At 46.9% G+C, this 57671-nt stretch carries 46 protein-coding genes (1 of these 46 only partly in view); 14 read left to right on the forward strand and 32 right to left on the reverse strand.

Annotation, left to right across the window (positions count from 1 at the left end; genetic code table 11):
• On the forward strand, window positions 1-59 hold the 3' end of the coding sequence (locus AC1DE7_RS24595; RefSeq protein WP_017690869.1) for a tryptophan-rich sensory protein. It extends 700 nt beyond the left edge of the window; only the last 59 of its 759 coding nucleotides appear in the window; its start codon lies off the left edge, out of view; it ends in the stop codon at window positions 57-59.
• Between the two features lie 116 nt (window positions 60-175).
• On the opposite strand, the gene AC1DE7_RS24600 is transcribed toward AC1DE7_RS24595, so the two are convergent.
• The 4 genes from AC1DE7_RS24600 to AC1DE7_RS24615 all read right to left on the reverse strand — a co-directional run bounded on the left by AC1DE7_RS24600 (window position 176) and on the right by AC1DE7_RS24615 (window position 4290).
• A complete protein-coding gene (locus tag AC1DE7_RS24600) occupies window positions 176-550 on the reverse strand; it encodes a RidA family protein (RefSeq protein ID WP_017690870.1) in 375 nt (124 codons plus the stop codon).
• Between the two features lie 148 nt (window positions 551-698).
• On the reverse strand, window positions 699-1355 hold the full coding sequence (locus tag AC1DE7_RS24605) for an oxidoreductase (protein ID WP_445253305.1): 657 nt from the start codon (window positions 1353-1355) through the stop codon (window positions 699-701).
• A 153-nt stretch (window positions 1356-1508) separates the two neighbouring features.
• A complete protein-coding gene (locus tag AC1DE7_RS24610) occupies window positions 1509-2666 on the reverse strand; it encodes an MFS transporter (protein ID WP_235193865.1) in 1158 nt (385 codons plus the stop codon).
• Window positions 2667-2874: 208 nt separating this feature from the next.
• Entirely contained in the window at window positions 2875-4290 is a 1416-nt protein-coding gene (locus AC1DE7_RS24615; protein ID WP_338707671.1) for a sensor histidine kinase, read from the reverse strand.
• Window positions 4291-4768: 478 nt separating this feature from the next.
• On the opposite strand from AC1DE7_RS24615, the gene AC1DE7_RS24620 reads away from it, so the two are divergent.
• Window positions 4769-5422: a phosphatase PAP2 family protein gene (locus tag AC1DE7_RS24620; protein ID WP_036607365.1), complete on the forward strand. Its 654-nt coding sequence runs from the start codon at window positions 4769-4771 to the stop codon at window positions 5420-5422.
• A gap of 4 nt (window positions 5423-5426) precedes the next feature.
• Here the strand turns inward: AC1DE7_RS24620 and AC1DE7_RS24625 are convergent, their stop codons facing one another.
• From AC1DE7_RS24625 to AC1DE7_RS24650, 6 genes are all read right to left on the reverse strand, one after another.
• The gene (locus AC1DE7_RS24625) at window positions 5427-6938 is read right to left on the reverse strand and encodes an HD domain-containing phosphohydrolase (RefSeq protein WP_036607368.1); all 1512 of its coding nucleotides are present in this window, start codon (window positions 6936-6938) and stop codon (window positions 5427-5429) included.
• A 191-nt stretch (window positions 6939-7129) separates the two neighbouring features.
• Window positions 7130-8113, reverse strand: a complete 984-nt coding sequence (locus AC1DE7_RS24630; RefSeq protein WP_477535354.1) for an anti-sigma factor domain-containing protein — start codon at window positions 8111-8113, stop codon at window positions 7130-7132.
• Entirely contained in the window at window positions 8110-8706 is a 597-nt protein-coding gene (locus AC1DE7_RS24635) for an RNA polymerase sigma factor (protein ID WP_477535355.1), read from the reverse strand. Before AC1DE7_RS24635 ends, AC1DE7_RS24630 begins: the two co-directional genes overlap by 4 nt.
• Window positions 8707-9887: 1181 nt before the next feature.
• Entirely contained in the window at window positions 9888-10199 is a 312-nt protein-coding gene (locus tag AC1DE7_RS24640) for a hypothetical protein (RefSeq protein WP_017690878.1), read from the reverse strand.
• Window positions 10200-10462: 263 nt separating this feature from the next.
• On the reverse strand, window positions 10463-10570 hold the full coding sequence (locus AC1DE7_RS24645; protein WP_017690879.1) for a hypothetical protein: 108 nt from the start codon (window positions 10568-10570) through the stop codon (window positions 10463-10465).
• 43 nt (window positions 10571-10613) lie between these two features.
• Window positions 10614-10718, reverse strand: a complete 105-nt coding sequence (locus tag AC1DE7_RS24650) for a hypothetical protein (RefSeq protein WP_017690880.1) — start codon at window positions 10716-10718, stop codon at window positions 10614-10616.
• 444 nt (window positions 10719-11162) lie between these two features.
• On the opposite strand from AC1DE7_RS24650, the gene AC1DE7_RS24655 reads away from it, so the two are divergent.
• Window positions 11163-12287, forward strand: a complete 1125-nt coding sequence (locus AC1DE7_RS24655; protein WP_477535356.1) for a PsbP-related protein — start codon at window positions 11163-11165, stop codon at window positions 12285-12287.
• 179 nt (window positions 12288-12466) lie between these two features.
• Here the strand turns inward: AC1DE7_RS24655 and AC1DE7_RS24660 are convergent, their stop codons facing one another.
• Window positions 12467-12793, reverse strand: coding sequence for an MTH1187 family thiamine-binding protein (locus AC1DE7_RS24660; protein ID WP_017690882.1), 327 nt, complete (start codon window positions 12791-12793; stop codon window positions 12467-12469).
• 772 nt (window positions 12794-13565) lie between these two features.
• On the opposite strand from AC1DE7_RS24660, the gene AC1DE7_RS24665 reads away from it, so the two are divergent.
• Together AC1DE7_RS24665 and AC1DE7_RS24670 are read left to right on the forward strand one after the other, a co-directional pair.
• Window positions 13566-15884, forward strand: coding sequence for a ribonucleoside-diphosphate reductase subunit alpha (locus tag AC1DE7_RS24665; RefSeq protein ID WP_036607378.1), 2319 nt, complete (start codon window positions 13566-13568; stop codon window positions 15882-15884).
• 209 nt (window positions 15885-16093) lie between these two features.
• Entirely contained in the window at window positions 16094-17125 is a 1032-nt protein-coding gene (locus AC1DE7_RS24670) for a ribonucleotide-diphosphate reductase subunit beta (protein ID WP_036607380.1), read from the forward strand.
• A 111-nt stretch (window positions 17126-17236) separates the two neighbouring features.
• Here AC1DE7_RS24670 and AC1DE7_RS24675 read toward each other — a convergent pair whose 3' ends face one another.
• Both AC1DE7_RS24675 and AC1DE7_RS24680 read right to left on the reverse strand, forming a co-directional pair.
• Window positions 17237-17641: a toxin-antitoxin system TumE family protein gene (locus AC1DE7_RS24675; RefSeq protein WP_051447033.1), complete on the reverse strand. Its 405-nt coding sequence runs from the start codon at window positions 17639-17641 to the stop codon at window positions 17237-17239.
• On the reverse strand, window positions 17616-18332 hold the full coding sequence (locus AC1DE7_RS24680; protein WP_127547744.1) for a MerR family transcriptional regulator: 717 nt from the start codon (window positions 18330-18332) through the stop codon (window positions 17616-17618). Before AC1DE7_RS24680 ends, AC1DE7_RS24675 begins: the two co-directional genes overlap by 26 nt.
• A gap of 212 nt (window positions 18333-18544) precedes the next feature.
• On the opposite strand from AC1DE7_RS24680, the gene AC1DE7_RS24685 reads away from it, so the two are divergent.
• Window positions 18545-19519 (forward strand): SMI1/KNR4 family protein, encoded by a 975-nt coding sequence (locus AC1DE7_RS24685; RefSeq protein WP_127547746.1) that lies wholly within the window; start codon window positions 18545-18547, stop codon window positions 19517-19519.
• A 21-nt stretch (window positions 19520-19540) separates the two neighbouring features.
• Window positions 19541-20575 carry a phosphotransferase family protein gene (locus AC1DE7_RS24690; RefSeq protein ID WP_477535357.1) on the forward strand — a complete coding sequence of 345 codons (1035 nt, stop codon included), beginning with the start codon at window positions 19541-19543 and terminating at the stop codon, window positions 20573-20575.
• 184 nt (window positions 20576-20759) lie between these two features.
• On the opposite strand, the gene AC1DE7_RS24695 is transcribed toward AC1DE7_RS24690, so the two are convergent.
• The gene (locus AC1DE7_RS24695) at window positions 20760-22571 is read right to left on the reverse strand and encodes a S9 family peptidase (protein ID WP_477535358.1); all 1812 of its coding nucleotides are present in this window, start codon (window positions 22569-22571) and stop codon (window positions 20760-20762) included.
• Between the two features lie 141 nt (window positions 22572-22712).
• Window positions 22713-23132: a metallothiol transferase FosB gene (fosB, locus tag AC1DE7_RS24700; RefSeq protein WP_036607427.1), complete on the reverse strand. Its 420-nt coding sequence runs from the start codon at window positions 23130-23132 to the stop codon at window positions 22713-22715.
• Between the two features lie 155 nt (window positions 23133-23287).
• Between fosB and AC1DE7_RS24705 the strand changes: the two genes are divergently transcribed.
• The 4 genes from AC1DE7_RS24705 (at window position 23288) to AC1DE7_RS24720 (ending at window position 28976) form a co-directional block, all read left to right on the forward strand.
• Complete coding sequence (locus tag AC1DE7_RS24705) at window positions 23288-24187, forward strand: glucose 1-dehydrogenase (protein WP_047840315.1); 900 nt, start codon at window positions 23288-23290, stop codon at window positions 24185-24187.
• Window positions 24188-24311: 124 nt separating this feature from the next.
• The gene (locus AC1DE7_RS24710) at window positions 24312-25922 is read left to right on the forward strand and encodes a gamma-glutamyltransferase family protein (RefSeq protein WP_477535373.1); all 1611 of its coding nucleotides are present in this window, start codon (window positions 24312-24314) and stop codon (window positions 25920-25922) included.
• A 367-nt stretch (window positions 25923-26289) separates the two neighbouring features.
• A complete protein-coding gene (locus AC1DE7_RS24715; protein ID WP_477535359.1) occupies window positions 26290-27297 on the forward strand; it encodes a BMP family lipoprotein in 1008 nt (335 codons plus the stop codon).
• A gap of 26 nt (window positions 27298-27323) precedes the next feature.
• Window positions 27324-28976, forward strand: coding sequence for a methyl-accepting chemotaxis protein (locus AC1DE7_RS24720; protein ID WP_339190053.1), 1653 nt, complete (start codon window positions 27324-27326; stop codon window positions 28974-28976).
• Between the two features lie 837 nt (window positions 28977-29813).
• Here the strand turns inward: AC1DE7_RS24720 and AC1DE7_RS24725 are convergent.
• The 11 genes from AC1DE7_RS24725 to AC1DE7_RS24775 all read right to left on the reverse strand — a co-directional run bounded on the left by AC1DE7_RS24725 (window position 29814) and on the right by AC1DE7_RS24775 (window position 42770).
• Window positions 29814-31493 (reverse strand): NAD(P)H-hydrate dehydratase, encoded by a 1680-nt coding sequence (locus AC1DE7_RS24725; protein WP_477535360.1) that lies wholly within the window; start codon window positions 31491-31493, stop codon window positions 29814-29816.
• A gap of 203 nt (window positions 31494-31696) precedes the next feature.
• Window positions 31697-32329, reverse strand: a complete 633-nt coding sequence (locus AC1DE7_RS24730; RefSeq protein WP_036607440.1) for an NAD(P)-dependent oxidoreductase — start codon at window positions 32327-32329, stop codon at window positions 31697-31699.
• Between the two features lie 263 nt (window positions 32330-32592).
• Window positions 32593-34326, reverse strand: a complete 1734-nt coding sequence (locus AC1DE7_RS24735) for an alpha/beta hydrolase family protein (protein ID WP_477535361.1) — start codon at window positions 34324-34326, stop codon at window positions 32593-32595.
• A 5-nt stretch (window positions 34327-34331) separates the two neighbouring features.
• A complete protein-coding gene (locus tag AC1DE7_RS24740; RefSeq protein WP_477535362.1) occupies window positions 34332-35798 on the reverse strand; it encodes a tetratricopeptide repeat protein in 1467 nt (488 codons plus the stop codon).
• Window positions 35795-36595, reverse strand: coding sequence for a hypothetical protein (locus AC1DE7_RS24745; protein ID WP_477535363.1), 801 nt, complete (start codon window positions 36593-36595; stop codon window positions 35795-35797). The genes AC1DE7_RS24740 and AC1DE7_RS24745 overlap by 4 nt, the downstream gene beginning before the upstream one ends.
• Window positions 36573-39317 carry a lanthionine synthetase LanC family protein gene (locus AC1DE7_RS24750; protein ID WP_477535364.1) on the reverse strand — a complete coding sequence of 915 codons (2745 nt, stop codon included), beginning with the start codon at window positions 39315-39317 and terminating at the stop codon, window positions 36573-36575. The genes AC1DE7_RS24745 and AC1DE7_RS24750 overlap by 23 nt, the downstream gene beginning before the upstream one ends.
• 118 nt (window positions 39318-39435) lie before the next feature.
• A complete protein-coding gene (locus AC1DE7_RS24755) occupies window positions 39436-39573 on the reverse strand; it encodes a hypothetical protein (RefSeq protein ID WP_353883072.1) in 138 nt (45 codons plus the stop codon).
• A 185-nt stretch (window positions 39574-39758) separates the two neighbouring features.
• Window positions 39759-41030, reverse strand: coding sequence for an MFS transporter (locus tag AC1DE7_RS24760; protein WP_477535374.1), 1272 nt, complete (start codon window positions 41028-41030; stop codon window positions 39759-39761).
• Window positions 41020-41397, reverse strand: coding sequence for a ribbon-helix-helix domain-containing protein (locus tag AC1DE7_RS24765; RefSeq protein WP_127547768.1), 378 nt, complete (start codon window positions 41395-41397; stop codon window positions 41020-41022). Before AC1DE7_RS24765 ends, AC1DE7_RS24760 begins: the two co-directional genes overlap by 11 nt.
• A gap of 156 nt (window positions 41398-41553) precedes the next feature.
• Window positions 41554-41967, reverse strand: coding sequence for a GNAT family N-acetyltransferase (locus AC1DE7_RS24770; RefSeq protein WP_047840325.1), 414 nt, complete (start codon window positions 41965-41967; stop codon window positions 41554-41556).
• A 38-nt stretch (window positions 41968-42005) separates the two neighbouring features.
• On the reverse strand, window positions 42006-42770 hold the full coding sequence (locus tag AC1DE7_RS24775; RefSeq protein WP_477535365.1) for an imm11 family protein: 765 nt from the start codon (window positions 42768-42770) through the stop codon (window positions 42006-42008).
• Between the two features lie 243 nt (window positions 42771-43013).
• Between AC1DE7_RS24775 and AC1DE7_RS24780 the strand changes: the two genes are divergently transcribed.
• A complete protein-coding gene (locus tag AC1DE7_RS24780) occupies window positions 43014-43901 on the forward strand; it encodes a hypothetical protein (RefSeq protein WP_477535366.1) in 888 nt (295 codons plus the stop codon).
• 509 nt (window positions 43902-44410) lie between these two features.
• Here the strand turns inward: AC1DE7_RS24780 and AC1DE7_RS24785 are convergent.
• Window positions 44411-47122, reverse strand: coding sequence for an S-layer homology domain-containing protein (locus AC1DE7_RS24785; protein ID WP_477535375.1), 2712 nt, complete (start codon window positions 47120-47122; stop codon window positions 44411-44413).
• A gap of 364 nt (window positions 47123-47486) precedes the next feature.
• On the opposite strand from AC1DE7_RS24785, the gene AC1DE7_RS24790 reads away from it, so the two are divergent.
• Both AC1DE7_RS24790 and AC1DE7_RS24795 read left to right on the forward strand, forming a co-directional pair.
• Window positions 47487-49808 (forward strand): helix-turn-helix domain-containing protein, encoded by a 2322-nt coding sequence (locus tag AC1DE7_RS24790; protein WP_477535367.1) that lies wholly within the window; start codon window positions 47487-47489, stop codon window positions 49806-49808.
• 288 nt (window positions 49809-50096) lie between these two features.
• Window positions 50097-51737, forward strand: coding sequence for an extracellular solute-binding protein (locus AC1DE7_RS24795; protein ID WP_477535368.1), 1641 nt, complete (start codon window positions 50097-50099; stop codon window positions 51735-51737).
• A gap of 90 nt (window positions 51738-51827) precedes the next feature.
• On the opposite strand, the gene AC1DE7_RS24800 is transcribed toward AC1DE7_RS24795, so the two are convergent.
• The 5 genes from AC1DE7_RS24800 to AC1DE7_RS24820 all read right to left on the reverse strand — a co-directional run bounded on the left by AC1DE7_RS24800 (window position 51828) and on the right by AC1DE7_RS24820 (window position 57529).
• Complete coding sequence (locus AC1DE7_RS24800; protein ID WP_036607453.1) at window positions 51828-52067, reverse strand: YezD family protein; 240 nt, start codon at window positions 52065-52067, stop codon at window positions 51828-51830.
• A gap of 156 nt (window positions 52068-52223) precedes the next feature.
• Window positions 52224-53099, reverse strand: coding sequence for a sulfate ABC transporter permease subunit CysW (gene cysW, locus AC1DE7_RS24805; protein ID WP_192135517.1), 876 nt, complete (start codon window positions 53097-53099; stop codon window positions 52224-52226).
• 67 nt (window positions 53100-53166) lie between these two features.
• Window positions 53167-54003 carry a sulfate ABC transporter permease subunit CysT gene (cysT, locus tag AC1DE7_RS24810; protein ID WP_127547780.1) on the reverse strand — a complete coding sequence of 279 codons (837 nt, stop codon included), beginning with the start codon at window positions 54001-54003 and terminating at the stop codon, window positions 53167-53169.
• An 87-nt stretch (window positions 54004-54090) separates the two neighbouring features.
• On the reverse strand, window positions 54091-55170 hold the full coding sequence (locus AC1DE7_RS24815) for a sulfate ABC transporter substrate-binding protein (protein WP_036607530.1): 1080 nt from the start codon (window positions 55168-55170) through the stop codon (window positions 54091-54093).
• A 481-nt stretch (window positions 55171-55651) separates the two neighbouring features.
• Window positions 55652-57529 carry a rhamnogalacturonan lyase gene (locus AC1DE7_RS24820; RefSeq protein WP_477535369.1) on the reverse strand — a complete coding sequence of 626 codons (1878 nt, stop codon included), beginning with the start codon at window positions 57527-57529 and terminating at the stop codon, window positions 55652-55654.
• Window positions 57530-57671: the final 142 nt, after the last annotated feature.

Raw genomic sequence — 57671 nt, forward strand, 5'->3', positions numbered from 1 at the left:
TCGTCCTGGCCATCTATGCGGTATGGCTGTTCTTCGCCCGGAATCAAGATCGCGATTGAGTAGTTTACTTCAAATATAACGCTTAAATATAACGAAAACACGTAACGCAAACAGCCGATTCTGGTCTTCGACCTGAAATCGGCTGTTTATGTATAAAAGAACGAATAAGGTTGTCCTATTTCAGGGCAATAACTTCAATCTCCACCAGTGCATCTTTTGGTAAACGAGCAACTTCCACTGCACTGCGTGCAGGATAAGGCTGTTCGAAGAACGTGCTATACACTTCATTCACAGGAACGAAGTCGTTCATGTCCTTCAGGAACACCGTCGTTTTCACGATTTTATCCATACTTGTACCTGCTGCTTCAAGGATAGCCTTCACATTGCTCAAAGACAGACGTGTCTGCTCCTGTACATCTGCGCCGAACTCTCCCGTTTGAGGATTCAGACCAAGCTGTCCGGAAGTGTAGATGAAATCACCTGCATCAACGGCTTGACTGTATGGACCAATGGCGCCTGGCGCCTGATCGGTAGAGATTGGTTTTTTCATGGACGAGTTCTCCTTTGTGTTCGTTATCCTGCTGCCGCATGGAGTCAGGGTTCGAACTCATTTTTGTTGCCTATTATACCACGATCTACCTCAAGCGAGAAACGCTCCTCACTAGCCACATGAAGCAAACAGCTCGTTCAAAGGTTTCTTAGCCCCCGTCCACACCAAGGACATGAATGACTTCATTTGAATACACATGGTTTCCCTTGGCTTGCACCAGCGCAATATTGGTCATGGCCTGTGCAATAGTTGCGGCGTGGACCGCCCGGTATTTGTCCGCTCTGCCTTTCATCCAGCGATCCAGAAACTTCATGGCATAGGCAGCCATCTGCTCACCAAACCGCTTCTCGTTTCGATCTCCCAGAATTAAGGAAGGGCGGAAGATATGCAATGACGGAAAACCGATATCGGACAATGCATCCTCCATTTCCCCTTTGGTCCGACTGTAAAAGACACGGGAATCTGCACTCGCTCCCATGGAGGAGATCACCAGCATCTGTGATACACCATGTTGCTTCGCAATCGTAGCTGCACGAACCGGGTAATGATAATCTACCTGACGGAAATTGTCCTGACTGCCTGCTTTTTTGATCGTTGTCCCCAAACAACAGTACAGGTCATCGATTCCATCGAATAAGTGGTCTTGGCTCTCCAGATTTCCCCAGTCCACCACATGCTGTTCCAGTTTGGGATGTTGCAGCTCAAGCGGACGTCTAACCAGAACGCGAACCAAGCTGTATGCCGGGTGCTCCAGCAGATTATGAACCAGTAATTCGCCTACAAGCCCGGTGGCTCCAATCACCATGGCTTTCCGTTCGAGACGATTCAAATACATCCCTCCACTTCGCCATCTTTTTTGAAGTCATACCAGATACATATGATCAATCTAAATATTTACAAGGTTGTTCTGTCATCGAAGTGCCCGTGTAAATATTCATGAGTTGAAATTATATCGTTTCTATTTTAACAGTACACGACGTCCAAGGGTAAATGTCAGAATCAGCATCACGACACCAACCCCCATCTGAAATCCATAGGCTGAGATCCAGGCCAGCGCATCGGACCAGGTTTCCATCTTTTCATACAACCAGCCACCCAACAACGGCCCGAGAAACGAAGTGACTCCGGTCAGAGCCGAATACACCGCGACAAACATCGGTCTTTCACTTTTGGGTGTGTCTCCAATCGTAAAGTTAAATGCCAGCTGGTTGAATCCACCTACCCCGATCCCAAGGAAAATATGAGATAGAAATAGTGCGATCAATACGGGCATGAACGACATTAAACCCCATGACAAACAGGAGAGTGCAATGACTGGCAATGTCCAAAATAGGAGGGTCTTGTTACTGAATCTGGCATTCAGATTGCCCCAAACATAGAAACCAGCCATCATAACCAGCGTCTGGACTACCGTGATCAGGGATACCGTCTGATAATTGATGTTCAATAAATCGAGCATAACATAGGAATAAAGCGGAACAATCAAGGTCTGGATCAATAACCATGAAGCCAGGAACAGCGTTGCTTTCAGGAAAGAACGATCCTGGAACGGCTTGATGAACATGCGCCAGAAAACCTTTTCGGTAGAACGTTCGAAGGGAACGTCCGGATAGAAGAAATAGATGACTGTATTGGCAATAGCACATATCCACACCGGAATAAACAGGATCAGAAAGCCCATTTCTCCCGGGTAACGGTCCAAAACAATACCGCCTGCAAATAAGCATACGCTTCCAAGAGCATTCAGAATCGTATTTCGAATTCCAAAATAACGCCCTCTCACCTTAGCAGGTACGATATCGCCAATTAGTGAAGTCCAGATCATACCGCCGATGGTATTTGATATAAAAGCAACCGTATACACGCCAATATATACGCTTACCCACCACTCTTTGGGGAATATGAACGGGATCAGTCCCGTTGCACTCCACAAGATGCGATGTGTGCCCACAAATAACAGCAGCATGCGTTTACGGCTACGAATACGCTGCATCCAGTAAGCTGCTCCGATCTGGGCAATGTTCACAAACGTGGTAATCGCGAGCACAAAGCCGATATGTCTCGACCCGGCCCCAAGGTACAGCAGAAATCCGGTTAAAAATGGGCCTCCCAGCAAGGTCTGTAAAATAATTGCCGGTACACCCTCCCATGTTGCAATCGATAAATTCGTGCGTTGTGTCGAACCCTTGCGCCGTGGTTTGCTTGCTAACGGGGGAGGGTTAACGTTGACCGTCTTCTGTATGGGGATACACTCCTTAGACCGGGTCTCAAAAGCCGGTCGATGCTAGTTGTCATCCCAAATTCTACTCACGGCGCGAAGGTTGTCAACTCATTTTTTCACGGTCCAACGGGAGATAGAGATAGAAGGTGCTTCCTTTACCTTCAGTGCTCTCAAGTTCAATCGATCCCCCCAGTAATCTCGCTAAATCCCGACTGATTGACAGGCCTAGTCCGGTACCGCCAAATTTTCGACTAATCGACCCGTCAGCCTGTTGAAATGCTTCAAATATGGAATGATGCTTGTCTTCCGAAATACCAATGCCTGTATCCTGAACGGAGAAAATAAGCCATCGATTCTGAATACCTGCATTCTTAATCTGCTTGGTGCTTACGGTCAGCGTGACCTTCCCCCGGTGAGTGAACTTGATGGCATTGGACATCAGATTCCGCAAAATCTGTTGAACCCGCTGTGGATCAGACCAGAGCGTCTCGGGCAGTCCCGGTTTTTTGTCCAGAACCAACTGAATACCTTTTTTCTCGGCAACAAGCTGAAAGTGGCTCATGGCATCTTCTGTAAGTTGTGCGACACTGATATCCTCCAGTACAATATCCAGCCGCCCCGCTTCTACTTTGGAAAGATCCAGAATATCGTTAATGAGCGTAAGCAGTTCCTGCCCGGAGTGGTCGATCATATTGGCAAAACGTATAATATCCTCCTGATCCATCGTGTCGGCATTCTCGCTGATCATCTGGGCAAAGTTAATGACACTGTTCAGTGGTGTACGCAGTTCATGGGACATATTGGCGAGAAATTCGGATTTGTACTGTGAGGCAATCATCAATTGTTTCGCTCGATCCTCCAGTACAATCTGGGCTTTCTGTAACTCTTCCTTTTGCACAGATAAAAGCCGGTTTGTACTCTGGATCAACAAAATTCGATTCTGTTCATTCTGAAAATCACGTAAAATAAATGCAAAAATAAGGCTCAGCAAAATGCCTGTAGGGAGTGTATAAGGCATAATATGTGAAAAGAAGTATGTAGCCGGGATCACACCAACGATAGCAATGTTTACACTATTGACCACATTGACGATAACTGTAACAAGGATTCCTTTAATAATCAGCCTGTAGTTGCTGCGTCTCATCCATATATTCAGACCTGCACATATCACGCCCAAAATAGACATGTTAAGTACTGCCGCCAATGTAGCATCCGTGATGCCAAAAGTCAGCCTCGACAGCCCAATTCCAATACCCACGATGATTACGCTATAGGGTTGTCTATACGTTAGAACGGCAACAATTAAAGGAACATAACGAAGGTCAAAGACCACTTCATCGGTGAGTTGAAACCCAAAAACCGTACTGATCCAACCTGCAAAAATAAGGACAAGCACGGAACTGATCTGCTTCACTCGGGAAGAAGTACGTATTACGACATATTTATAGAACACACTGGCAAGATATGCAATGGTAATAAGCATCCCCATATTCAATACGAACATTTTTGAAAATTGCATTCACTCACTCCTGTTGTACCGACTTTACTGGCCAAAGTGCCTTCGTCCGTATGTGTCTCTATCATATCATGCCCATTGAAGCTTCGGCATTCCTTCTTCGTCAAAAAAATACACAAAAATACACAAATCAGGATTCAATTTGTGCGCTGGTCGTAGTAGAATATATTGTTGTTTAAATTTAAACTACTATATAGATTGAACTAAAGAATAATTACACTTGCCACTCCGATGACAGAACAACCTTCTGATCGCTGTTATCCCCAGATTTTTTCGATTCCCTTTTCTGAAAGGGAAAATCCGTGGATAAAGGCGAAGCGTATGCTTCCGATGCAGCTTTCTTTCAGAAAGCTTTTAGCTCCGCTTCTTCAGGTTATTTCTGTCCTCTGCGTTCTCGTGTAAATGAATGTATAGTGCAACTCATATAGTTATTTGCTGGGGTCATGCTCCTAGGGAGCATTAATGAAAGGAGTAAGGTGTTGTGCAATTGTTAAAAAGCAAATCCTATTGGCTGTCATTGAGTTTAATGCTGTCTTTGGCCGTCATGGGGCTCTTCTATGATATTCTTAATAGTCCAGAACGCGGGTTCGTAGTGCTTGATTCGCCGCTCGACCGGATCATTCCCTACGTGCCTGGCATGTCCATTCCATATTTGGGCTGGTACCCGTTTGTATTCGGTGTGCTCGCTTACCTGTGTGCCAAGGATCGCCTGACGTATTACCGCGTCTTGTTATCCATGAATATCTGTGTCTGGATATGTTATCTGATCTACTTCAACTTTCAGACCATGGTACCGCGCCCGGAACTGACGGGTACAGGCCTGGGAGCATCTGTTCTCGGATGGCTCTATAGCCAGGATCGTCCTTATAATTGTTTTCCAAGTATTCATTCTCTTCACTCTTATCTGGTTATGCGTGCTGTTCTTTCGGTTCCAAGCATCCGTAAACCCATCAAGATTTTGGTCGCCGCCGGGGCAGCAACTATTATAGTATCCACGCTAATGATCAAACAACATGTGATCTATGACGCCTTGGGTGCGGTCATACTCGGCGAGTGTGTTCTCACCATCATAACAGGCCTCGCTCTTCACCGGAGACGCAGAAAAGAATCGAAGTGGACAGAGGGGATCAGCTGATCCCTCACTTCGATGGTTTCTGAAGATGCTGTTGTCGTCTCCATTCATCAATAAACAAACCTGCAAAATAGGGGTCCCATTGGGTCCCTTTTCCTTCTTCCAAAATCGTTAGCGCTTTCTCATGACTCATCCCATTCCGGTATGGTCGATCAGACGTCATGGCATCAAAGGCATCCGCTACCGCAATGATGCGGCCAAATAGCGGAATCTCATCGCCTGCCATCCCATCCGGATACCCTTTGCCATCATATCTCTCATGGTGAGATCGTACACCAGGCAGAAAGTCAGCCATGGCATCAATGGGTTCTATCTGGAGCAGAATACTCTCTCCCTGCACGGGATGTGTCTGAATAATTGCGAATTCTTCATCGCTTAGTTTTCCATCCTTCAGCAACACCTCATCAGGTATGCCGATTTTCCCGATATCATGAAGCAGGGCTGATTTGTACAATAAATCCGCCTGTTCCTCACTCATTCCGCTCAGCTTACCAATCATCAGCGAATACTCTGCCACACGCATGGAATGTCCTGCCGTGTACTTATCTCGGGCGTCTAAAGCAGCAGCCAGCGTAGAAAAATAACTTTGCAACAGCTGTCGATTGCGTTCCTGTCTCATCTCCAGCCGATTAATCATCATATTAAAACCGGAGATCAGTGCCGAAAACTCATCCGCATATAGATCCGGAGCTCGTCTGCCAAGATCTCCCCCCTGAATTCGGTTCATCTCATGCGTCAGTTCAGCAACTGGATCACGAACATCACGAATCAACAGCCAGCTTCCCACCAGCGCAAACCCCGCGCCCAGAACAACGATGAGAATTCCCCACAGTATGTACTCTTTCGCAAATTCACTGTCCATATACTGAAGTCTGATATATGTAGCCAGGAAAAATAGAAAAAGAGGAAATAATCCAATCAGTGCCGTACTTAGCTGAAATTTACGCTGGATCGATACCAGGATGCGCCCTCCCAGTGAAGGTTCCATCCCGTATTGGACTTTGCCTCGATGACGAATCTCAAGTAACAGGGGTCTAATCGCCCGCACCGTTAGGTAATACTCAATCAGCGCATGCATGATGGCAATCAGAAAGGCACACGCAGCGGCCACGACAGTATAGAAGTAAGGAAATTCAAGCCACCCTGTGGATATCATCCATAATGTTAATCCGGCTGCCGGAAGTGAGAAGCCAAGCATGTGCGGACCCATGATCCGATATATGGTCTGTCCCGGGAAACGATGAATTTTCTCATACATGTGGTTCAATTCGTCTCTCTCGTGATGCTCGGAAGTGAAAAATTGTCTTATGGGGCCAAGCTGTACCCACAGCGTAATTAATTCTGCAACCAGCATGAACAAGAGTGAAATCAGTACAATGAAGATGAGCCGGACAAATTGAATATTGGGTATTTGCAGAGTAGATACCATAACTACTGTACCGACAACAAAAACAGCTGCCAGTGAACCGATCAGATAATTGCGTATCAGGCGAAAGATAAATGAACGGTATGCTTCCAACTGAACCCCTCACTCTCTATGTGCAACCAGTTCTCCCTTGAGATACAGGGAGATTAAGGGTATTGCCTTCTATTTGTTTATCGGTTGCTCCGACTAAAAAAATTAATAAAATCCAATGGATGGGCATCAGAACTGGAAAACACAAAAAGGCTGCTCCACGACGGAGCAGCCTTTGGTGATATATCCTATATTTATCCTTTAATCTTGGCAGCCAGAATCATTGTACCGCGCGGCTCATCTCCCATTGCATCCGGTTCAAGCGTAATGGCAACCGTATCATAGTCGTTGGCCGAATCCAATGTGTAGTATACTGCTCCCGTTCCGTCACGACTAAGGAAAGTACCCGCATTCTGAGGGGTATCTCCTTTGATCAACCAGACCTGAAAAGCCTCGTTGCCTTCCAGGTTCGGCAGGTTCTCAGCCTGCACAACCAGGTGAGTGCCTTTGCTGTCAATAACGATGGTTGCGAGACCCTGAGCTACAATGTCCTGCGTTGCAGGATTCAGCTTCACTGCCTCGCCAGTCTGCATGCCCTGTGCAGGTTCCAGAGCTGATGCCAGCTGCTCTTGCAGCTGTGCATTCTGCGCCTGTGCCTGCACCAGTTGCTCTTGCGTAGCCGACGAGCCCGCCGCTTGCTGCGTCAGCGAGTCGATCTGGCTCCGCAGCTGCGCGGTGTACACGCCCAGCAACAGTGCCGCGGCCGCAAGGCCGGCACTGGCTATGCGCCAGGCGCTGCTGCTGCGCGCACGCGCGCGCGCTTGTGGCTGCCATGGCTGTGCCTGGGCAGCCTCTTCCACCCGGGCCGCAGGCACCGCCGTTACCGGCGGCAAGCCTGGCCCGGGCTGCGCCGCACGTTTGTGCTGCGGCGCAAGATCCTCCTGAAGCACCACAGGTGCTTCAGGCTCTGCAGGAGCAGCCGCTGGCTTCGCCTCGGCGCTCTCCTGCACATGTCCGAGCACGTTGCCCAGCACACGTGCTCGCATGCCTTGCGGCGGTGCTACAGGTTCCGCCGCAAGTGGCAGGAAGCCAGTCACTTCCTGCAATTCCCTTACCTCCTGGCGGCAAGGTTCGCAAGTTGCCATATGCGCTTCAAACGCCGCCACTTCCTCTGCTTCCAGTCCGCCCAGCACATACATCGGTGCCAGATCAGACCACTCCTCATGTCGTTCTATCATGGATGTATGCCCTCCCTTCCCGCGTCCGGATGCAATTCAGCATCGGCCAGCAACTTTTGGAGCTGTCGCATGGCAAGCCTGACACGGCTCTTTACTGTACCCAGCGGAATCCCGAATCGGCTGGATACTTCCTGCTGGGTTAATCCCGCATAATAAATCGATTCTATAACTTGTTGCTGATCACCGTTCAATTGGGACAACGCCTCTTTAATCCGGGTACCTTCCCATTTACGCTGCACTTCTTCTTCCGTGTTCGTATGTTCATCGGCATAGGCCGCCAGTGTCTCGTGTTCAACTGAAGTAGTCGCTGCCCCTTTTGATTTCCGCCTCAGCATGTCCACTGCAATGTTACGCGTAATCGCAAACATCCATGTGGTCAGCTTCCCCTGTGAGGCATCGTAACGTTCGGCATTATTCCAGACCCGCATAAAAAGTTCCTGAACGGTCTCTTCTGCCGTCATGGGATCACCAACGATCCGGTAGGCAAAAGAATACACCGCTCGCTCATAACGGTCATATAAAAGCTCCAGTGCGGAGGCATCACGTTCCGCGATCTGCAGCATTAACCTGCTGTCCTCCATCGATTCAGTCATGCGAGGGCCCCTTTCTGTTTCTTCCCTCTTATTATAACCTACGCAGAATCTTTTGAAGAGGATTACCCCTATGAAGAAATAGTTTGAAAAATTTTCTGTATCTTTTCAAACTAACCTTTCACTTTCCAACTTAAAAGCAGTCCGAAAACATGCTGCTCTGGTCGCGCTTTCCTTTTTATTGCAGATAATTACAACCTGTGGTATACTATAAGAGTTGTATTAAACAACCTCATATGATTTCTGTCTTCTTTAAACCCCGGAATATTTTCTTCATGCTGCGACCGCAGCGAACTATAAGCACAATTAACCTATGAAGATTGAAGAACCTGAATCACAATAACCCGGTAGTACAGAGTTTCACAAGATGTTCCCATTCACACTGGCGCGGTCATCGGAGCCGCAAGGACAAAAGAGAGGTAGGGCTTTTGTTGTTTTGGATATCACTTATTCTTGAGAAGATTGAAAACATACACAAAGCACCCGGAATTGGGTTCCGGGTGTTTATCCATGTCTACATATCCAATTTAGCAACATCTACAGACTGTCGGACACCGTTCCTACATTAAGAAAAGTCCTCCTTTCACTGATCAGACTAACCAGATAAATTCGGCTCTGCTTTTAAAACTTTTTCGTTCTCCCACTGGCTACACTCCTGGATACTTCCTTCCTTACTTCTTACTTCTTACTTCTTACTTCTTACTTCTTACTTCTTACTTCTTACTTCTTACTTCTTACTTCTTACTTTTCCAATTGTGCAAATAACGCCGGCCTCTAAAGCAACTGTTTACACTCACCAGACGCTAACGAATCCTGCACACCTTATATTGAGGATTTCTATGCTATGTAAAATCTAACGAATCTCAGCCACGTTAATCCATGCCACTTCATGAATATAGGCTCCAAACATGCCCAGGTTCAGATAATAAGACGTCTACGATTCGTTAAACTTGTGAAATGGGAAAAATGCATGGAATAGAGGCTGTGGAGTTCGTTAAAGAAAGTAATCCCAACGCTCCTTCACTTCTAATAAAAAAGGGACACCGCAGGATGAAATCCTACGCTGTCCCGCTCTGAATCATAGGTACGTTATGCCCCAACATGGAACTCAAACTCGGAGTTTTATTTGGAGCACCTATCGCAACGATCCACGATCAGCAAAGTCCCCTTGCACTCACAAATCCTTAGATAAACATCGTTTTGGAGATGATGACCAGCAAGATGAACAGTACGAGGATCGTACCCATGGAACCCCAGCTTCCGCCGCCATGACCATAGGATACTCCACAACCCTGTTGATAACCGTGCATCATTGGAGCCTGATTGGCATGGTGTCCGTATCCATAGCCATATCCCATTGGCATTGTTCCACAACCATATCCATACCCATGCATTTCATGACCTGTGTATTGGTATCCTTGCATATGCTCATAACCTCCCATATGTCCGTATACGTGTCCCTGTCCGTTCGGTGAATTCGGTTTTACTTCGCTCATTGTTCATTCCTCCTTAACATTTGCCTACACCCCTAAGCTATGTATTATGCCTACCTCTGGACCGGGCTATCGCCCTCATTTTGACAAAATGGGCGTTTAGCCATGAGGTACCTTCCCCATTTTCGAAGCATACTCCATCATTCCATTTCTTGAATTCCACCAATTCTTCCGTTCAACCACAAGCTATCTTATCTGCCTGGCTCTCCACCATGCTTGTCCTCTAGAAAAAAAACCCCACCGGTTGCCCGGCAGAGCTCGCCATATTATACCCAGAAAGATTTAGTGATGATTACGAGGAGAATGAACAGAACCAGGATTGCTCCGGTCGATGTCCAGCCGCCGTATCCTACGCCTTCAACTACGTTGCTCATGCAGAACCCTCCTTTACGAATATATTAGGGTCCAAGCGGTTTATTAGATCAAGAATGCTTTAGAGATGATGACCAACAAGATAAAGAGAACCAAGATCGCGCCAGTCGATGTCCATGCGCCGCCGTATCCACCTACTACTCCACTCATGTAAACCCCTCCTTTGATTTGAGGTACAGTTCACTATATGCACCAATCACACATGGGACCGGGCTCAGGTCGAAAATGGGCTGTTTTTTTCCACCGACTATTCGTTAATTTCACCTACACAAAGGGTTAGTTCTTAAGTCGGAATGTTATGTTCATATATGTTTAAGTCATAAATAAATCCCACGGTTATATCAACCAAATGTATGTACTATCATTCAAAATGGATACCCATACGGTATATTATTAGCTTTTAACTTGTTAAATACAGATAAATTACCTTTTTAGTAATTATGAATACTGAAATATTTATTTATGTTATTATTTTACTAATAAAGTAGAAAGGAGTTTCTATCCTCACCACCTAAACTAGATTATCCCAAACGAAATGATGACCTTAGAAAAAATCCCAACCGATGGGAAGCACATTAGGAGAAATTAGACATAATGAAGAAACTTATTACGATTTTGGCATTAGCCACATTGCTTACTGCTTGTGGTAATTCAGAAACAAACACAACAACCAATAGCCAAACGACCGAAGCATCCAAGGCAACTGAAACTGTCTCAACAGAAGCAAAAGCTACGAAATACACTACATATAGTGGAGAAGGATTTTCTTTTGCATATCCTGAATCCTGGAAAAGCGTAGATACAAGTCAAATGAATGCTCCATCCATTAAAGTTGCTTTTTCAGACCAATCTTCGGCAGCCACATTTGCAGATAATATGAATCTGACGATTGAGGCCAGCTCAACCGGTTCAATTAATCCTGAAGAATACGCCAATAATATAGTGGATTATTACACACAAAGCGGTTCAAGCATCGGCATTTCCGATTATAAAAAAACCAGCTACACAAACAAGCCTTATAAAGAATATAGCGCTGGTGTCTTGGAAGGAGCCTATAAGCATTCCTCGGGTACAGATGTTATCCTTGTGCAGTATCTGATTCCGACCAATACAGAACTCTATACCATGACGTTAACCTACGCCAAGGATACTTATAATCAGGATGAGATCAAAGATATCCTTGATTCCCTAAGCATTACTACTTCTCTGGAGCAAACAGCACCAATTGCAACAACTGGAAATTCATCTGCCACAGCATCAGCAGCGGATTTCTTTAATGAGTTAACTCCGTACATTACAGAAGACACAGCCTTTATGGAGCAGGCATCTTATGATTTCTTTGGTAAACATAACGATGTATTCCCGGCCATTACGACAGAACTAAGCAAAAAGGTACAGGGGCTCGTTGACTCCAATGTAACGACCCGTCATCTGAATAAAAATGTAGCCAACTATTACAATACTTTCGTACAAATTAACGGGGAAGTCATTTCCGTTGAAGAAGATAGCTCTCTCGGAGCAACCTTCTCTATCGTTCATGTCATGGATGAGAACGGAAACGATATTATAGCGTTGTACCCTGCAACGACTGGAGATCTGCTTGACGGCGATTACGCTACTGTGATCGGTGCTCCAATTACCAACTTCTCTTTTGAAAATGTTGGCGGTGGTTACACCAACGCCACGTTGATTGGAGCCTCATTGGTAGTTGCAGATTAATTAAAATGTTAAATGAGTATACAAAAAGACCAGCTTAATGAACGTTAAGCTGGTCTTTTTGTCTTTCAGTTTATAGATGTCAGAAATTCACGTTAACTACGCAGAGACACAATCTAACCTTTAATTAATGACTTATAACATACCGAATAACCGTATATACGGATGTTTATACTAAACCATTAATTAGGTCTTGCCTGAAGTGACGTCAGTTTATCCTGAACCGATTGTAACTTCTGTATACTTGAGGCATCCGGTTTATCACGACGGTCGTCAATTTTGACGGATGTGGAAACACGCTGAGCTCCTGACAAAAACGGTGCTTCATGCAGAGCCGCAATTGCTGTAAAGATCTCGTTAAGCGGTCCCTCAATAATGGTGCTCATGGAAGTTAACTGATATGTAATGCCCCGTTGATGTTCCAATACCTTTTGCATGTCCGCCACATAACTGCTTAGACTGGTTGTACCCGTTCCGATTGGAATTACAGTCACTTCTGCTATTGCCATTTTGCTCCGCCTCCTCTGGGCCCCGTGAACAACCGCTGCCGCTAATTTTAGTCGATTTTTGACTATTTTTATTCTACCAGTTGAATGCGTTACAATTCAAACTGACGTGAAGACGTCATTCAAATTGTTGAAAATTTTTTTTTGATAATCTTCAAATCTTCCAGTCCTTTTCCTTTGCGGATTCCTGGCTTAAATGGTATACTCGGAATTACGTTTTACTGTATCGGCCCACTTTACAAACACAATATGTTGGGTTACAGTATGTTGAAAGCTACAAAATGTAGTAACACTAGATTTCTCCGCTTCTATTAGTCACCTTCTGCATTCTCGCGAAAAACAGGATGAAATCACCTCCAAAGGCACGTCCCTGTAGGTGTAAATCGCTTTCTCGAAACAGAGTTGACATGGAGGTTAACGGGGCTGTTTGGACTGCATCCGGTATCCTCAAACTACAGGCACATCTGCAATAGACCAAAGCTTACATAAGCACCCTTTTCTGTCGATATCCAGAACTTCTAAGACAGTAAGGAAGCCAGAGCATCCATGGGCATTTTCAGCCGCGAGGCGGGAGAATGCTTTTTATATGAGCATGTTCTGAATTGTGCTGTTTTGTGCTCCTCAAGTTGAGCGATTTAAGACATGAACTTGTCACCGCCGTTTCAGTCTGCCAAAAGCAACCTTTACCTTTTTCTCACCGTAAGACAACACTCAATTCTTTATATAAAGAATTTCTCCAATTTATCTCTTTAACATGCGAAAGCGAGGAATATTCATGCCACAAGTTGTGACCAAGCCGAACAACCGCCAGCTTGCCTTTGATGATATGCGCATCTCGGTATATGCCGACCGTACTCTGGAAGGACTGGAAATGCTGGACAAGGAACGTCTGGTACGTGGGGTAAACAGCAAGCTCCGCCGTGATGAAGTTACCGGAGACGAAATCAGCAACGCTTTTATCATGAGCGCACTGGAACTGGTAACTAAAGAGGAGCCTAATTGGAAATTTGCAGCGGCACGCTCCCTGCTCACTTCCCTTTACAAAAAAGCGGCTACCAACCGCAGATACAAGTCTTACCCGGACGAGCCTTATGGCGCATTTCACCCTCTTCTTGTAGATCTCGTGAAGAAAGGGATCTACCGCGAAGAATTACTGGAATGTTACACCAAAGAACAGATCGACGAACTTGCTGAGTGCATTGACTACCGCAACGATCTGCTCTTCGATTATATCGGCTTGCTCACACTGGCAGAACGTTACCTCGCTCACGATTTTGACGGAAAAGTAATGGAATTGCCGCAAGAGCGTTACATGGTTATCGCCATGTTCCTAATGCACCAAGAGCCTGCCGAGAGACGTATGGATCTCGTCAAGGAAGCATACTGGGCCATGAGCAACATGTACATGACCGCAGCTACTCCTACGATGTCCAATGCAGGTAAAAAAGTAGCCGGTCAACTCTCCAGCTGCTTCATTGATACGGTGGACGACTCACTCGAAGGTATCTTCGATTCCAACACGGATGTAGCACGTCTGAGCAAAATGGGTGGCGGCATCGGCGTTTACCTCGGCAAAGTCAGAGCTCGTGGTTCGGATATCCGTGGTCACCAAAATACAAGTTCCGGTGTAATCCCTTGGATTCGCCAACTAAACAATACAGCGGTCAGCGTAGACCAGCTCGGTACGCGTAAAGGTGCCATTGCCGTGTACCTGGACGTTTTCCACAAAGACATTCTGGCCTTCCTCGATCTGAAGCTGAACAACGGTGACGAGCGTATGCGTGCGCATGACGTATTCCACGGCATCTGTCTGCCTGACTTGTTCATGGAGCGGGTATCCACCCGTGGCGAATGGAGCCTGTTCTGTCCGCACGAAACAAAGAAAGTGATGGGCTGGAAGGACGAGAATGGTCGTGCACTCGGACTGGAAGATTTCTATGATGAGTCCTTTGGTGAAGGTGCGTTCCGTGATAAATACGAAGAAGCGGTGAATCACCCACTGCTGTCCCGGATTACAGTACAGGCGATTGACATCATGAAGCGTGTACTGAAGTCCCAACTGGAGACAGGTACGCCATACATGTTCTACCGCGATACGGTTAACCGCTCGAATCCTAACCGTGCACACGGTATGGTATATTCCTCCAACCTGTGTACCGAAATTATGCAGAACCAGTCTGCCACTGTAATTGAAAAGGAAGAACTCGTAACCAAGGATGGACAAACTCGCATCGTGATTTCCAAAGTGCCTGGCGACTTTGTTGTCTGCAACCTGAACTCCATCCATCTGGCACGTGCTATACCTCATAATGTATTGGAGCGTCTCGTTCCAATTCAGGTGCGCATGCTGGACAACGTTATCGACATTAACAACATTGAAGTGTTGCAAGCCCAATATACCAACAGCCAATATCGCGCAGTCGGTCTGGGAACATTCGGACTTCACCACCTGCTTGCTCTCGAAGGCATTCATTGGGAGTCTGAAGAAGCTGTAACGTATAACGATAATTTGTATGAAAAAATCAACTACCTGCTCGTGAAATCCAGTATGGAGCTGTCCAAAGAAAAAGGACATTATCCTAAATTCAAAGGTTCCGATTGGGAAAGTGGTCATTACTTCGACCAACGCGAGTACACATCAGGTGAGCGCGTAGGCGAGTTCGTGACAACCGAACAGTGGAAAGAACTTCAAGCCGAAGTACGACAAAACGGTGTACGTAATGCCTGGTTGTTCGCCATTGCACCTAACGGTTCCACGTCCATTATTGCCGGTTCAACGGCTAGTATTGATCCGCTCTATGAGCTGTTATCTTATGAAGAGAAAACAACTTACAAAATTGCCAATCCGGCTCCGGATCTGTCCGAAAAAACAAGCCCTTATTACCAAACAGCGTTCCAGGTGGATCAACATGCTTCCATTAATATGGCGGCTGCCCGTCAGCGCCACGTCGATCAGGGACAAAGTTTCAACTTCTATGTTCGACCAGATATTAAAGCAACAGAATTCCTGGAATTGCATCTGCACGCCTGGAGAGCCGGCATGAAATCAACTTATTATGTTCGTAGCCGTGCATTAACGATTGAAGAATCTTGATTTTTGCGCAAGTTACGTTTTATCCATGATAGAGAAGATTTACTAGATTCGAGGTGACCACCAGGGCATCCTGTTTTGATTGCAAAATGGCGTTGCCCTGGTTCTTTTTTACCTAAAACACGATCACAGCATCGCAAGATGTTGATATAGATGATTTCCCAAAGTTCTGTCGGCAGAACATTATGAAATTTCAAGGAGTGAACGGAACAATGCAAGTACAGAAAATTTTCAACACCGAAGCCCCTAACCAATCAACCCGTATTATTGAAGGTGAATGCTCCGGTATCCTGAACTGGAACGACATTCGCATGCCTCATATGTACAAATTGTACAAAGTACTGCTGCTTAACCACTGGATCGCAGACGAGATTCCAATGTCCAAAGATGCTTCCCAGTTTGCTCAACTGGACGAGGAAGAGCAACGTACGTTTAAAATCAACATCTCTCTGCTCGCGGTACTTGATTCTATGCAAACGATGTTTGTTGGTGACGTAAAACGTTACTTTACCGATTCTTCACTCGAAGCGATCTCGGCCATTATCGGACAACAGGAAGTCGTTCATAACCAATCCTACTCCTACGTCCTGTCTTCGATCGTATCTGATCGGGAGCAAAAGGAAATTTTTGAATACTGGAAACATGATCCAGTCCTGCTTGACCGTAACCGTTTCATCGCAGACATTTACCAAACATTCCGGGACGAGCCGTCTCCACAGACGTTCTTCCAGGCTATGGTCGCCGATCTGGTACTCGAAGGTATCTTCTTCTATAGTACGTTTGCCTTCTTCTACAACCTGGCCCGTGACCAGAAAATGATGGCAACCAGCCAGATGATCTCGTATATCCAGCGGGATGAAAACCAACACTGTTACTTCTTCGCCGAAGTGTACAAACAGTTGCTGGTAGACTTCCCTGAACTGAACACACCTGAGAACATGGACTACGTATACACAACCATCCATCGTGCTGTTGAGCTTGAAACCAACTGGGCACATTACACACTCAGCAACGTGCGCGGTATTGACCTGAACGAGTTGGAAGATTACATCAAGTACATCGCCAACAAACGTCTGCGTCTAATGGGTATGGAAAAAGCATATGAAGGTGTGGATGTAAACTGCATGCCTTGGATCAAACCATTCTCCGATGAAGCACTAAATGCAACCAAAACCGACTTCTTCGAAGCTAAATCCCGTAACTACGGTAAAGTTGGCGACGATAACGGATTTGACGATTTGTAATAAAGAATAGATTATAAAAAAAAAAACACTCCCTGAACTGTGGCTATAATGCCTAAGTTCAGGGAGTGTTGTTTAATTCGTATGTACAAACATCATATCAGCGTTGAACTATTATAATTTAATAGAGATATTTCTTAATCTAATAAATTCAAGAATCGTATATAATTCTTGAAATTTTTCATTATTCAATCTTCTTTCATTTGCCGTATGAATATGAAACGGGTCATACATCGTGATATTAGCAGGTGTTTCATCAGGATGATAATGAGCATGGAATTTCATAATCAACTCTTTTTGATCATCATACCAATCATACCAATATAACTCGATGAATCCCCCGTTTCGATCTATCTCCTCTACACAGTACATCTTCGATAAATCATTAAAGACAATTGTTTTACGAATAGTTCTAGCACTACTTGGAAGACCCTGGGCACCATCTCGAATCTCCATAATAATATCTGAAAAATCATTCTCAATAAAACGAAAATTACTTTTCGGTATCTTTAAAGCCAAGACGCTGCCTCCCCAAATGGTGTTTCCAAACTTGTGCATCGGTTTCTTCTTCAGGTGTTAAGTTCAATTTAGTTCCGAGTGTCCGTTCGAATTCCCCTTTGTATTTATCTTCATATAAGGCAATTTGCCCTGTGTGGTAATCCAGGTCACTGACTTCTATTGTGGATTGGCGTTCTGCCTCTTCCTTTTTCCACATAGTCACAATCTCTTTAATCGTCGTTCTCTTACCTGATCCATATACATATGTAGTATCGTCTGGGATGAGATTATGTTTGTTGGACCCGGCTCTTTGAATCCCCATAAAACGGCCTTGATCAATCCAGTTAAAAATCGTCGTAATACTCACTCCAAAAAATACAGATAATTCTTTAGGAGTATAAGAATGTACAACTTCAATAGAAGGAATAGAAGGAACACCACTGTCTGTAATTCCTGTCGGTACATCCACTGCTTGACTTAACGCATGTTTGAGAAGAGTAACATACTTTTCTCTAAAAATATCAGCATCTTCAAAGATAGATTCATCCAGGTTACGAACAAATTCAGCATTATTTCTGACTGCAAGTGCCAGCACTTTGAACAGTAAAATACTATTATCCGAATTACTCAAGCTCTGAACTAACTCAGAAGCAATCTCATCCGTGTTCTGACTAAATATATTCTTCTCAACTCTTGTGATTCCCATATCCATCTCACCTCACACTCCTAGTATAGGATAGTAAAGTTTAACTTTCAACATCATACTTAAACAAAGTTAAACACAAATTAAACTTTATAGATCAAACTTAAAGTATACTTAAACAGTATGCTACGAAGAGCTTGATTTATACATTCTCCAACCAACACACACTTATTATATAATGAAAGAGATTCATACCCCTCCTACGGAAGTGAGGCCTATTCATGGAAAGAGAACTGCTGGATCAAATCAACTTGTGGCATGAGCAGGACCAATTCAGTCTCATTATTGAACATATTGAACGAATCCCCGTCTCAGAGCGGGATTATGATCTGATTGGTCAACTCGCCAGAGCCTATAACAATGACGCACGTTACCGCGAAGCCATTCAACATTTGTTGTCTGTCCAGGAGCGTGGAGTAAACGACCCGCTCTGGCAATACCGTTTGGGTTATGCATACTGTCATATAGCGAGTTATGAACAGGCATTACTGGCTTTTGAGAGAGCTGATGAACTTCTGCCCCATGATGAATCTACCCTTGAATTCCTTCGCGAGATTCGTCCCGAAGCGGACAAGATGCGTCAAGATCGCCAGCGTCATGAAGAGGAGCTTGCCGCATTCGAGCAGAGCGGTATACAGAACCATCTAAGAGCAGCTTCAGGGACTTATGATCCCGCAACGTTCTGGGTACAGAGTGATTATGCCCAGGAAAATCATGTATCAGAACCTTTTGATGAAGAAGAGATTGTGTCTATTGAGAAGGAATTGGGTTACAAGCTGCCCGCTTCCTATATTCAACTGATGAATACGCAAAACGGCGGTATCCCTGCGCTCACTGTATTTCCCACCAAAGAAGCGACTTCCTGGGCTGAGGATCACATTGCCATTTCAAGCATTATGGGAATTGGACACGATAAAATATACGCACTCGCTGGTGAGCTGGGAAGTCGGTTCATGATCGAAGATTGGGGATACCCCGACCTGGGGATTGTGATCTGTGATTGTCCATCCGCTGGTCATGATGTTGTTATGCTGGATTATCGCTTCTGCGGCCCTGAAGGTGAACCCTGTGTAGTTCATGTCGATCAGGAAAATGATTATGAGATTACATATCTTGCGCCGAATTTTGAAGCTTTCATCCGTGGATTGGTCGATGAGGATACGTATGACCTGTCTGACGAAGAGAATGAGGACTAACACCCAGGAGGGTCTGGCCATATGACAACCCGTATATATTTTGGTTCCAATCAACTTGGCGAAGTGGCCGCAGTTTTATTACAGGATGCGCTGAATGAGCTTGACCTGGGAACTCTTGAAGATTATCGACGAACGGATAAAGGTGTTATGGGTCAGACACTGCTCATTCGCTCTTCCCATGGAGAGTATATTCTAAAAGGCAATCCTTTATATGCAGGACAGTTACAGGAAGAAAAGTTCTTTGTAGAACAACTGGCAAAACATACGTCCATTCCTGTCCCTGATCCATATTTATTACATGAAGATACCCATCTGCTAGGCTGGAGTTATGCCATAATGCCACGCCTGCCCGGGAATCACCTGTATGATCCAACATTCCAGGCTTCGCTGTCACAGCAAGATCAGGAAGAGATTGCCTGTATGTTTGCTCATACTTTGGCTGAACTGCACCGCTGGAAGGTGCCTGATGCCGGGGAATATGATCCTGTAGCACAGCAGATTGTTTCCTTTGCAGGCGATTATCTGGACTGGTTGTACGGAACCATTCGTCACTGGTTACATGATGCTGAACAGTACTCGGTGATTACGGATGAAGATGTTCAGTGGGTGGACGAGCAATTCAAAAATGCTGAACCGGCATTTCGGTCCAGAGCTGTTCCGTGTTTTGTTATGGGAGACTTCAAGGTCGAGAATATTCTGATTCAAAATCTGGACGACCGTTCTTCAGGGTGGCAGATTAGTGGTTTGTTCGATTTTACAACGGCCTATTTCGGAGACGGAACAGCAGACCTCACCAAAATATCCACCAGGTATGTTCGTGAGGGTCAACCAGAACTGGCCGCACAGTTCCTTCGCTGCTACCGGGATCTGGTCTGTGCAGCAAATGAGGAGAAATGCCAACACTTCCGCACACGTCTCCGCATGCATCTGCTCTATCAACGTATCTTGTGGTGGGGGGAAGCCAAAGCGACAGGACAAGTGACGTGGGCAGCCGACCTGCCTTTTGCACAGTGGGCGCAGCAGTCCATTAATTCGATTGTCGCATTGTTAGATTAGTAGATTAGTTAGTAGATTTGGACAGGTCGCTCAATGGATAGCGGCCTTCCAAACTAACATATGTATCGTTCCATACATAGCGCCCAACATGCGGGCGCACGTATAAAACCGCCAGAGATCATCCTTGATCTTTGGCGGTTTTCCTCATCTCACTATATTTAAGTCAACGATGGAATCTCTCAACTTAAGCTTGTGCAACGGGTGACTCCTGATGTTTCTGCAAAAACTCCAGCATCCGGCGGTACACAAGAATCTCGTTTGTTTTCCTGGAGAAGCCATGACCTTCATCATCCAAAACGATGTATTCCACATCAAGTCCCTTCGACTGGAGCGCGGCCACGATCTGATCGGATTCGGCCTTCACGACCCTTGGATCATTAGCACCCTGAATGACCAACATTGGGTTCACCATCTGATCGAGATACGTAATCGGTGAATCCTTCGTTAAACGTTCGCGGTCACGGACCGGATCACCCAGCCAGTTATCCATCATCGGTTTCCAGTCTTCCGGCACGGATTCCAGGAATGTGAACAAGTTACTTGGTCCAAAAATATCAACCGCTGCCCGAAACAGTTCCGGATGGCGACCTGCCAATAACAGGGTCATATATCCCCCATAACTTCCACCTACCACAAACAACCGCTCTGGCGAGGTAATCCCCTGATCAAACAACCAGTTGATGCCGGCAACACAGTCCAGTCTTGGGCCTTCTCCCCAATCCCGCTCAACCAATTTGACGAATTCCGCACCATACCCGGTACTGCCCCGGAAGTTAGGTGCAAAGATATGATAGCCCTGAGCGAGCATCATCTGGAACATCGGCCGAAAAAACTTTGCTTCGGAAGATTGCGGCCCACCATGAGGCCAAAATACGGTGTAACCATTGGCCTGCTCTGGTTTTGCTTTGAACAAGAGAGCTTCAATCTCCAGTCCGTCGTAGGAGTTATACTGAATAACGTCAGGGTACACGAGATCACTCGGGTCCAGTCCGGTTACCCGATTGGCAGTCAGCGGCTCCCAGGACTCAGCACCTGCTATTTTGCGATAAATGTTATGCGGTTGGATCGCTCCACGTCCGAGGATATACACATTGCCAGCCTTTGTAACGTTCACCTGCTCTATCGTATCCAGCGGCATCTCTATGCGCCGAGGCTCATCGGCATATTTGCCCAATACGTACATACGATTCTCCGGCCCTGTAAGTGTCCAGAAATATAAGGTCTCGGAAGCCTGATGCCAGCGGATAAACTCCACATCTTCCCCTTCGATTCTGCACAATAAGCGGAATTCGCGGGTATCGATACGGTATTCAGCCACATAGGCGTATGCGGAGTCATCATTGGTAATGAACAGAAGACGATTATCATCTGCAAAAATCAGATCAGATACCTGACTATAACGTTCTGAGACTGGCAGAATCACCATTTCTTCATTGTTACGATACAGATGCGCCGTCTGATACGTATTGGAGTACATTTTTAAAATGACATAACTCATCTCGTCAGGACTTACAGCAACCAGGCTGCTCGTAACCTCTTCTCCACTGTATAACAGTTCATCTTCCCCTGTCTCCAGATCGATGCGGCGTGAATTCAGATAATTCGGATTACCCGCGCTGGTGACATAATAGAGACGTTGTCCATCCTCGGACAACTCAGCGAAATAACAGCGATCATTTGGTTCCGCCGGAACCACAGGCAGTGGAACACCACCCTCGGGTGGGAGTGCATATAGATGATAGTTCTCATCTCCATCCCGATCAAACGCGGTAAGAAGATGACGCCCCTGCGGGTCTGCTTTGATAAATTGACTGCTCTGATTCAAGTACGTTAAAGGATACGGGTATCCTCCAGGCAAATCCATCGCCCAAATATTCGGCTGACCGTTCAGATTGCTGTCCATGAACAAACGTTTCTCGTCTGCCGATACGGCAAAATGTGAAATACGGTACGTCTGAAAATATTGCTCGACATCCGGTTTAGGGAACTGAATCATGACAAACCTCCTTGGAATTGAACCAATGAATTTAACATTGGTAAATTAAGGTACCATTTGTCCATATTATAGGTAATGCCAATGTTTAGACAATAGATATGTGAGTTATAATTCCAGATTTTCTCGATTTGCACATGAAACTCATGTATAAAAGGTCATATGATCTTTGTCTTCGCGATAATAATCCAGCCTTTGCTTCATCGTACCTGTATGCAGTTCAAACAAATGACCATCCGGATCGGTAAAATAAACGGATAATGCATCCCGCGGATCTCTTGGCCTTCCGGGAAGAATGTCTGCCCCCGCTGCTCGCAGCTGCTGCACAGACGCGTCGAACTCCTCTTCTGTAACGGTAAATGCAATATGGGTATAGGTTCGTTCCGTATAGTTGCGAATAACATCCTCCTGATTCAGGGCAATCCACAGACCGGCAAGCTCAAAATAAGCCAGTTTGCGTCCTTTCACCTGAATTTGGGCACCGAGAGCCTGCTCATAAAAGGTAATAGCCCGCTCCAGATTGGATACGGAAAAGCACAAATGATTAATTCCTTGAATATTCATGTGGCTCCTGACACCTCCATCGATTTAAGGATCTATCCTTATTATGGTATATTCTGTGCAAAAAACAACCGCTCTGCTGTTTCCTCCCGCACCTTCTTCTAGGCGAATGCATAGGTTATCCGTATCAATGAACGTTCGAGGAGGATGTAAAGCGAATGAATCCTGTCTATCCTTTTTATGGTGAGAAAACGGTATGCAAGGAGCAAAAGCTGGCATTTCCACCCCAGCATCAGGACCAGCAACCTGGTCTGGAAACCCTGATGGTGCCTGAACCGATCAGTGAAGATCCTGCCTATATCGGTAGCTGCAAACTCCAAGGTAAAGTTGCCATTATTACGGGTGGTGACAGTGGAATCGGCCGGGCGACCGCCATCGCTTTTGCCAAGGAAGGTGCGGATATCGTCATTGCTTATCTATATGAACGGACAGATGCCGAAAGGACTCGTGAACGGATCGAAGAACTGGGACAGCGTTGTCTCTTAATCGAGATTGATCTCCGCTTAAAGAAAAACTGTGAAGCCGTCATTCGCACAACGATGGAAACCTACGGGAAGATCGATATTCTGGTCAATAATCATGGCGTACAGTATGTGCAGCCAAGCATCGTTGATATTACAGAAGAACAGCTGTATCACACCTTTCAGACCAATGTGTTCGCTTATTTCTTTCTGATTCAGGCCGCTCTCCCCCATCTGTGCAGAGGTGCCTCCATTATCAATACAGCTTCCATTACAGCATATAAAGGTAATACCCAACTGATCGACTACTCTTCTACCAAAGGAGCCGTTGTATCGCTGACTCGTGTACTCGCCCAATCGCTCGCTGCACAGGGAATCCGTGTGAATTCCGTTGCTCCGGGACCCATCTGGACACCGCTCATCCCTGCCAGTTTCTCCGCTGAGGATGTGCAGGTATTTGGAACAGATACACCCATGGGTCGAGCTGGTCAGCCTTACGAACTGGCGGCAGCTTACGTCTATCTCGCCTCCCGCGATTCATCCTATGTCACAGGTGAATGCATTCATGTGAATGGCGGCGATATGGTAACGACTTAGGCTGTTGTCAGGTTGGATTTGGCAGGTGTGGCAGGATATCGGTTGTCCAGTTGCGAAGAGGGTTAGGAGTATGATCCGGTTATGCCGGAACCTGACATCTAGCGACAAGGAGCTGAACAACCTGATGAACTTCGATCCACTCTACCAACCGTACCCCTCTTATCGCGTGCCTGTGTATGCGAAACAAGGCATGGTCGCCACGTCTCAGCCACTGGCTGCACAAGCTGGCCTGGATGTATTGAAAAAAGGCGGCAATGCCATTGATGCCGCCATTGCAACTGCGGCAGCACTCACGGTGCTGGAGCCAACATCCAATGGCATTGGAGGCGATGCTTTTGCCCTCGTCTGGACCGAGGGCAAACTGCATGGCCTGAATGCCAGCGGCCCTGCGCCTCAGAGCATATCCATTGAGGCGCTTCAAGCGGCAGGCCATACGGAGATGCCGAAGCTCGGGGTTGTTCCGGTGACGGTGCCTGGCGCACCGGCGGGTTGGGCTGAGCTGAGCCGCCGTTTTGGGCGGCTCACGCTGGCGGAAGCGCTGGAACCGGCCATCCGCTATGCGGAGGAAGGTTATCCGCTTGCGCCTGGGCTGGCCCGCCACTGGGCAAGGGCAGCCGAGATCTATGCACGCCAGGGTGATGCGGAGGCAGGGCGTGCGTGGTTTGAGACATTTGCTCCAGGCGGGCGTGTACCCGCAGCTGGAGAGATGTGGCGCTCGCCGGATCACGCGGCGACTTTGCGCCAGATTGGCGAGAGCGAAGCACGAGACTTTTACGAAGGAGAACTGGCAGAGCGCATTCACTCCTTTATGGCAGAGCACGGTGGTTATCTGACTCGCGAAGATCTGAAGGAATTCCAGCCCGAGTGGGTTGATCCCATCTCCGTCTCCTATCGTGGTTACGATGTATGGGAGATTCCGCCGAATGGACAAGGATTGATTGCTCTCGCGGCGCTTAATCTGTTGAAAGGTTACGAGTTCGACGAGAAAGAATCCGTTCTGGCGTATCATCAGCAGCTCGAAGCCATGAAGCTGGCATTTGCCGATGGGGAGAAATATATTACCGAAGAACGCAAAATGGGTGTCACGGTGGAGGAATTGCTGTCCGAGGCATACGCAGAAGAACGGCGCAAACTCATTGGTGATACCGCACGAGCACCTGAGGCGGGTGATCCACGAGCAAGTGGGACGGTCTATCTGGCTACGGCGGACGGTGAAGGCAATATGGTTTCGTTTATCCAGAGTAACTATATGGGCTTCGGCTCTGGATTGGTTGTTCCGGGGACAGGCATTGCTTTGCAGAATCGCGGACATAACTTCTCACTGGACCCTAATCATGCGAACGCCCTGGAGCCAGGCAAACGAACCTATCATACGATCATTCCGGGGTTCCTCACCCGTGGCAGCGAAGCGGTTGGGCCATTCGGTGTCATGGGTGGTTTCATGCAACCGCAAGGTCATGTGCAGGTGGTTATGAATACGATCGATTATCACCTGAACCCACAGGCCGCCTTGGATTCTCCGCGCTGGCAGTGGACGAAGGACAGAACAATTCTCGTGGAACCGGGGTTCCCGCAGCATGTCGCTCAGGCACTCGCCCGCAAAGGACATGATATTCAAGTGGCACTCGATCCATCCCAATTTGGACGTGGTCAGATCATCTGGCGCAACCCAGACAGTGGCGTATTATGCGGGGGTACGGAAACCCGAGCGGATGGCTCGATTGCGGCTTGGTAAAACTCGCGTCATTTTTATAATAGGATGATCTCTTATCATCCATATAGGGTGAAATTTCAAGGCACAACAGAGATGATTCATGTCATCTCTGTTGTGCCTTTTTTCGACTTCTAACATCAGCAAACAACATACTGTAGATATTTATGTACCCTTTTAACCAGAGAAATGTAAAAATAATGTGTAATTCATGAAAAATACTTATTTTTTCGTAAATTTTCACTACATACCATAAATCACAGTGCCTTTCTGACCGATATAGATAAAGGGAAATACTCACCATACGTGTCATCATGTACACGTCATTCCCTGGAGCTAAGGAACCATGCAAAACAGAAAAATGCGACTACAGAAATGAGGGTACCAACACATGAAAACAAACAAGAACAGACGCGCAGGTCTAGGTCTCACCCTAATGATGATCCTGACGGTACTGATCCTGGGGGCATGTTCAGCCAACAATACAACAACGGCAACAGACACAAGAACAAAGGTTGGGATCGTGCTTACGGAAGTGGGTCTGGGTGACCGTTCTTTTAATGATGCTGCTTTTGATGGACTGGTTCAGGCCAGAAATGAGAAAAGCATTGTCTTTGACTATCGTGAACCGGGCGACAATGCTGAAGCTGCATTTGAAGAGTTTGCGCAAGCCAAATTCGATCTGGTTATCGGCCTGAGTGATGCTGTCCAAGCGGATATGGAGAAAGTTGCAGCCAAATATCCTGACCAGCAGTTCCTCATGATTGACAGTCAATCCGAACTGCCTAACATTGCCTCCATTTCATTCCGGGCGGAAGAAGGAAGTTATCTGGCAGGTGTTATTGCCGCTATGGCTTCAACGGAAGATCATGTTGGCTTCCTTGGTGGAATAGAGATACCGGTCCTTCGTAATTTCGAGCAGGGTTTTAAACAAGGTGTTCTGGCTGTCAAGCCGAATGCAACCGTTGATGTCGTCTACGCAGGGGACTTTGGCAATGCCGAGCTGGGTGAACAACTGGCTACAGAGATGATTCAGGAAAAGGGCGCTGACGTGATCTACGTTGCTGCCGGTCTCACAGGCGTAGGCGCACTGACGGAGATTCAGAAATTAGGGAAATACGCCATCGGTGTAGATACCGATCAATTCTTTTTAGCAGAAAAATCCATTCTTACGTCCATGCTGAAAAATGTGGATGTCTCTATCTATAATGCCGTTAACACGTTTGTTCAAAACAATCATACCTTCCCTCAAAAGGAAATCGTGGAGGGGCTGGCGGAGAACGCCGTGGGTCTGACTGATCTACATAATATCACGCTCAGTGATGAACAACAGCAAACCTTCGAAGATCTGAAGGCAAAGATCTCTTCCGGTCAAATCAAAATTACGCTTGATCAATAACCCATCGGATACAAGGAGGTACGCACATGAAACTACAGGGAAAACTGATACTTAATGCTCTAATTTCACTACTTCTATGCCTTGTGCTAGTCGCTTATATTATCATGCAATTGCTCAACATGAATGCCAAAAATCAAAATCTGGTACCAGCCATGCTCAAGGTGAGTGAACTGAACGCCAATCAGATTCAGACCCAGCAGGCGCTGGATGTCTACTCGTTCTCCATGACAGCAGGAAACCAGGACGCCGTACTTCGCTTGCTGGATGAAGGTCAAACGATGATTCAGGAACTTACGGACGGATTGCTCGAAACAGATCAGCAGTTACAACTTATTCAGTCCATCGAGACAAAATTAGAAGCTCTCAACCAGGGAGCCACCGAAGCGATGAGTGCGATGAACAGTGCGGAAGCGAAACGTTACAGCACTCGGGTTCGGGGCATACAGAATGATATCTATTCGTTGGATGAGATGACTCGGGATCGTTATGATCAATATACCGTCGATTTGGAACGTGACATTCAGCAAACGTGGCAAACCGCTCTGGTAGGAGCCATCGTATTGCTTGTCGCCGTAATGCTGTTTAATATGTATACTTCACGTCAGATCGCCAAGCGTATTCGAACACTCAAAGACGCTGCGGGACAAATTGCGGACGGTGACCTAACCGGACAATTACCGGAATCTCGGGGCAAAGATGAACTCGATGACCTGAGTCGCTCCTTCGGTATCATGACTCATAATATCCGCGGCATTATTCAGTCGATTGGTGAAGCGGGTCATCGTGTCGATCTGATGGCGCAAGATATTGACCGTGGTAATGATACAGCCCAAGCGATTGTGCAGCAAGTATCCCGCACCACGGAGGAACTCTCGATTGGCAGTCAAAAAATTGCCGAGGATCTGAGTGAAACAGTGATGGTTGTGGACAAAATGCAGTCTACCTTCAATAGCAATCTCGAGTCCACTTCCCAATCGGTAATCGATGGTCGTGAAGTATTAACTACCGTTGAGGAAGGTAATAAGGCTGTAGCGGAGCAACTCCGCTTGGCCGAAGTGAATCGTACGGCGATGGCCGAGGTAGAACAAACGGTGCGGGAACTGGAAGAAAGCGCGGTTCGAATCACTACGATGACGACATATGTATCGGAGATTGCCAAACAAACAACCATGCTCTCGTTAAATGCCTCCATAGAGGCTGCTCGCGCTGGAGAAGCCGGACGTGGCTTCGCTGTTGTTGCGGGCGAGGTGAATAAACTCGCCGAACAATCTGCGCAATCGGTCAAACATATCTATGCGGCTGTTGGCGAGATCACAACCTCCATGGACAAGGTGAAGAACTCTGTAGCACAGAGCATGCAGTTATTCGGCGAACAGGAACAAGCCACTGGCCAGACTCGCGAATCCTTCTCTGCTATTCGTGAAAGTGTGGAGCGCATCAGTACGGGTATCCATCAGCTTGCTGAGGACATGCAACAATCCAATGAACTCAGTACACAGGTGCAACAGGCCATCGAAAATATCAGTGCCATCACCGAGCAGTCGGCTGCCAGCAGTGAAGAGATCACCGCCTCCACGTCGGAACAACAACGTTCCTTCGCTGATGCAAGTATCAAGGTGAAGTCATTGCGTGATATTAGTGCAGAGATGCATCAGGAACTGCTGCGATTCCGGCTGTAAGCAGGATGCCGCGAGAACTTGGGCCAGACGTAGGTCGGATGTCGTTTAGATGCAGGTTAGATGCAGATTATAGCCGAGCCAGGATCAGGTAGCGTGAACATACAAACAAATCAAGGGGAGCCTCCGTCATGCATCATGACAGGGCTCCCCTTTTCAGTAACTAATCATTGTTTCATCCAACCATTAATTCGTTTCAAAGATATGAAAGTATATAGATTGAACTAAACATTTACACAAAACAGAGAAGACAGAAAAAACCTGAAAAAGCGGCGCTAAAAGCTATCTGAAAGAAAGCCGCCTCGGAAGCATACGCTTTCCCGGATTTCCTAATTTATAAAAAAACTGGGGATAACAGCGATCGGAAGGTTGTTCTGTCACCGGAGTGTCCAGTGTAAATATTCTTTAGTTCAACTTATATAGATAATAAGACATCAGCATTTCAGATCCAAATGTTTAACGAACTGAGCAAACCTTATTGGGCCATTAATTGCAGATTATAAAATCTAACGAATCTCAGGCATTCTATTCCCTAATTTAGTCCGGTTTTTCAGGTGTTTTATCTGAAATACACAGAAATAACGTGGATGAGGTTCGTTAGCTTTTGCTCCTCGATGTAAACCGTGGTATAAGGTGTATCAGGTTCGTTAGGGCAATAAGCACTGGGCATTGAGCAATGAGTACTGATCATTGTTCATTGAGCACTGAGTACTGAGCAATGGACAACGTTCACTCATCTACTTTTTGGTGCGCTGGTTCGTTGGATCACTTGCAGTTCGAAAACGAATCGTCATAGGCAGCAGCCCAAAACCGCGAGCTTGTCCCACACCTGCCCCAACCTCACAGTGCGTCGATGATGTCTCCGGCCAGCAGGGATGATGGGTCACCGCGCAGCAGTGCTGCACGTTCAGCGGCCTGTCCGTGAAGATATACGCCGAACGTGGCGGCTTGCTCCGCGCTGAGCCCTTGGGCAAGCAGACCGGCGATGATGCCGGTCAATACGTCTCCGGCACCGCCAGTCGCCATGCCGGCGTGCCCGGTGGTGTTGATGTACGCCTCGCAGGATGGCGTTGCGATGACCGTTCGTGCTCCTTTGAGCACAAGGGTCACGCCCTGCTCGCGGGCGTATTTTGTAGCGTGCCCAATGCGGTCACGCTGCACCTCTTGGGTCGACATGCCCAGCAGTCGGCCCATCTCGCCAGGGTGCGGCGTCAGAATTGTCGCCGCACTTCGCTGGCCCCAGTCGCGAGGCCCATGTGGGCCAGCGTCTGCCAGCATGTTGAGGGCGTCCGCGTCGATGACGAGCGGACGATCCGTATGTTGCCACAGACGGCGCAGCCAGTCTGTGTCGCCCTGGAAGCGGCCAAGGCCTGGGCCGGTCGCGAGCACGTCGCGGCTCTCCGCGAGACGCAGCACGGCGTCGGCGGAAGCCGCGTTCCATTCGCCGCTGTCGCCATCGGAGGCGGCAGCAAGCATGAGCTCGGGCACGGTGCCGATGACATGCGGCAGCAGTGCCGCGGGCAGCGCCCATGTAGCGATCCCGCAGCCTGCGCGCAGCGCGGCCTTGGCCGAGAGCAGGCCAGCGCCGCTCATCGGCAGACTTCCTGCGGCCAGCAACACGTGGCCGTAGGTGCCCTTGTGGCCGTCCGGTGCCCGGAGACGGCCTATATCCACGCGCAGCGCACCGCGCAACACCTCGTCCGTCAGCAGACGGACCGAGGGGCCATGCTCTGGCGCAAGCCGCGCGGGAATGCCGATGGCGCGCACCACAATGCGCCCCGCGGCAGAAGCGCCCGGGTACTGCACCAGCCCGCGCTTAAGCAGCGCGAGACATACGGTCACCCGGGCTTGAATGCAGGGCTTGTACACCTCTCCGGTGTCAGCGTTCAGCCCGCTCGGCACATCCGCGGACACGACCGGCTTGCCGCTGTCGTTCGCCGCCTCAATCAACGCCGCGTAATCTCCCCGCGGCGCCCCCCGCGAGCCGGTGCCCAGCAGCGCATCCACGATGCCTGTGCACCGGCTGAAGTCCACGGCTTCGCGCCCGTGGACAAGAGCAGGGATGCCAAGCTTCGCGGCGGCATCCCGTTGCACTGCGGCTTCGCCCCGCAGTGCATCAGGGGCATCGGCGTAGACCAATGTCACGCCAAGCCCTGCTTCAACCAAATGGCGCGCGGCCACCAGCCCATCGCCGCCATTATTGCCCTTGCCGATCAGCATGTACCACTGCTGATCTCCCGGGCGCTCCATCACCAGCGCCGGATCGGCGATGATGTCGCCACCATAACCTTGCCGATCGCCGGGCCCGGTGTGTGCCCGCCTCGCATCGGTCTGGCTGCTATAGCCAAGCTGCCCTGAATCCACAAGCCGGCCTTCTGCCTGCCCTTCCCGGCACAGCTTGATGACTTCCTCGGCTATGGCGCGGCCTGCATTCTCCATTAGACTTGCTGCCGGAATACCGAGCTGATGAATGGTATACTCGTCCACAGCTCTCATCTGTTCAGCGGTTACGATAAACAACGTTCATCCCTCCCCGTGACAAGTTCATCTCATACTTGAAAGTAGCAACTTTGCACCTAAACGTTGCATCTTATATGTGTATCGCTATCTTTCCTCTTACCTCATCCAGTTACCACTGTCCACTCGATACATCATCAAAAATTCTATCGATCCCGTGTACGAGACCTTCAGATTAAATCATCCAGTCCAAAGCCAGTCTTCGCTTAATAACCTACCGTAAACCGAGCTTGGATAAACTGCGGATCGTCCAGTTCATCCACCAAAGCCGCTGCAAAATCGCCAACGGAAATCGAGCTTTCCCCGATATCATCCGTAATCACACGGTTCATGCCAACCCGGAACTGACCTGTTCGACGTCCTGTTGTGATTGTCGCAGCAGGGCTCATGTAGGTCCAGTGAATACCTGATGCTTCAATCAGGTCATATGCTTCTGCATGTGCTTTTGCCAGTGGTTTGACTTCTTCCGGGAATCCCGGCGTATCCATCAGCATATCACCGGAATCAGTTAGCAAACTTCCCGCTCCACCAACTACAACCAGACGTCCTGCTTTTGCCCGGCGCACACCCTCGATCAACGAACGTGTCACTTCCAGCATCTCTTCTTCTCCACCAAACTTCGGTCCATATGCACTCACAACCACTTCTTGACCCGCTGCAAAATCAGCCACCTGATCCGGGTTAAGCAGATCTCCCTGTTCTACACGCAAACGCTCATGAACCATCTCAACCTTCGAAGGGTCACGCACCACCGCTGTCACTTCATGCCCACGATCCATCAGCTCCCACAGTATCATCTTGCCAATCGCTCCGGTTGCTCCAAAAATGGCTACTTTCATATGAATTCCCTCTTTTCTGTAGATATCATCTTGTCAACTTACCGTTATTTTAATACTTAATCCTATTGTTATATACCTTAAACGGCTCACGCCATCTTAAACCGGATGTGACATCTTGTAAACGTTAATGTTCATTCTCTTAAGCTCTCCAACTATGCACCAGACCACGAACAACACTTCCCCTACCGCTTTTCCTTTCCATATCATTACCTTAAATATCGCCAAAAAAGCCGCATTTGCGGCTTCAACATCACGTATTTATCTTACGTGGATACTCTACTGCAGGTTAGAAAATCAACAGCCTTCTGCGCCCAGATTCGCTCCGAATAAACCTCATGCGCCATATCCTGTACAATATGAAGCTCAATTCTGCCTACAGCTCCAGACATTTGCTTGTTTTCCATGATGTCCAGATATAACCTCTCCGTCTGTTCTACGGGACATAGTTGATCAGCCTGACCGTGAATGAGCTGGATATCCACCTCACTAAGCCCGGATACATAAGCTGTTGGGCTTCTATCCCGCAGGGCAGATGGATCATGCAAAAGCTCACCGATTTCAGTTTCCAAAAATGATCTCAGCTTCGCTCCGCCGCCTGCGTACAGTCCTTCCAGATCCGTAAACGGTGCACAGGCAACCACAGTACTCCATAGCGCCGGACTTTTACCTGCTACCAGCAATGCCAGATAAGCCCCATAGCTCACCCCATAGAGAGATACGTTTGAATAGGAAGATAACATCTTCTCCCGCATGAATTGGACGACATCTGCATCCACGCCGCCCCAATCGTTCTGAATGCGCATCCTGTAATCCATGCCGAATCCTGAACTGCCGGGATAGTTCAGCCCGATGACCCGCACTCCTGCCTGATATAATCCGCTGATGACCGGACTAAAGCTGTCAAACAGGCAATTATGAGGCCCGCCATGAAGATAGATGACCACCTGTTCTGCATCCTCCGGGTGCATGTCCATGTACGGAATCATGTCATCCACATAACGAACCCATCCATAGATTACATCGGGTTCCTTGTCAGTATGCTTGCCAATTCTCTCATCTCGCTCAACCGAGAAATGGGGAATCGTACGCGTTTGTTCCGAAAACCGATATATCTCCGGCACCGGAGGACGAACGATAGATTCATATTTTCCGATCAATCCCTGCCTGTCCCTGCTGAGCACAGCCTGTGTCAAGATTCCTGGATAATCATACAGCTCATACCTCTTCTCTCTGTCCAATGTATATTGGACATATTGCCACCTGCCGCAGGTTATCCCTTCGCAGAGAACTAGCTGTTGATGTGGATCGAGCTGCATTCTAATCAGTTCAGAAAAGGGTTGGCTATCCCTTGAACATTCATGCACCCGATCCTCTCCTTGCCTGATCCATCCAGGCTGGAAACCATCTTCCACAGGAATAGAAACGGCTATCAGTTCCCCCTGCTTATCCATCACAGGGTAGGCATACTCCGTATAGGGTATTTCGGATGATGGAAGGATCTCTTCGGAATATGAATACACTCTTCCGAATCCACCAACGTTTACACCAACATCTCGTGTTGATGCAGACCAGAATACAAATTGCGGGTTGTCCAGATCAGGAGTAACCCATCGCGCCTCATCCTTCTCGGGATCGTAAAGACCTATACGGACAGCTCCTGAACGATGTCTAATGGAAAATAGCAGAATTAATTGCCCCTCTTGCCAAGAGGCCTGCATCACAGGAAATGGAAACTTCACAAACAGGGTCTGAACCAGCCTTGCTTGCTCCTCATCCTCGTATAGATGAAGCCATTTCCCCACCTTATCCTGTGTAATCACCAGAACCTGGTTACTGCCTATAAACTGAATATGCTGCGTATGCTGCTCTGACTCTGTCCCATGTTCAGAAAGGCTCTGCCGGCTATCAATCCGGCCTGTATCATCAAGACTGCACCATTCACATGTATTGTCATCATAGCCCAAGAGCATACTCGTTCGTTCCTTATTCACACTCATTCGTGTCAAGAATGGATAGCCCAACCGGATTTCCTCCTCTCATTCCAGTGTTTTAACTGCTCCCATCCCTCCAACTGCGATTCCAGTTTATTGATATACTGGTCCTGTGTGTATGCATCTAGGGGCGTAACGCTCCCCAGTCTGCCTAATGTTTCCCGAATCAATCTGATCTGTGGCAGACTGGCAACCGGCAGCCCCATCATCAATAGACGGTACACCCGGGATGCCCGTTCCTCTGATCCTTGAGTAATCAGCGCGCCAGCGATTTCCACGGCACGACCAAGCAGTTTGGAATGGATAGTGCTTGTCTTCATGCGTAACAATTGAATCAATAGTTCATATTCCTGCTCCTGCTCACCAAGCTGTTGATGCAGTACCATTTTTAATTGCAGTACATGCCCCAGCCAATCTACATACGCATCAACACATAACTTCTCCGCAGCCAGCAACGTCCTACCTGCCTCTGCATAGTGACCTGCCCGGAGCTGCAAGCCCGCAATGTTTAGTAGTGTCTGAATCTGAAAAACTCGCTTATCCGGTCCATCAGGAAGCTGGCATATACGCTGACCCGCCTGTTGCTCCAACGTAATTGCGCGTTCTACATTGCCCTCCTGCATCTCAATTAATGCTTCACCATTATCAAGCGCAGCCCATTTCCCAGTACGATACGTTTCAGTTAGCTCTTCTTGGGCAATGACTTCACGAGCTTTCGAATAACAGTGTCGTGCTTCGGTATACTGCTTCCCGTTTTTGGTCAACAGCTGACCCAGCTCAAACCAGAGTACTGCCTGCTGTGTTGCCGACAACCGTTGAAATAACGAATTATGGTCGAAAAAATGAAAACAGGACGTGTAGCGGGCCGGATCAGCCGATTTGGACAACAAAACCCAGGCCAGCCTATTGTAGAGCGCCAATGCGGCCTCTTTTTCCTTCCCTTTATCCTTACTTACCATTTGTAGATGTTCTTCCAGCAAACGTCGGGTCTGATCGGGCGTATCCCTGACAATAGATACCGGAAGTTTGGGTATGTCCTCAGGATTACTCGCCATGGTTGGATATCGATGAAAAAAAAGCACTACACTTACTCCCCTTAGCTTCTGTCGATACAGGATATAGTGGATGGCTCCCAGATCCGCAGGGTGAAGGTAGGAAGATACTTCAACCAGAACCCATTTCCGATTACCAGGCGCCCACCCTAATCTTTGGAATCTCAATAACGCATTTTTACATGCCACAAGATCATCTATTGGCTGAAATGGATTTAGTTGATAGATCAGCGGGAGAGTAGCATACGGATCACCAACAGCAATTTGTATAACCTTATCCTGCCAATGCGTTCTCAGTTTGTGAATTTCATGTTTTACCGCATCTGATGTACCTTCAACGACAAACAATCCAGGTTCATGACTCACACGAAACCATTTACTTCTCAGATCATGATAATCGGTACTTTCCAGTGAGACAGGCATCATGAAAGTTCACTCTCTTTCGTGATTCGGCATACGTGTATAAGTTCAGGCACCTGTTGTAAATTCAGCGCCGTCATCAATTGATAACTGCCCCGGTTGTTTGCATCAAGTGAAGCTTTAATTCGCTGATCCGGATCTGAACTGCACCGATGGAGACCATATGCAGCAAGCCATCGGGCCCATCCTTGACGTTTCGCTTCTGGTATTGTGAATATATGAGCAAGGAGTACACTCCCAAACTCATCGCTTAACAGGCAGCCCCCAATCTGCCTTTCCTCCAGTTCCACAAGCCCGGAACCTTTCAGCAACTTGCCATATACACCCTGATAAATATCCCCGATAGCTTGACGAGCAGCTTCCCAACTTGGACAGGTAGGATCACTGGCCTGGAGCAAGTGTGCAAGGGAATCCGCCTGACCCTCCGCAGACATCCAAACCGCATCTTCATTAGGCATAGCCGGCACGGGAATGTCCTTCAACTTGCCGAAAAATCGATACCGATGGGCAAGAACGTCCGCCCGGTATCCAAGCTTCTCCCACGGAAATGAGGCAGGAGCAGTTGCATATAGAGAGGACCATGTGATTTTATCCAAAACGGATGACATCCGATCTCCCCAATAAGGATTGGAATGTGCTTCACTCCATAAATCCAATGTATACTGCCCTTCACCCTGATCAATTACCATGAACGAAGATAGGCTTTCGTCGTTTCCAGGTTCAACTGCATAATAGCGATCACCCGCCTTCCCCGATTCGTGCTGGCATTGCGGCAGGATGTCAGATATGGATGTTAGCATCATACGCTTTTCCCTCCCTGTTATAATCGAAACCTGAATAAACCAGTGGTTCGGATGCAACAGACGGATAAAACCGGCGTAGCAGGAAGGTATAGATCCCCACATAACCGGTCATATAATCCGGGGAGAAGGACTCCATGTCCTCCAGAGGCCACATCCATATGTCTTCCTGTGAATCACCTCGCAATACATACAAGCTCTGTGTATACTCCGCTAGTTTGGTTTCATATCTGCCTGGGAACTTGCGGTTAGCCAAGAGCAGAAAATCTCCATTACCTGCAATTCCGTGACACTGCCCAAAAGAAGCAAATACCGTTGCCTGTGCCACTGCATCCGCTGCTTGAAGTCCAAGTCTGGTACAGCGGGGATCTTGCAGAATATCAGCTGCTGCCATCAAAAATCGACCAATACCCGCCGATCCATTACACCAGTGCACCCAGAGTGTATCCGGTTTTTCCGGGGATGTAGGCCACAGGCTCACGCCATTCTGTCCTCCATGACTCGTACGATCAAGTGTATCTACAATCCGCTTCACAGCAGAATAGTACGCTTCCTTTCCTGTACGCTCCGCCAAGGCAAGCAAATAATATCCGATGCCTGCGATGCCATGAGAAAATCCAAGGGAATAATGGCCTTTTTTGTCCGATTTATCTTTCACTTTCCACAAACTCAATGATTCATCTGACTGCTCTTCTTGTTCCAAAATATAAACACCCAGTTCCTCTGCTCTTGCCAGAAGTTCAGGGCGGCCGCCAATACGGTATATTTCAAGCAGCATCAATCCCAACCCCGCCGCTCCATGACTAATATTGGTCTGTACTGGCTCATGCCGGGTGATTTCCAATGCCAGATCCTCTGCACGTCGAAGCAACGATGGATCATTTATTCGTTCAGCCGTCTCTGCCATTGCCCAGGGAACAGCGCCATATCCAAAGTATAATGCTACAGGTGTCTCATCTGGAACGTAAGGGTGATTCGTCAAAATCCATTCCAATACTTCACGTGCATATTGATGGTATTGTCTGTTTTGTGTAATCTGACCAAGCTGATTAAAACCAAAGATCATCCCTGTCCAGCCAAAGTTGAAATTCGCCGGATGAAACATCTTGCTCATGCTGTTTTCCGGGAACAGTTGCAAAGGGTTATTAAAATCAAGAGAAGTATACAGCGTGTTTACCATACGCTCGGCCTGACGGAGTACTTCTTCTGGCTCCATATTGCATTCATCCTTCTCTATTACATCCATGCTTTCTCCTGAAGTGACCTCTTGCTGCTCCAGCAATTCAACCAGTGTTTCACGAATTTCTGATAACTCCACATGTCCGCCAGACATGATCTCGATGCCCAAACTTCCCAAGCCACGAAGCTGTGTATTACTCTGATGATCCAGATAAGCCTGTGCAGCTTCCAGATGGGATTGCTGGTATTTCAGATAGGGGTCGATGGATGAAGCCATATAATAGAAGACACCTCCCAGTGCATACAGATCATCCGCATAACTGGATCGCCTGCTGTGCTCACGTCCCCGTGGCACATAGCCCGGAGTATGACCGGTCAATGGATCGGCCTGACCCTCATCACTTCTGACATAAGCCAGTTCAAGATCAATCAGGCGTACACTTCCGTCCATCAGTACAACAATATTGTTGGGCGTCAGATCATTGATCACAATTCCTTTATCGTGACATTGCTGCACCATATCGAGGATATGTATACCCATCCGATGCATATCCGCCCGGTTGTAATCTGCGGCTACATGTCTGCGATGGATATATTCACGCAAGCTGATGCTTTCAAAATACTCCAGAATCAGATAGCGGTTATTTTCAGTACTAAACAGATCAATCGGTCTTGGGGTAACCCCCGTATCCTTCATCAGATCAAGCACGCGAAATTCATTATCCATATAGTTATGAGCAGAGCGCCCACCACCGTCTACACGCATGCGGTAGACCGCTTCTTTCATGACAGCCTGTTCATAGGATGTGCCAGAGATGAGAAATACTCCTCCCTTGCCGGACTTCTTGAGTACACGTCTCACACGAATATTTCGTATACCAAACTCATTGTTATTGGAATTGGAATGACGAGAAGTTGCCCGATTCTTCTCCATAGCTTGAATCCGCAGTAACTCCTCAGGTTCATTCACCCACTCCGGTTTATACCTGCCAGGTGTTCTTCGATCCTCCTCCAGCTTACCTTCTGGATTCTGGATGGCATACACTTTTGCACCCGAGTACCGGTCATAGTAGAAACGATCAGTGAATGCACCATAACGATAAAATACACACTGGCTACCGAGGTATGCCCGATCTGTAGGAATAGCTGGTCCTTTCAGATCGCTTGTACATGAATGCATTAGCTCAAGTAACTTCAAGAATTGTTTTTCGTCTCGTGCGTAGATGGTGACACACTTCCCCGTCTGAGGGAGAGGTATGGAACCGTTAGATGTTTCAATCAGTTTCAGCCCGCTGCTCACTACTTTCCATTGCACATCATTTTCTGTGAGAACAGGTGCAATGCGTCGCAGCAATTCAGCTCCTTCCACAGGGATAACAGACAGATGAATTTTCCAGCCCTGTGCGGGAAGCCTTAATTCTTCCGGTCTAAAACAAATCCAATGGCCGTCATTCGACCATTGGATGGATTGGGGAAGTTCCCGGATTATATGTTCCAAAGCGTTCTCAAAGGCGTCCTTCTTGGGGGTTACGCTTGCGAATTTCAATGAGAATCACTCCTTTTTGAATAAAATAAGAGGGGGAGGTACAATTATTTTAGTAATGCGCGAAAATCAAAGACTTATCTTTCAAATGATTCAGTGAATAGAGCGTGTAAAGAAGTTCCTAGCTCTCGACAACGATCGTACTTGAGCTAGTCCAGCTGCACACTGTACACAAGCTTGTTTCCTCAAACATGTTGTTATCCTCTTCAACCTCTAGTGCCATCAAATCCTGTACAGATAAAATTTCCTTGTTTTCCATGATATATTACCTCCCATTTGTCTCCCCCTCTTATAAACCAAATTCTACATAAAATTTGATATTCCTTCTTTTTAATTGAATTATTTTACATAAATTATTTATAAAACCCATTTATTTCGCCTGATCATGTCAAATTATCGATTCCTCGGACTAAAAAGAGGCACAATGTGACATCAAATTCCAGACTACATCGAGGTCGTTTGTTGCTGGGTACACTTGCTCCGTTCTTCACGGAAAGGTCGGACAAATAGGCTTGCCATGCCCATACAAATAACAAATGTACCAATCCCCATGTACACCCATGAAGGGTTGTACGTTTCAATGAACCACCCTCCCAGTAACAACCCAAGCGGATTACTAATGCCACTCATCAAGACACCCATACTGTTCATGACACGTCCTCTCTTTTCTTCCGGGGTGGATAAAAGAATGGAAGTCACCAGCGGTACATTCACAAGAGCAAGTCCCATCATCAACAAAAATGAACACGCAATCGCGATATACAGGTTAGGAAACATCGGCATGAGTAGCAAACTTGTACCTGAGATGAGGTAACTGATCAAAAACCAGTGAGCGAGTGAGAGTCGTTTGGCATATTTGCCACTGAGCAGAGAGCCTGCAATACTGCCAGCGGCAAAGGCTGACTGAAGCAGACCGTAGCCTTGTGGCCCGGCTTGCAGCACCATATTGGCAAAAATCGGCGTGAAAATGTGCAGTGGCGCACCTGCAAAATTGATAATGGCTCCAAAGATAATGCAGCAGGCCAAAATTTTACGGGAGAACAGGAATGTAATTCCCTGCATGCTATCTTTGACAAAACCAGAGACTCCTTTTTGCTTCACTACTTTGGTTACAGGGATGCGGATAAAGAAAATGGATATGGCGGATAGCAGAAACGTAACTGCATAGATGAACAGGATGGACTGAACGGAGATGAACGCGATCAATATGCCCCCTATGGCGTATCCAAGTAATTCAATCGTTTTGGAGGAAGAGTTCAGTAGTGCATGGGCTGGAGCTAATTGTTTTGCAGGTTCTGGCAAAATAGCGGGGATGACTGTCTGGGTTGCCGGATTGAACAAAAAACCAAGGATTGCAATGAGCAGATTGGCTGCGTAAATATGCCACGGAAGCATGGATCCTGTCATGAACAAAAGAGCCAATATGCAAGCTACGCCTGCGCGCAATATATCTGTCCAGATCAAAAGTTGCTTTTTCGGCAGACGATCACTGATCGTAGCCAAGGGAATGCCCAAAAATGCATAAATCAAGTACGGCAACATCGGAATCAGCGCGGCAGCAAGTGCCGACTCCGTTAATTGGAGGATATACCACATCGTTGCCATAGAAAATAAAATCTGCCCTGCGCCAGAAATCAATCTACCCACAAGGAGCACAACAAAAGAAGGAAGACGCAAAACCGCTCGATAGCTGTCGCTGCGAATTTCATTTTTCATCTTTTTCACGCACCTCTCCCTCGTACGTAACAGATTCATCATCACTAATACGATGCAGACGTGTAACCAAACCTGAATCTCGAATGGTCTGTTGTATCTTGGCTTTTACCCGTTCCAGTTCAGCCGTATACTCGCGTATCTCGTTCAATAAGGTCTGATGGGTTCGTATACCCTCCCTAATCAACATTGCAGTCGCATCAGAACGGTTTTTGGCTAATTCAAGAAATACAAGCTGATCTATGATATCAATCTCTTCCTGACTTAATCGAACGGAAACAACTCCCTTGGCTCCCGAAAGATTTTTGTTCGCCTGCTCCACAGATCGTTCCACCATCTGGTTAAACTTAGCTTTCTGGTCATTGTACATATACATTTCCTCCATTCTTCACGAGTGCACCTGTATATCGTAATTTGTAAATCGTAAATTGGTTTTAATTTACATTATACCTGTAAATAAATGGTTGTAAAGCAAAAAACCTTTGGATATCCAAAGGCTCGCCGAGTATGTTATTTAACTAGTTCACTAGTCTCCCTGCCTCCACCACATACCCTCCGATTTTGGGCTGGTGTATTCAAATCCAAATTGAGCATAAAGTTGATCAGCCGGAACATCCGCCAACAGGCTGACTAAACCACGGGCAGGTACTGCTTTACGCAGATAATTCATAATCTCGCTCATGATCAGTTTTCCATACCCCATTCCTTGAACATCCGGGTGTACAGCAATATCGACGACCTGAAAGAAACAACCTCCATCTCCAATCACTCGCCCCATGCCTATCAGCATATCCTCTTCACGCAGACATACGGCAAACAGGCTATTCCGTAATCCAATCTCTGCCCCTTCCCTGCTCATTGCACTAAGGCCGGCAATCTGCCGTAAGGCAAGATACTCCACCGCTGCGGGTGGTGTGTGTTCAATACTCACATGATCCATGAATTGTGCCCCTTTCCAACAAAGAATAAATTATTCTTTTATTTGTCAACCACATGCCAAGACTTCAAAAGCAATACCGGCGGAATATATACTGCCATAAGCCACTGGTAAGACAAATCTTGAAGCAACTGACCTAGCCACAATCGTCCCTGATCATCCAATTGCATCTTCCACGGACCACTGGACATAGTTTCTCCCTGATTTGCAAGTTCACGGGCATCGTCATAGGAATATTCTTGTCCTTTGTTGAGTTCAATTTCTTCAAGTGCAGCATCATATAATCGCTGTTGTTCTTCTTCCTTCTCTTGGGTAAATTCAGAGTCATATACCACGGAAAAGTTTAAGCCCTTGAATTTATGTTCATCGACAACTTTTTTAAACAAGTCCGTAACGTATACTTCTACGGTAGCGGTCTCTTTTATTTTGAACATATAAGTACCATGAGGAATTTTAGATGAATCAAATACTACTTTATCAAACCCAGCCCAAGATCCATCGCTTTTTCTTCGTACATCAGAACGTTCCCAATCGACACAATCAAGGACATTCGTAACATTTAATACATATAAATCAAGTTCATCATGAGCTAAGGGTAAGAACTCTACTTCATTGGAAACAAAGGGCTCAAACATCTTTTTGACATTAGCATTCATAGCTGGTTTGCCTATAATAATTCTAGGGAAATCGTTATATTTCTTTTTATATAATGTTTTAATTTTCGTTAGAGTCCAATTCTTCTTTTTAGACTCTCCGTTAAATCGTGAAGCAAGCTCATGGTCCCAATCTAGAATTTGCAATTCCATACAGTTATCGTTGTTTATCAAATCATACACCTTCAAAGAATCACATCCTCTTCATTAATATTTAATTTTATATATAATATTAGCAATTCTTTAACTCAGAGAGCGTAAGATTCCCCATTTTTACCAAGGTTAACTTTGTGCCCCTTTCTGCTTGAATTCATCTACTTCCTGTGTAATAGTGAGAGAAAGCTTACGTGAAGCGTGTTTCATGATACGTGAAGTTGGTGCAAAGGAGGAACAAGTGTGTTTCAACGTTGGATTGAAGATCTAACATCGCGCCCAGGCACTGTGGCTGTGCTGTTTGGAGTCATGGCTTTGCTTCTGGGGATATACATATGGTCTGCCACTGAAGTTCGCCGCAGCCACGAAAGGCGAATGAGAAGGATACGAGATACATTATACATAAGTACAGCCCTCTTGGGACAACTTACCATCCAGGAAAATCGGAATTATGAACGATCGGAACACGAACATGACGATCTGATAACAGCAATGTTAGCCTGCAAAGCTGCATCTTACCTATCTCCTCAGCTACAGGACCAGATCCGTGACTGTATTAAGGATCATGACCCTGCCAGAATCGGACTGATGCACAGAGCACTGGAACGGGAATGCACCGTATTATCGGATGAACTCAGCCGGGATACACATGCAGATCATTGGGGCACTGTGGTATGGGCCATCCTTCGGCCCGCAGCCGAACCATTGGCACTAGCAGCCACAGGGTTTCTAGTTACAGATCTGATATTTCGTCAGCGGATGTTGGACGTCCATGTAGACTCATGGGACAGCATCTTGCCATGGATTCGCGCAACTTCCATAATGATCACCATAATATATGGTTACCTGCTCTGGGCCAGCCCACGACGGGATAGGTCACGTACAGTAACCAAAATGCTCTCCTTGCTGATCGCGCTATGCTCCTTGCTCCATCTGATTGGACTTGTTGCTGCGCCCTACGCACTGGGACTACAGCTGATTATATTCACTTCGGGTTTCGGGTTGACTGGGACACGCTCTCGAAGTGATCGCCCCTACGCAGGACATACGGATATGGAACCAACGAAGCAAGTCTCTACGGAGATGGAAGGAAATACACGTCGTACATCTGGTACCAACACCGACGAATAACCTACCATTCAGCCGCTTCCGTATGATTAAACTTAGATACCCACATCGATGATACGAGACTTGGCCCTCCCTCGGCTGGATTTTCACCGATCAGGTCGTGTCTCCTTACTCGGCATGCTATACGATGATGGATGTCAGTGTCCCAAAATTATCGAACTCCCGTCTGGCTGTTCCTATTGAAACCTCGTGTCCCTCTCGTACGAAGCGAAAATTCTCATTGGTAGAGGAAAATAGAAAAATCGCCTTTGCGACGTCCTGATCGCTAGATCGTATATGCAGCATGCTTCCCTACTCAGGACCTGTTCAGGGCGTCTCGGCTTTCAGTAGGTTTTGAAATAACGCTCTAAATTCTTCAAGTACGCAAAAAGGACTGAAACTACATTGTAGCTTCAGCCCTTTTCTATATTACTAATCTTGTCTTGCGAAAAATTATCCGAAAGTTATTCTGTCATCGAAGTGGCATGTGTGACATTCTTTAGTTCACTTTATATCATGGATAATTACTTCACTTATTTGGCTACAACATGTGCAATGACGCGGCCCTTTTCGTACGTGACAGTCACGTCATAACCATCTGCCGTTACACTGTCGAATTCACCTGTAATTCCATTAGCCGTGATTAACGTAATATCTTTGGAACCTTCAATCTTATAGTTGGACAAGTCGAGTTTGAGACTTCCTCCATCAATATAGAGCTTTCTGCCGACATTCAGCTGACTGTTGTTGTCAGTCACTACCAATTCCAACGTACCGTTATCCATGGTAAAGTTCCTATTTAAGTTGAGTGCTCCGTCGACATCAACGACAACTGTTCCATTCTCTACATACAGATCACCTGTACCAAAAGCAGTTGCAGATTCAGCTACCAGCGTTCCTGCTTGCAGCAATGTTCCGCCAGTGTAGCTATTTTTCCCTGTCAATGTAAGGGTACCTGTCCCCTTTTTCGTGAGCATTCCACTACCGGTGATATCATTTCTCCACCAATCTTCTGCATTGAAGCGCCCTTTGGAAGCGTCCATATCCACAGTTACATTGTTCAAGAATGCGCCGTAGCCATCCGCAGCCGTGACCAGATCAATTCTACCCCAGCCCTTGGATTCATCCAGTACAGGATATCCAGAGTCAATGGATGTTGTATACAATACTTGTCTGCGTTGCTCATCTGTTAAATACGGTTGACGTGTTTCTAACAGGGCTTCTGCTCCTTGCGGTACAACTGGAGCCAAACCTTTGGTTCCGGTTTGTGGTAGACCGTAAGTCATCTTTTCTCTATAGAAGGCTTTATTGGCATCATGATCTTCCCATTTGTGTTCATCGTAAGCACTCTTGAACGTGTAATCCTCAGTTACGGTGTGTGCATACTCATACAGACTCATATTTTTTTCCTTGGCTGCAGCTCCAAATACTTCTCCTGCATTCTCATAACCTTTCTCTAACACATCTTTATTCTCAGCCTTATTAAGTGCATATGCAGCCATGGCTGTGGATTGTATTCTTCCTCCGATAACATCAAGCGGAGAGTGCATCCCCGTTACGATTCGATTCTCGCCCAACTGAGCTGCTCTCGTTAACAATTCAGTGAATCGTTCTGGTGTAGCGTATGCCAAAGGAAATACGGATAAGTACGCTGCACTGGTATGTCCGCTCGGAAATGCGCCATCTTTCCCTCTTCCATCCTCAGCGATTCGTTTGACATAAGTTAACGCAGGAATAAGCTTAACGTTAGTTTCGTATTGCTGGTAATGTTTTTCTCCTGTTGATTTGGTGCCGCCTGAAGCCAAAGGTACTTCTTTTTTCTCACCTTCGCCCAAGGTTTCCCATACAGGCAGTCCTTTGCTGTCAACAACTTCTTTCACTTCTCCATTGGAATTCATTCTCCACGGTCTAGGGGAAGAGTAGAAATATTTAGAGGGATTAGATGAGGCAGGAATTTTAAATCGAACCAGATCAACTAAATGAACCAAGTCTGCAAGTTCCGTCTTTGCTTCCCAATCTCCAATGCCTTGGCTTTCATCTTCCACTGTTTCTTCGGTCAATACCACATTCATCTCGTCCACCGTTCGTTCAACGTTTGTCTTTGGCTTGATGATATCTACATACGTGTTAGCCAACGGACCAAAGCCCTCCATCACGCTATAGATCTTATCTCTTTGGTCATCATAATAGGCTGCCAATGTCTCTTCACCTGTGCGATTTTGCGTGACCTTTTCTACATATTTGATATTGGCTTCCCAAGTCGCTTTGTTTCGGATCTCTTCATTTGCATATGTTTTCTGATCAGCAACAGCTACGGTTGGATCATTCTTAAAGCCGTCATAATATGGAGTCGGTCCATCTCCATACTTTGCATTTTTCCCGTCAGCTCCAATTTTAGTTGCCGCTGTTCCATCTCTCCAATCCGCTAGGTTCATGGACCATACTTGATCAAAACCGTCTAAAATATCAATAAACGGATTGGTTTCCGCAATATTTTTCAAGGTGTCGTCCCCGGCATTGGCTCCGTGCTTCACGGCGGATAACCGAGCTTCATCTGCTGGGGGATTAACATTCAGAACGGTTGCCGTTCCTTTTGGCTTAGCTGGTTTGGTAGCTGTAGTAGCATCTGTTTCCACAGCTTTAACGAGCGCAGACACCGCTTCGGCACGAGTAATGGAATTAAGCGGTTTGAAGGTTCCATCTGCATATCCGGTGATAATTTTCGCTACTACCGCTCCACCTACAGCTCCCTTGCCCCACGCCGCTATAGACGATGAATCGCTAAATACATTCGCTGCTGTTTCAGTTAACTCCAGATTCAAAATGCCAGCGATCACTTTAGCTGCTTCTTGACGGGTGATCGGATCTTGCGGCTTCATTGTGCCATCGGTGTATCCATCTATATATCCATTCGCATTTGCAATAGAAATTGCTTCGTAATACCATGCACTCTCAGACACATCATTAAAGGTAATTTTAGCTTGTCCGGAATATCCAAAAGCACCGTTTACCAAATTCATAAATTCTGCTCTTGTAATATACGTATTCGGTTTAAATGAATGATCCAGGTAACCTCGAATTAATCCTTCATCACCCCATGCTTGAATATTTGCTTCCGCCCAGTGTCCCTTAATATCAGAGAACTGAATCTTCTGATCGGCTGCAAAACTTTTCTCTGCAAATGTCGGACCTACCATAGACAACATTAGAAGTAATGCCAGTGACTTTTTAAGTGGTTTTCTCATGGCTTGCAAATACACGCTCCCGTTATGGTAAATTATTTTTTTGCTTCTGCATCTGCAAATGAGTAAGAAAGACTCTATACAGATGTCTGATCTGCCGTTACTGTAGCATTAGGGAGCGTTTCGCATCTATAGAACAAATTCCGTTTTATATCAAAATCGTACGTTCCGGAGCTTATATGCCAAGAAAAATGGAGCTAGATACTACATTTATCAATTAAAATACCTACTTTTGTAAACGCTTTATTAACTGAAAGTAAATTATGGAGTGGGAGTTTGTTAAATTTCGATCAACATGATTTCTAGTCCTCGGCCTGCTATATAATGATGAAGTTGTTTAGAAAAGAGACATGAAGGGGGAAAAAGAATGCATAAGCCATTTCAAACTGTAAGATCCAAGATGGTTCTTTCCTACCTTGCTGTTGTTCTTGTCATTGCACTTCTTTTCGGCTCCATTCTATACCTCTTCTTCTCCCATCAATACAGCAAAGAGATTCGAATCAATAATCAGCTGTCACTGAAAAGCACTGTCAATTATATTGAGAGCTCCGTTATCCAGAAGGTGAATCAGGTCTATCTGTCCCTGGCACTCGGTAACGCCGCTAGTATCGATTTAGATAGCTTAAAAGGAAACCATAGCAAAATCCTGGACATCGAACAGTCCCTCAAAAATATGGTGCAAAATTACTCCGATCTCATTGAAGCTATTCATGTGTACGATACGAAGAACAACTTCATCGTCTCATCTGTATATGGGCTATTGCTCTATGAGGACACGCCTTCGAGTGTGGATCATACGACGGATTGGATTGCTGCGATGAAAGAGACTCCAGAAAGCTCCTTATGGATGAAGACTCGCATGGTGCCTCAGGATGTCTATATCGAATCACGGGAACAAAGCAAGATGAGTCCTCTAATTTCCTATGTCCATAGTTACCCGTTTCAATCGTCTGGACAAGACAGTAAGGCCATGATTGCGATTGATATCAAAGAATCAGCGATCAGTCAGATCATTAAAAATATGCTCCCTGCTGACTATGCAAATACATTAATCATCGATCAGGACGGAACCGTCATATCTGCCGCGGACAAAACGTTGATAGGTAGCTCCACGGAGGAGAATCTGACGCAGTCGCTGCTCACCTTTCATACTTCAGATGAGAGCTTCACACCTGTATTTAACTATGACTCTCATGTCGTTACCCAAGATCAATTTAAAGGAAATGCATGGAGAATCTACACAACCACACCTAATGAAAGCTTCTATTATAAATTGGATAGCTTGAAGGAGATTTCGGTTCTTCTCGGTTTATTGGCTGTTGCGGTTGGAATAGCGATGTCGTCCATCTTTACCAGGGCCAACTATAGTCCTCTTAAACGAATCATGAATAACATCAAGAGCCGGATGGATAGCCCAACCAGCTTAAAGCAGGACGAATATCGGTTCATCGATACAACGTTTAACAGTCTGTCCAATAAAGTTGATAGTCTTGAAGAAACTTTACAGGCCAATCACAGAATGATTAAGCATAGTATCATGCTCAATATGTTAAATAACCGATTTACACCCGAGGAACTTACGGAACAGCTCCAGTCTATTCACATTTCAATGGCCTACTCTCGCTTCCGTTGCATCGTCATTGACCCTGTTAATGAGAAGTGGAAGGATCTGCAGCCACGACAGTTGCAGCATACGTTGTATACGATGATCCAGCAACTGGAGATCGCAGAAATGGATGGAACTCAACTGCTGGCAGAGGAATTGCAGGATCACAAAATAGCAGTAATCATCTGTACCAACCAACCCGAAGAACCGCTCTCTGATCACATTGTAGACTTTATTCACGCTGAGGCGAGCAGCAGATTTGGTCTGGAATTTGTACTATCGTTAGGCGGATGGGTAGAGCACTTCACGAAGATTCACACAAGCTATCATCAGGCGAATACCCTGATTCGATACAGCTACTTCTTTCCCGAGCAGTCTGCCATTCAGGATCTTGATCTTCTGAACAGGGAAGCCAGCAGTCTGGAGATCCCGGAGTCATACCTCGTAAACTTTGAAAAGAAATTGCAGACTCGGGATGTGCAAGGTACGGTTCAGGCCATTCAGGAATTGGTCGCGACAATAAAAGAAGGCCCCTATTCAGCCGAATACAGTCGGATCATCTTATTAAAAACGGTATCTATTTACGCTGAGTGTATTAATCAGGTGCGCCTGCAACCCACCGAGGCGAGTTCATTGAATATGTACAAGCAATTTTCATTGTTCTACAATATCAACCGATACTCGGAATGGATGATTCATCTCGTGACCGAATTTGTGATGCAGATGGAGAAGCGAAGCGAGGTACGAAGTGTGGATACCATCTCGGCTGTCAAAGCCTATATTCACGAGCACTTATCAGGCGATCTCACGCTGGATCATGTCTCAGAGCAAGTATTCATCAGCCCTAAATATCTGAGTAAACTTTTCAAGGAAGAAACCGGGATTGTTTATTCCGAATATGTTACGAATCAGAGAATGGAACGCGCACGGGAACTGATGACACAACGCGAAATTACGGTTGAGCAGGTCGCAAGTACGGTTGGTTACCGTACCCCAGCTTATTTCATTAAAAAGTTCAAAGAAATCCACGGCTGTACACCAAAAAACTTCATGCGCAGTCTAATGGAACAGGGGTCTATATAGGATCAATTAGGAATATTTACACGGACACTCCGATGACAGAACAACCTTCCGATCGCTGTTATTCCCAGATTTCTTCGATCCCTTTTCTAAAAGGGGATATCCGGGAATAGCGTATGCTTCCGATGCAGCTTTCTTTCAGAAAGCTTTTAGGCGTAGCGTATGCTTTCGAAGTAGTTTTCTTACAGAAAACTTGTAGCTTCGCTTCTTCAGGTTCTTTCTGTCCTCTCCGTTATTGTGTAAATGTTAAATTGAAGCTATATAGAATTTAAAATTAGTAAAGGAGCTGCTATGAACATCAACCATTTAAGAACGCTATGTCTATTGATTGCTACATCTATTCTTATAGGATTGATGAGCGGTTGTACCTTTCTAAACAGGGAAGGATCACAAGTGCAACAGCGAGACCATCTAGCAAGCGCTGAGAAGGATACAGCACCGCAGTACACGATATCCTGGACCATGCATCAAAATATCCCTGTTCCTGAAGACGCGGAGATGATTGCATATATTGAGGATAGGTTTGATGTCGATCTGAAGGTGTGGAATCTTGAGAACAAGCGGTACGAGGAACTGCTGGACCTAGAGCTTGCTCAAGGGAAAATACCCGATCTGTTCCGAATCAGACAACCGCATGATCTGCTTAAGTATCAAATGCAAGGGGTCTTAGCGGAAATCTCCCCGGAAGTCCTTGAACAATATGCGCCAAATATCGTACAGCGAATTCGCGATTATGATTCACGTTACCTAGAGTATGGAAAAATAAACGGTGGCTTATATGGAATTCCGGCCATCAATCAGACCAACATCTATCGAACCCCTGTTGTATACCGAGAGGACTGGCTTAAGCAGCTTGGTCTGGAGGTGCCAAAAACATTAGATGAATTTGAAACGGTTATGTATGCTTTTGCCAAAGATGATCCGGACGGGAATGGTAAACAGGATACGTATGGCCTTTCCAGAGAGGGCTTAAATGTTGTGTTTGGCGCTTTTGGACAGTCCGTTTTCACCGAGCAACTGTATTTTAATGAAAAAAACAACCAACTCGTGATCGGTGCTTTGGAGCCTGAGATGAAAAAAGCCCTGACTTATATGCAAAAGTGGTATCGGGACGGGATTATCGACCCTGAGTTCATAACCGGTGAAAACAAAGGTGGCTATAAACATCTATCCCATGCTTTTATTAATGGAAAAATTGGGATGACCTCGATGGGCAACTATTATCATTGGAATCAAGAGGGAGACTATAGTGTCCTTAATGAAAATGGCCAAGAAACCCCTGTGGGAGCCTCGTTCAATGTCAGTGAGCTACTACAGAAGAACGCAACTGCAGAGGTTGTATTTGGTTCTCCTGTTATTGGTCCTGAAGGACATAGCGGTTCAAAAGGGAACAATCTGCTGATGAATTTTATTGCTATAGGTGCTGAGGCTACAAAGGAGCCGGGAAAACTGGAGAAAATTTTGGAGATACTCGATTATGTAAGTGCCAACCCCGATCCGGAGGAGCAGATCAAAATGGAGTATGGCCTTCCAGGAAAACACTGGAATTGGAGCGCTGAAGATTCAAGCTCGTTCCATTTACTTTACCCATACAACAGAATGGAGAATTATATTAATATGATCGGCTCAAGTATCGGCATGACGGTTCCAGGTACACCCTCGGATAAACGTGAACAGTGGGCTGCATCTGCAGGGTTGACGGAGAATGGTATCTATAATCGCCTGGAGGTTGCAACCCCTGCCCTGATTCAATATTCATCTGAATTGATTCGCATGAGAGACAGAGCGTACATCTCCATCATCACTGGCGATCAGCCTGTGGGGTATTTCGATACCTTTGTGGAAGAATTCATGGATGCAGGTGGGCAACAGGTGCTGCTTGAAGCGAATCATTGGTATAAGGAGCATATGGAGACAAGTCGTGCCCAATAGGTAGGAGGGTTTGGAACATGCATTTCCCATGAGTTTCTGGATTTTACATGTGTTCCTATGCACCTATCTTCGCTTCCCTCACGTCACTCTCTATCCCTTCGCACTCGCATTTGATCCGCGTAGTGAACGGGCTGAACTGCTTCGTGCCGTGCTTCCAGATTTGGAGGCGCTGCCTGAGGGCGTGTTTTCAAAACGCTTACGTTCGGTCCGCTCCATCTGCACAATCTGACCTTCGTGCACCACGATATGCAATGAACCAAACTCCATGTCATTCAGCTGTCCGGCAATTCGGTCCAACCATACCTCATCCACTTTTAACGGCTTAGCCATAGAGCCGCCTCCTCTTCTCGGGCTATTGCCCGCCATATTCCTAAGTACGCTGTCATCCAACGGATTTATAAATCATTCTTATCCAACCTATATACTTGGTTTATACATTAGCAGGGCTTCCAGTAGCTGTCAATCTGTATTTTCTTCTTCTCATAATCACTTTTCTGAAACGGCTTTGTGTCCAAGCCAGCTCTTGAGCAGCAACGTGGCAAGAGCCAGAATCAGGAGCAGGGAAGCTACGGCAAACGAAGCCGAAAATTGATATTCATTATATAAAATTTCGACATGAAGTGGTAACGTATTGGTCTCTCCGCGAATATGCCCGGACACCACAGATACGGCTCCGAACTCGCCCATAGCGCGGGCATTACACAGAATAATACCGTACAGCAGTCCCCATTTGATGTTGGGCAAGGTTACACTCCAGAAGATTCGCCACCCGGAAGCACCCAGTGTAACCGCCGCTTCCTCTTCCCGGGTTCCCTGGTCCTCCATCAGCGGAATCAGTTCTCTCGCTACAAAAGGAAAGGTAATAAACAGCGTTGCAATGACAATGCCTGGCAACGCAAAAATGATTTTAATATCATGCTCGGACAGCCACGGCCCTAACCACCCATTCGAACCAAAGACCAATACAAAAATCAACCCGCCCACCACAGGCGAAATTGAAAAAGGAAGATCAATCAGGGTGATCATGAGTCCCTTACCCTTGAACTGGAACTTGGTAATGACCCATGCAGCGGCCACACCAAATATCGTATTCAGCGGTACGGTAATCGCCGCAACCAATAACGTGAGTTTCAGTGCAGACATGGCATCCGGCTCGGTAAGAGCCGCGATGTACACACCCCAGCCCTGCTTCAACGCCTCCATGAGCACAATGGCCAGTGGCAAAATAAGCAGCCATATGAGTACCAGGCTTGCCAGTCCAATCAACAACCATTTGACCCAGGGAGCTTCCGTTGTTGCACGGTTAGTTCCACGGCTGGTCTTAACGGGTGGAACAGGGCTCAGTGGAACAGAACCCGCCATATGCTGCACCTCCTTTGGTTTGGGTGAGTGACGTCTTTTAATATCCTTATTCCACCATGCTTCATTGTCATGCTCTGCCCGCCTTTCGGCTCCAACGCTGCAAGGAATTAATGATCAGCAGCAGGATGAAAGAAACTAGAAGAAGCAGCAAAGCTACAGCTGTAGCGCCTGCATAATCGAACTGCTCCAGCTTGGCCATGATCAGTAAGGGAGCAATCTCCGTTTTCATCGGCATATTGCCTGAGATAAATACAACCGAGCCATATTCGCCAATGCCTCGGGCAAATGCCAGAGCAAAACCCGTCAGCAGCGGTGGAATCAGATCTGGCAACAGAATCGTGCGGAATATCCGCCATCTTCCTGCCCCCAGTGTAGCAGCCGCCTCTTCCACCTCAGCTTCCAGCTCCTCCAGCACCGGTTGCACCGTGCGAACTACAAATGGAATTCCGATAAACATCAGCGCCAGCGTAATCCCGGCCTGTGAATAGGCGAGCTTGATGCCCAAAGGTTCTACAAACTGCCCAATCCAGCCATTGCCGGCATAGATCGCCGTAAGAGCAACCCCTGCTACCGCTGTCGGCAAGGCAAAAGGCAGATCAATGACCGCATCAAACAACCTTTTGCCCGGAAATTCATACCGAACAAGCACCCATGCCAGGAGTAACCCCAGCACGAGATCAATCAGCGCCGCTGCACCTGCGGTCAGGAAGCTGACCTGGAAGGAAGCCAGCACCCTGGGATTGGTCGCAACCTCAATCATGGTTGCCCACGTCAGCCCTGTGGAGTTAAATAACAGCGCAGCCAGTGGAATAAGTACAACCAGGCTCAGGTAGAACACACTGTAACCCATCGTTAATCCAAATCCCGGCAATGTGCGTCTCCGCGCCACAACCACCTTGCTCATGCACGTTCATCCTCTCTGCCTTCAGCCGGTAAGGCTGGTTGGCCGCTCACAGCGCGATTGATCAGGTGTTCATTGAACAGAGCAACCTTAGCTGCCTGGAACATAGATCTGGTCGAAGATACCACCGTCATTAAAATGTTTGGCCTGAGTATCCCGCCATGTGCCGAATACATCTTTCAACGTGAACAGCTCAAGCGCCGGGAACTGATCTTTGAATTTTTCCTCCACGCTGTCCAGCGTTGGGCGGTAATAATTTTCAGCAGCAATCGTCTGTCCTTCTTCACTGTACAAATATTTCAGATAGGCATCCGCCACGTCGCGGCTTCCTTTTTTGTCTGCATTTTTGTCCACAATCGCAACGGGCGGCTCTGCCAAGATACTAACCGAAGGCACGACAATGTCGAATTTGTCCGGACCCAGCTCTTTTACCGATAAAAAAGCTTCATTCTCCCAGGCAAGCAGCACATCACCAATGCCACGTTCAACAAACGTCGTTGTAGATCCGCGAGCACCCGAATCCAGCACAGGCGCATGTTTGAACAATTCACCAACAAATTCCTTCGCCTTCTCTTCATCATTGTTATTATGCTTAAGGGCATATCCCCATGCCGCCAAGTAATTCCAACGCGCCCCGCCGGACGTTTTAGGATTTGGGGTGATGACTTGCGTATCCCCTTTGATCAGATCATCCCAGTCCTTGATGCCCTTTGGATTACCCTTACGTACAAGGAAGACAATCGTAGAGGTATACGGAGAGCTGTTATGCTCGTATTTATCCTGCCAGCCTTCATTAATCAGACCTTTATCTTCAATCGCATCAATATCGTATCCCAATGCCAGCGTCACCACGTCTGCATCCAGTCCGTCAATAACAGAACGACTCTGTTTGCCCGATCCCCCATGGGATTGCTTGATGGTTACTTCCTGGCCCTTCTCTTTCAACCAATGCGCCGCAAACGCTTTGTTATATTGTTCATAGAGTTCCCGCGTTGGATCATAGGAAACATTCAGCAGCTCGATGGCCTTAGCCCCTTCTGTGCCGCCTTCCGCTCCCCCCGATGTTCCTGCCGCACTGGACCCGCCGCTATCCGATCCGCATGCTGCCAGAACTCCTGTTAATACCAGTGCCAGACCAACCAAAATACCCTTGTGAATTCTCTTTTTCATAAATAACACTCCCCCGATATAGATCTGCATGACTACCTCAGGCCGGCTGAACAGGATCAAACGCCCCGTAAAAAACAAGAAGACGGAGGAACCCCCGCGCACTTCTCCCCATAAAGTCATGCCGGCTTAAAGCCGTGCATGCTCCATCTGAAAAGGATGCGCTACGGTGTTCCTCCGTCTATACGGTGAGAACGTTATTCTGTTCAGGTTGCATGGTTGCATCGGTCTGTAAAATGACTGTTTTCACAATGAAAACAGATTCATTTTTATTATTCCTACCTGTTTAGTAAGTTATATACGTATAATAAAGGCAGTCTATATACCTGTCAAACGTTTTTTCCGATTTTTACCGTATTTCTGGGCTATTGGCAAAAAAAAGAGGAACAACGAACCATTGTCCGTTGTTCCCTTCAGCGAATCCCATACTTCGCTGGCTATTGTAAACATAAACGGAATTGGACGGCCACACCTTGTCCAATCCTCATCTGCCCGCATACCGGATATTGGGTACCGGTGGTGTGCTCATGCCTTCTCCCAGATAAAAACCGGTGTGTGGCGGTTGGTTGTAGGCTACATTTTGCCAAGCGACGCCAAGACGGTACACTGGATCATGCATCAGCGTATAGATGCGTTTGTCCGTAACTGCTGTTGTGGTATAGATCCGCAGTGCTGAACTGTCATTCGTCCGCCATACCACTTCCTCTCTCCAGTCCCCGAACAGATCGGCCTGCAGATTCGGCGTAGACTTGGTTCCGTTATTGGAAGATACGCCGGAAGCGGTGAGCAGGTTCATCGTTGTGCTGTTAGCATAGTTCCACTTATCGATTCGGTTGCTGTCCAGCAGTTCACGGAGCAGATCCCCATCCCACCAGATACCAAAATTCGTGGAGGACGGCAGGGTTGTCCCGAGTTTCTGCCCTTTGGCTGTATACAGACTGCCGTCTGCCCATACTTCAGCGCCTTTATATCTTGGATCAATATCTGCCGCCATGCCGCGTCCAATATCCTTTGTTGTTTTGACTCCCCAGATTAACTGGCCTGTACCTGCATCCCGGAACTCCACTCCAGCATTGGATGGTGTCTCATGGACCTGAAATACCTCAAGTCCAGGGCGGTCCGGGTCGAGGTCACTCAAATGCATGGCATCGCCATGATGAAGCCTTGTTGTGTACAATCCTTTGCCGTTGTCATCTACTGCCATGGCACCATAAACGATCTCGTCTTTCCCATCTCCATCTACGTCCGCCACACTCAGATTATGATTGCCCTGCCCGGCATAACCCGAGTTACCGGAGGTATTGGAATCAAATGTCCATTGTTTGGTCAGCTGTCCATTCCGCCAGTTATAAGCCACGAGCACTGTGCGGGTGTAGTACCCACGCGCCATGACCAGACTTGGGCGCTCTCCATCCAGATAAGCAATGGCGGCAAGGAATCGGTCCACCCGATTGCCGTAGTTATCTCCCCAACTGGATACATTGCCACGAGCCGGTTCGTAGTTCACCGTGGAGAGTGCTTTGCCAGTCTGTCCATTGAAAACCGTCAGGAATTCGGGACCAGACAACACATAACCGCTAGAATTACGGTAATCCTTGCTTGCATCCCCGATGACCACGCCAGTGCCATCCTTGGTGCCATCGGCTGTTTTCATCGCAACTTCGGCTTTGCCATCACCGTCGAGATCGTACACCATGAACTGGGTGTAGTGAGCACCCGCTCGGATATTTTTGCCCAGACTAATCCGCCAGAGGCGTGTTCCGTTTAATTTGTAGGCATCGATAAACACTTCCCCGGTATAACCACTCTGGGAGTTATCCTTGGAGTTGGAAGGGTCCCACTTCACAATCAATTCATACTCACCATCACCATCCAGGTCACCTGCACTGGCATCATTGGCACTGTAGGTGTAGGCTACTCCATCGGGCGTTGTCCCACCTGCGGGTACACTAAGAGGAACAGACAGATAGTTGTTGCCCCACACGCTCGCTGCCGCTGAAGCAGCCTGCTCCGTTCCACTGACGACAGCGCGAACCGTATATTTGGAACTGCTTGTCCCGCTTGCATCCTGAAGGTTGGTGCTGTTTGTTATGGGCGTAGGGTTCACCTTGGTTCCATCCCGATAGACGTTAAACGATACATTCGATCCTTCCGTTCCCAGAAGCCGCCAACTGACAAACACACCTGTCCCGGTCTTCACAGCCACCACACCGCGATCCAGATATTCCATCTGCCTTGCTCCCGCTGCATGTGTTACCGCCGTGCTGCCAAGGCCAAGCGAAGTAACCAGTAACGCGGAACTTAGCAGTGATACTCCGGCTGTACGTAATGTGCGCTTCCACAATGATGATCGATTCCCCATAAACAATTGCCTCCCCAATTGGTTTGGTAAGCCCGATGCCCTTGTAGCGCCATCTTTTTATGTAAGCGCTTTAATATATTCATTTTAAATTAAACATATAATTCCATCTATAGGTCTAATTTAGTAATTGGATGGTGGTACA

The organism is Paenibacillus sp. 10L310, assembly GCF_056395745.1.

Excerpts from the sequence above, each read along its gene's own strand:
- AC1DE7_RS24600 (WP_017690870.1), bottom strand. The coding sequence starts at position 550 with ATGAAAAAACCAATCTCTACCGATCAGGCGCCAGGCGCCATTGGTCCA.
- AC1DE7_RS24605 (WP_445253305.1), bottom strand. The coding sequence starts at position 1,355 with ATGGTGATTGGAGCCACCGGGCTTGTAGGCGAATTACTGGTTCATAAT.
- AC1DE7_RS24615 (WP_338707671.1), bottom strand. The coding sequence starts at position 4,290 with ATGCAATTTTCAAAAATGTTCGTATTGAATATGGGGATGCTTATTACC.
- AC1DE7_RS24630 (WP_477535354.1), bottom strand. The coding sequence starts at position 8,113 with ATGATAGAACGACATGAGGAGTGGTCTGATCTGGCACCGATGTATGTG.
- AC1DE7_RS24635 (WP_477535355.1), bottom strand. The coding sequence starts at position 8,706 with ATGACTGAATCGATGGAGGACAGCAGGTTAATGCTGCAGATCGCGGAA.
- AC1DE7_RS24640 (WP_017690878.1), bottom strand. The coding sequence starts at position 10,199 with ATGAGCGAAGTAAAACCGAATTCACCGAACGGACAGGGACACGTATAC.
- AC1DE7_RS24645 (WP_017690879.1), bottom strand. The coding sequence starts at position 10,570 with ATGAGCAACGTAGTTGAAGGCGTAGGATACGGCGGCTGGACATCGACC.
- AC1DE7_RS24650 (WP_017690880.1), bottom strand. The coding sequence starts at position 10,718 with ATGAGTGGAGTAGTAGGTGGATACGGCGGCGCATGGACATCGACTGGC.
- AC1DE7_RS24655 (WP_477535356.1), top strand. The coding sequence starts at position 11,163 with ATGAAGAAACTTATTACGATTTTGGCATTAGCCACATTGCTTACTGCT.
- AC1DE7_RS24660 (WP_017690882.1), bottom strand. The coding sequence starts at position 12,793 with ATGGCAATAGCAGAAGTGACTGTAATTCCAATCGGAACGGGTACAACC.
- AC1DE7_RS24665 (WP_036607378.1), top strand. The coding sequence starts at position 13,566 with ATGCCACAAGTTGTGACCAAGCCGAACAACCGCCAGCTTGCCTTTGAT.
- AC1DE7_RS24670 (WP_036607380.1), top strand. The coding sequence starts at position 16,094 with ATGCAAGTACAGAAAATTTTCAACACCGAAGCCCCTAACCAATCAACC.
- AC1DE7_RS24680 (WP_127547744.1), bottom strand. The coding sequence starts at position 18,332 with ATGGATATGGGAATCACAAGAGTTGAGAAGAATATATTTAGTCAGAAC.
- AC1DE7_RS24685 (WP_127547746.1), top strand. The coding sequence starts at position 18,545 with ATGGAAAGAGAACTGCTGGATCAAATCAACTTGTGGCATGAGCAGGAC.
- AC1DE7_RS24690 (WP_477535357.1), top strand. The coding sequence starts at position 19,541 with ATGACAACCCGTATATATTTTGGTTCCAATCAACTTGGCGAAGTGGCC.
- AC1DE7_RS24695 (WP_477535358.1), bottom strand. The coding sequence starts at position 22,571 with ATGATTCAGTTCCCTAAACCGGATGTCGAGCAATATTTTCAGACGTAC.
- fosB (WP_036607427.1), bottom strand. The coding sequence starts at position 23,132 with ATGAATATTCAAGGAATTAATCATTTGTGCTTTTCCGTATCCAATCTG.
- AC1DE7_RS24705 (WP_047840315.1), top strand. The coding sequence starts at position 23,288 with ATGAATCCTGTCTATCCTTTTTATGGTGAGAAAACGGTATGCAAGGAG.
- AC1DE7_RS24710 (WP_477535373.1), top strand. The coding sequence starts at position 24,312 with ATGAACTTCGATCCACTCTACCAACCGTACCCCTCTTATCGCGTGCCT.
- AC1DE7_RS24715 (WP_477535359.1), top strand. The coding sequence starts at position 26,290 with ATGAAAACAAACAAGAACAGACGCGCAGGTCTAGGTCTCACCCTAATG.
- AC1DE7_RS24720 (WP_339190053.1), top strand. The coding sequence starts at position 27,324 with ATGAAACTACAGGGAAAACTGATACTTAATGCTCTAATTTCACTACTT.
- AC1DE7_RS24730 (WP_036607440.1), bottom strand. The coding sequence starts at position 32,329 with ATGAAAGTAGCCATTTTTGGAGCAACCGGAGCGATTGGCAAGATGATA.
- AC1DE7_RS24735 (WP_477535361.1), bottom strand. The coding sequence starts at position 34,326 with ATGAGTGTGAATAAGGAACGAACGAGTATGCTCTTGGGCTATGATGAC.
- AC1DE7_RS24740 (WP_477535362.1), bottom strand. The coding sequence starts at position 35,798 with ATGATGCCTGTCTCACTGGAAAGTACCGATTATCATGATCTGAGAAGT.
- AC1DE7_RS24745 (WP_477535363.1), bottom strand. The coding sequence starts at position 36,595 with ATGATGCTAACATCCATATCTGACATCCTGCCGCAATGCCAGCACGAA.
- AC1DE7_RS24755 (WP_353883072.1), bottom strand. The coding sequence starts at position 39,573 with ATGGAAAACAAGGAAATTTTATCTGTACAGGATTTGATGGCACTAGAG.
- AC1DE7_RS24760 (WP_477535374.1), bottom strand. The coding sequence starts at position 41,030 with ATGAAAAATGAAATTCGCAGCGACAGCTATCGAGCGGTTTTGCGTCTT.
- AC1DE7_RS24765 (WP_127547768.1), bottom strand. The coding sequence starts at position 41,397 with ATGTACAATGACCAGAAAGCTAAGTTTAACCAGATGGTGGAACGATCT.
- AC1DE7_RS24770 (WP_047840325.1), bottom strand. The coding sequence starts at position 41,967 with ATGGATCATGTGAGTATTGAACACACACCACCCGCAGCGGTGGAGTAT.
- AC1DE7_RS24775 (WP_477535365.1), bottom strand. The coding sequence starts at position 42,770 with ATGGAATTGCAAATTCTAGATTGGGACCATGAGCTTGCTTCACGATTT.
- AC1DE7_RS24785 (WP_477535375.1), bottom strand. The coding sequence starts at position 47,122 with ATGAGAAAACCACTTAAAAAGTCACTGGCATTACTTCTAATGTTGTCT.
- AC1DE7_RS24790 (WP_477535367.1), top strand. The coding sequence starts at position 47,487 with ATGCATAAGCCATTTCAAACTGTAAGATCCAAGATGGTTCTTTCCTAC.
- AC1DE7_RS24795 (WP_477535368.1), top strand. The coding sequence starts at position 50,097 with ATGAACATCAACCATTTAAGAACGCTATGTCTATTGATTGCTACATCT.
- AC1DE7_RS24800 (WP_036607453.1), bottom strand. The coding sequence starts at position 52,067 with ATGGCTAAGCCGTTAAAAGTGGATGAGGTATGGTTGGACCGAATTGCC.
- cysW (WP_192135517.1), bottom strand. The coding sequence starts at position 53,099 with ATGGCGGGTTCTGTTCCACTGAGCCCTGTTCCACCCGTTAAGACCAGC.
- cysT (WP_127547780.1), bottom strand. The coding sequence starts at position 54,003 with ATGAGCAAGGTGGTTGTGGCGCGGAGACGCACATTGCCGGGATTTGGA.
- AC1DE7_RS24815 (WP_036607530.1), bottom strand. The coding sequence starts at position 55,170 with ATGAAAAAGAGAATTCACAAGGGTATTTTGGTTGGTCTGGCACTGGTA.
- AC1DE7_RS24820 (WP_477535369.1), bottom strand. The coding sequence starts at position 57,529 with ATGGGGAATCGATCATCATTGTGGAAGCGCACATTACGTACAGCCGGA.